General features: G+C 71.2%; 55 protein-coding genes and 1 riboswitch (1 of these 56 only partly in view). Of the genes, 29 read left to right on the top strand and 26 right to left on the bottom strand.

What is annotated here, in order from left to right; genetic code table 11:
* Window positions 1-748: the 3' portion of an amino acid ABC transporter ATP-binding protein gene (locus tag IE318_RS19990; RefSeq protein WP_030170439.1), read on the top strand. The gene continues 5 nt to the left of window position 1, outside the view; the window shows 748 of its 753 coding nt (coding positions 6-753); its start codon lies beyond the left edge, outside the window; the stop codon is at window positions 746-748.
* Window positions 749-832: 84 nt separating this feature from the next.
* Here IE318_RS19990 and IE318_RS19985 read toward each other — a convergent pair whose 3' ends face one another.
* The gene (locus IE318_RS19985) at window positions 833-1609 is read right to left on the bottom strand and encodes a class I SAM-dependent methyltransferase (RefSeq protein WP_189902236.1); all 777 of its coding nucleotides are present in this window, start codon (window positions 1607-1609) and stop codon (window positions 833-835) included.
* Between the two features lie 100 nt (window positions 1610-1709).
* Here IE318_RS19985 and IE318_RS19980 point away from each other — a divergent pair, with 100 nt between their 5' ends.
* Window positions 1710-2360, top strand: coding sequence for a CGNR zinc finger domain-containing protein (locus IE318_RS19980; protein ID WP_030170445.1), 651 nt, complete (start codon window positions 1710-1712; stop codon window positions 2358-2360).
* Here IE318_RS19980 and sodX read toward each other — a convergent pair.
* Window positions 2243-2677, bottom strand: a complete 435-nt coding sequence (gene sodX / locus IE318_RS19975; protein WP_159006919.1) for a nickel-type superoxide dismutase maturation protease — start codon at window positions 2675-2677, stop codon at window positions 2243-2245. The genes IE318_RS19980 and sodX overlap by 118 nt on opposite strands.
* 145 nt (window positions 2678-2822) lie before the next feature.
* On the opposite strand from sodX, the gene sodN reads away from it, so the two are divergent.
* On the top strand, window positions 2823-3218 hold the full coding sequence (sodN, locus tag IE318_RS19970) for a superoxide dismutase, Ni (protein WP_030170447.1): 396 nt from the start codon (window positions 2823-2825) through the stop codon (window positions 3216-3218).
* A 221-nt stretch (window positions 3219-3439) separates the two neighbouring features.
* On the opposite strand, the gene IE318_RS19965 is transcribed toward sodN, so the two are convergent.
* Window positions 3440-4027 carry a helix-turn-helix domain-containing protein gene (locus IE318_RS19965; RefSeq protein ID WP_030170448.1) on the bottom strand — a complete coding sequence of 196 codons (588 nt, stop codon included), beginning with the start codon at window positions 4025-4027 and terminating at the stop codon, window positions 3440-3442.
* 175 nt (window positions 4028-4202) lie between these two features.
* Here IE318_RS19965 and IE318_RS19960 point away from each other — a divergent pair, with 175 nt between their 5' ends.
* The 4 genes from IE318_RS19960 to IE318_RS19945 are packed head-to-tail and all read left to right on the top strand — an operon-like array spanning window position 4203 to window position 7332.
* Entirely contained in the window at window positions 4203-5039 is an 837-nt protein-coding gene (locus IE318_RS19960; protein WP_189902234.1) for an EamA family transporter, read from the top strand.
* A 48-nt stretch (window positions 5040-5087) separates the two neighbouring features.
* Window positions 5088-5735: an FMN-binding negative transcriptional regulator gene (locus IE318_RS19955; protein WP_189902232.1), complete on the top strand. Its 648-nt coding sequence runs from the start codon at window positions 5088-5090 to the stop codon at window positions 5733-5735.
* Between the two features lie 47 nt (window positions 5736-5782).
* Window positions 5783-6490 (top strand): B3/B4 domain-containing protein, encoded by a 708-nt coding sequence (locus IE318_RS19950; RefSeq protein ID WP_189902230.1) that lies wholly within the window; start codon window positions 5783-5785, stop codon window positions 6488-6490.
* A gap of 44 nt (window positions 6491-6534) precedes the next feature.
* A complete protein-coding gene (locus IE318_RS19945; RefSeq protein ID WP_189902227.1) occupies window positions 6535-7332 on the top strand; it encodes a VOC family protein in 798 nt (265 codons plus the stop codon).
* 27 nt (window positions 7333-7359) lie between these two features.
* On the opposite strand, the gene IE318_RS19940 is transcribed toward IE318_RS19945, so the two are convergent.
* The 3 genes from IE318_RS19940 to IE318_RS19930 all read right to left on the bottom strand — a co-directional run bounded on the left by IE318_RS19940 (window position 7360) and on the right by IE318_RS19930 (window position 11078).
* Window positions 7360-8004: a GNAT family N-acetyltransferase gene (locus IE318_RS19940; RefSeq protein ID WP_189902225.1), complete on the bottom strand. Its 645-nt coding sequence runs from the start codon at window positions 8002-8004 to the stop codon at window positions 7360-7362.
* A 337-nt stretch (window positions 8005-8341) separates the two neighbouring features.
* Entirely contained in the window at window positions 8342-9553 is a 1212-nt protein-coding gene (locus IE318_RS19935; RefSeq protein WP_189902223.1) for a family 2 encapsulin nanocompartment cargo protein polyprenyl transferase, read from the bottom strand.
* 118 nt (window positions 9554-9671) lie between these two features.
* Window positions 9672-11078 (bottom strand): family 2B encapsulin nanocompartment shell protein, encoded by a 1407-nt coding sequence (locus tag IE318_RS19930; protein WP_189902221.1) that lies wholly within the window; start codon window positions 11076-11078, stop codon window positions 9672-9674.
* Window positions 11079-11302: 224 nt separating this feature from the next.
* Here IE318_RS19930 and IE318_RS19925 point away from each other — a divergent pair, with 224 nt between their 5' ends.
* On the top strand, window positions 11303-12211 hold the full coding sequence (locus IE318_RS19925; protein ID WP_229903613.1) for a 1-aminocyclopropane-1-carboxylate deaminase/D-cysteine desulfhydrase: 909 nt from the start codon (window positions 11303-11305) through the stop codon (window positions 12209-12211).
* A 37-nt stretch (window positions 12212-12248) separates the two neighbouring features.
* On the opposite strand, the gene IE318_RS19920 is transcribed toward IE318_RS19925, so the two are convergent.
* Window positions 12249-13844: a Na+/H+ antiporter gene (locus IE318_RS19920; protein WP_189902217.1), complete on the bottom strand. Its 1596-nt coding sequence runs from the start codon at window positions 13842-13844 to the stop codon at window positions 12249-12251.
* A gap of 78 nt (window positions 13845-13922) precedes the next feature.
* Between IE318_RS19920 and IE318_RS19915 the strand changes: the two genes are divergently transcribed.
* The 3 genes from IE318_RS19915 to IE318_RS19905 all read left to right on the top strand — a co-directional run bounded on the left by IE318_RS19915 (window position 13923) and on the right by IE318_RS19905 (window position 16106).
* The gene (locus tag IE318_RS19915) at window positions 13923-14183 is read left to right on the top strand and encodes a UBP-type zinc finger domain-containing protein (RefSeq protein ID WP_030170461.1); all 261 of its coding nucleotides are present in this window, start codon (window positions 13923-13925) and stop codon (window positions 14181-14183) included.
* A gap of 250 nt (window positions 14184-14433) precedes the next feature.
* Window positions 14434-14850 (top strand): ATP-binding protein, encoded by a 417-nt coding sequence (locus tag IE318_RS19910; protein ID WP_009190566.1) that lies wholly within the window; start codon window positions 14434-14436, stop codon window positions 14848-14850.
* A gap of 17 nt (window positions 14851-14867) precedes the next feature.
* Entirely contained in the window at window positions 14868-16106 is a 1239-nt protein-coding gene (locus IE318_RS19905; protein WP_107473295.1) for an RNA polymerase sigma factor SigF, read from the top strand.
* A 554-nt stretch (window positions 16107-16660) separates the two neighbouring features.
* On the opposite strand, the gene IE318_RS19900 is transcribed toward IE318_RS19905, so the two are convergent.
* Window positions 16661-17113 carry a hypothetical protein gene (locus IE318_RS19900; protein ID WP_189902214.1) on the bottom strand — a complete coding sequence of 151 codons (453 nt, stop codon included), beginning with the start codon at window positions 17111-17113 and terminating at the stop codon, window positions 16661-16663.
* A gap of 117 nt (window positions 17114-17230) precedes the next feature.
* On the opposite strand from IE318_RS19900, the gene IE318_RS19895 reads away from it, so the two are divergent.
* Window positions 17231-18199: a diacylglycerol/lipid kinase family protein gene (locus IE318_RS19895; protein ID WP_189902212.1), complete on the top strand. Its 969-nt coding sequence runs from the start codon at window positions 17231-17233 to the stop codon at window positions 18197-18199.
* Between the two features lie 320 nt (window positions 18200-18519).
* Window positions 18520-18777, top strand: coding sequence for a WhiB family transcriptional regulator (locus IE318_RS19890; protein WP_003992873.1), 258 nt, complete (start codon window positions 18520-18522; stop codon window positions 18775-18777).
* A 299-nt stretch (window positions 18778-19076) separates the two neighbouring features.
* Here the strand turns inward: IE318_RS19890 and IE318_RS19885 are convergent, their stop codons facing one another.
* Entirely contained in the window at window positions 19077-20543 is a 1467-nt protein-coding gene (locus IE318_RS19885; RefSeq protein WP_189902319.1) for a sensor histidine kinase, read from the bottom strand.
* A 480-nt stretch (window positions 20544-21023) separates the two neighbouring features.
* The gene (locus IE318_RS19880; protein WP_189902210.1) at window positions 21024-21674 is read right to left on the bottom strand and encodes a TetR/AcrR family transcriptional regulator; all 651 of its coding nucleotides are present in this window, start codon (window positions 21672-21674) and stop codon (window positions 21024-21026) included.
* A 91-nt stretch (window positions 21675-21765) separates the two neighbouring features.
* Between IE318_RS19880 and IE318_RS19875 the strand changes: the two genes are divergently transcribed.
* Together IE318_RS19875 and nagB are read left to right on the top strand one after the other, a co-directional pair.
* Window positions 21766-22578: an SDR family oxidoreductase gene (locus tag IE318_RS19875; RefSeq protein WP_078917388.1), complete on the top strand. Its 813-nt coding sequence runs from the start codon at window positions 21766-21768 to the stop codon at window positions 22576-22578.
* 199 nt (window positions 22579-22777) lie between these two features.
* A complete protein-coding gene (gene nagB / locus IE318_RS19870) occupies window positions 22778-23563 on the top strand; it encodes a glucosamine-6-phosphate deaminase (protein WP_189902208.1) in 786 nt (261 codons plus the stop codon).
* A gap of 141 nt (window positions 23564-23704) precedes the next feature.
* Here the strand turns inward: nagB and IE318_RS19865 are convergent, their stop codons facing one another.
* From IE318_RS19865 to IE318_RS19850, 4 genes are all read right to left on the bottom strand, one after another.
* On the bottom strand, window positions 23705-25210 hold the full coding sequence (locus tag IE318_RS19865; protein WP_189902206.1) for a glycoside hydrolase family 3 protein: 1506 nt from the start codon (window positions 25208-25210) through the stop codon (window positions 23705-23707).
* Window positions 25211-25219: 9 nt separating this feature from the next.
* Window positions 25220-26050, bottom strand: coding sequence for a carbohydrate ABC transporter permease (locus IE318_RS19860; RefSeq protein ID WP_030179101.1), 831 nt, complete (start codon window positions 26048-26050; stop codon window positions 25220-25222).
* On the bottom strand, window positions 26047-27033 hold the full coding sequence (locus tag IE318_RS19855) for a carbohydrate ABC transporter permease (RefSeq protein WP_189902203.1): 987 nt from the start codon (window positions 27031-27033) through the stop codon (window positions 26047-26049). The genes IE318_RS19860 and IE318_RS19855 overlap by 4 nt, the downstream gene beginning before the upstream one ends.
* A 94-nt stretch (window positions 27034-27127) precedes the next feature.
* On the bottom strand, window positions 27128-28411 hold the full coding sequence (locus IE318_RS19850) for an extracellular solute-binding protein (protein ID WP_189902201.1): 1284 nt from the start codon (window positions 28409-28411) through the stop codon (window positions 27128-27130).
* Window positions 28412-28885: 474 nt separating this feature from the next.
* Between IE318_RS19850 and IE318_RS19845 the strand changes: the two genes are divergently transcribed.
* The 7 genes from IE318_RS19845 to IE318_RS19810 all read left to right on the top strand — a co-directional run bounded on the left by IE318_RS19845 (window position 28886) and on the right by IE318_RS19810 (window position 37451).
* The gene (locus tag IE318_RS19845) at window positions 28886-29650 is read left to right on the top strand and encodes a GntR family transcriptional regulator (protein ID WP_030179111.1); all 765 of its coding nucleotides are present in this window, start codon (window positions 28886-28888) and stop codon (window positions 29648-29650) included.
* Window positions 29651-29895: 245 nt separating this feature from the next.
* A complete protein-coding gene (locus IE318_RS19840; RefSeq protein ID WP_030179114.1) occupies window positions 29896-30168 on the top strand; it encodes a DUF3311 domain-containing protein in 273 nt (90 codons plus the stop codon).
* Window positions 30165-31793, top strand: coding sequence for a monocarboxylate uptake permease MctP (mctP, locus tag IE318_RS19835; protein ID WP_189902199.1), 1629 nt, complete (start codon window positions 30165-30167; stop codon window positions 31791-31793). The genes IE318_RS19840 and mctP overlap by 4 nt, the downstream gene beginning before the upstream one ends.
* A 133-nt stretch (window positions 31794-31926) precedes the next feature.
* Window positions 31927-32433: a GNAT family N-acetyltransferase gene (locus tag IE318_RS19830; protein ID WP_189902197.1), complete on the top strand. Its 507-nt coding sequence runs from the start codon at window positions 31927-31929 to the stop codon at window positions 32431-32433.
* A 62-nt stretch (window positions 32434-32495) separates the two neighbouring features.
* Window positions 32496-32656: riboswitch (cobalamin riboswitch) on the top strand.
* Between the two features lie 123 nt (window positions 32657-32779).
* Window positions 32780-35149, top strand: coding sequence for a ribonucleoside-diphosphate reductase subunit alpha (locus tag IE318_RS19825; protein WP_189902195.1), 2370 nt, complete (start codon window positions 32780-32782; stop codon window positions 35147-35149).
* Entirely contained in the window at window positions 35149-36171 is a 1023-nt protein-coding gene (locus tag IE318_RS19820) for a ribonucleotide-diphosphate reductase subunit beta (RefSeq protein WP_189902193.1), read from the top strand. Before IE318_RS19825 ends, IE318_RS19820 begins: the two co-directional genes overlap by 1 nt.
* Before the next feature lie 314 nt (window positions 36172-36485).
* Entirely contained in the window at window positions 36486-37451 is a 966-nt protein-coding gene (locus IE318_RS19810) for a GlxA family transcriptional regulator (protein WP_189902189.1), read from the top strand.
* Window positions 37452-37519: 68 nt separating this feature from the next.
* On the opposite strand, the gene IE318_RS19805 is transcribed toward IE318_RS19810, so the two are convergent.
* The 10 genes from IE318_RS19805 to IE318_RS19760 all read right to left on the bottom strand — a co-directional run bounded on the left by IE318_RS19805 (window position 37520) and on the right by IE318_RS19760 (window position 47625).
* Window positions 37520-38896: a bifunctional albaflavenone monooxygenase/terpene synthase gene (locus tag IE318_RS19805; RefSeq protein WP_189902187.1), complete on the bottom strand. Its 1377-nt coding sequence runs from the start codon at window positions 38894-38896 to the stop codon at window positions 37520-37522.
* Complete coding sequence (gene cyc1, locus IE318_RS19800; RefSeq protein WP_189902185.1) at window positions 38893-39978, bottom strand: epi-isozizaene synthase; 1086 nt, start codon at window positions 39976-39978, stop codon at window positions 38893-38895. The genes IE318_RS19805 and cyc1 overlap by 4 nt, the downstream gene beginning before the upstream one ends.
* A gap of 298 nt (window positions 39979-40276) precedes the next feature.
* Complete coding sequence (def, locus tag IE318_RS19795; RefSeq protein WP_030179135.1) at window positions 40277-40927, bottom strand: peptide deformylase; 651 nt, start codon at window positions 40925-40927, stop codon at window positions 40277-40279.
* A 104-nt stretch (window positions 40928-41031) separates the two neighbouring features.
* Window positions 41032-42012: a tetratricopeptide repeat protein gene (locus IE318_RS19790; RefSeq protein WP_189902183.1), complete on the bottom strand. Its 981-nt coding sequence runs from the start codon at window positions 42010-42012 to the stop codon at window positions 41032-41034.
* A gap of 105 nt (window positions 42013-42117) precedes the next feature.
* Window positions 42118-43356, bottom strand: coding sequence for an HD-GYP domain-containing protein (locus IE318_RS19785; protein WP_373311226.1), 1239 nt, complete (start codon window positions 43354-43356; stop codon window positions 42118-42120).
* Window positions 43353-44747: an HD-GYP domain-containing protein gene (locus tag IE318_RS19780; RefSeq protein ID WP_189902181.1), complete on the bottom strand. Its 1395-nt coding sequence runs from the start codon at window positions 44745-44747 to the stop codon at window positions 43353-43355. The genes IE318_RS19785 and IE318_RS19780 overlap by 4 nt, the downstream gene beginning before the upstream one ends.
* A gap of 156 nt (window positions 44748-44903) precedes the next feature.
* Window positions 44904-45215 carry a mycothiol system anti-sigma-R factor gene (gene rsrA / locus IE318_RS19775; protein ID WP_030179143.1) on the bottom strand — a complete coding sequence of 104 codons (312 nt, stop codon included), beginning with the start codon at window positions 45213-45215 and terminating at the stop codon, window positions 44904-44906.
* Window positions 45212-45907, bottom strand: coding sequence for an RNA polymerase sigma factor SigR (gene sigR / locus IE318_RS19770; RefSeq protein WP_030179146.1), 696 nt, complete (start codon window positions 45905-45907; stop codon window positions 45212-45214). The genes rsrA and sigR overlap by 4 nt, the downstream gene beginning before the upstream one ends.
* Before the next feature lie 253 nt (window positions 45908-46160).
* Window positions 46161-46808 (bottom strand): alpha/beta hydrolase family protein, encoded by a 648-nt coding sequence (locus IE318_RS19765; protein WP_189902179.1) that lies wholly within the window; start codon window positions 46806-46808, stop codon window positions 46161-46163.
* Between the two features lies 1 nt (window position 46809).
* On the bottom strand, window positions 46810-47625 hold the full coding sequence (locus IE318_RS19760; RefSeq protein WP_189902177.1) for an SOS response-associated peptidase: 816 nt from the start codon (window positions 47623-47625) through the stop codon (window positions 46810-46812).
* Between the two features lie 104 nt (window positions 47626-47729).
* Between IE318_RS19760 and IE318_RS19755 the strand changes: the two genes are divergently transcribed.
* From IE318_RS19755 to IE318_RS19740, 4 genes are all read left to right on the top strand, one after another.
* Window positions 47730-48452, top strand: coding sequence for a M50 family metallopeptidase (locus IE318_RS19755; RefSeq protein WP_189902175.1), 723 nt, complete (start codon window positions 47730-47732; stop codon window positions 48450-48452).
* A 183-nt stretch (window positions 48453-48635) separates the two neighbouring features.
* Window positions 48636-49964 carry a 3-phosphoshikimate 1-carboxyvinyltransferase gene (aroA, locus tag IE318_RS19750; protein ID WP_189902172.1) on the top strand — a complete coding sequence of 443 codons (1329 nt, stop codon included), beginning with the start codon at window positions 48636-48638 and terminating at the stop codon, window positions 49962-49964.
* Between the two features lie 18 nt (window positions 49965-49982).
* On the top strand, window positions 49983-50993 hold the full coding sequence (gene rsgA, locus IE318_RS19745; RefSeq protein WP_189902170.1) for a ribosome small subunit-dependent GTPase A: 1011 nt from the start codon (window positions 49983-49985) through the stop codon (window positions 50991-50993).
* Window positions 50994-51099: 106 nt separating this feature from the next.
* Window positions 51100-51423, top strand: coding sequence for a DMT family transporter (locus IE318_RS19740; protein WP_030179165.1), 324 nt, complete (start codon window positions 51100-51102; stop codon window positions 51421-51423).
* Window positions 51424-51481: 58 nt separating this feature from the next.
* Here the strand turns inward: IE318_RS19740 and IE318_RS19735 are convergent, their stop codons facing one another.
* Complete coding sequence (locus IE318_RS19735; protein WP_189902168.1) at window positions 51482-52093, bottom strand: TetR/AcrR family transcriptional regulator; 612 nt, start codon at window positions 52091-52093, stop codon at window positions 51482-51484.
* Between the two features lie 166 nt (window positions 52094-52259).
* Between IE318_RS19735 and hisN the strand changes: the two genes are divergently transcribed.
* On the top strand, window positions 52260-53060 hold the full coding sequence (gene hisN, locus IE318_RS19730) for a histidinol-phosphatase (protein ID WP_030179167.1): 801 nt from the start codon (window positions 52260-52262) through the stop codon (window positions 53058-53060).
* Window positions 53061-53208: 148 nt separating this feature from the next.
* Window positions 53209-53595: a CBS domain-containing protein gene (locus IE318_RS19725; protein ID WP_189902166.1), complete on the top strand. Its 387-nt coding sequence runs from the start codon at window positions 53209-53211 to the stop codon at window positions 53593-53595.
* 70 nt (window positions 53596-53665) lie between these two features.
* Here IE318_RS19725 and IE318_RS19720 read toward each other — a convergent pair whose 3' ends face one another.
* Complete coding sequence (locus tag IE318_RS19720) at window positions 53666-55117, bottom strand: catalase (protein WP_189902158.1); 1452 nt, start codon at window positions 55115-55117, stop codon at window positions 53666-53668.
* A 141-nt stretch (window positions 55118-55258) separates the two neighbouring features.
* Here IE318_RS19720 and IE318_RS19715 point away from each other — a divergent pair, with 141 nt between their 5' ends.
* Window positions 55259-55675 carry a Fur family transcriptional regulator gene (locus tag IE318_RS19715; protein WP_030179174.1) on the top strand — a complete coding sequence of 139 codons (417 nt, stop codon included), beginning with the start codon at window positions 55259-55261 and terminating at the stop codon, window positions 55673-55675.
* The last annotated feature ends 206 nt before the right edge of the window (window positions 55676-55881 follow it).

Here is a 55881-nt window from a genome sequence, read left to right as displayed (position 1 = left end):
CAAGGCCGAGGGCGTGCACAAGTCCTTCGGCCAGGTCGAGGTGCTCAAGGGCATCGACCTGGAGGTCAGGCCGGGCGAGGTGTTCTGCCTCATCGGCCCCTCCGGCTCCGGCAAGTCGACCTTCCTGCGCTGCATCAACCACCTGGAGAAGATCAACGCGGGCCGGCTGTACGTGGACGGCGAGCTCGTCGGCTACCGCCAGCACGGCGACAAGCTCTACGAGCTGCGTGACCGCGAGGTCGCCATGAAGCGCCGGGACATCGGCATGGTCTTCCAGCGCTTCAACCTGTTCCCGCACATGACGGCCCTGGAGAACGTCATGGAGGCGCCGGTCCAGGTCAAGGGCACGAACCGGGGCCAGGCCAAGGAACGGGCGATGCAGCTCCTGGAGCGCGTGGGCCTGGCCGACCGGGCCGGGCACTACCCCTCGCAGCTCTCCGGCGGCCAGCAGCAGCGCGTGGCGATCGCACGGGCCCTCGCCATGGACCCCAAGCTGATGCTGTTCGACGAGCCGACGTCGGCGCTCGACCCGGAGCTGGTCGGTGACGTCCTGGACGTCATGCGCGACCTCGCCGAGTCCGGCATGACGATGGTCGTCGTCACCCACGAGATGGGCTTCGCCCGCGAGGTCGGCGACAACCTGGTCTTCATGGACGACGGCGTGGTGGTGGAATCCGGCCACCCGCGGGAGGTCCTGACCAACCCGCGGCACGAGCGCACGCAGTCGTTCCTGTCGAAGGTGCTGTGACCGGCGGTGCCGTAACGGGTGGACGCGATCCTGCGTGAAGGGGCGGTACGGGAGTCCGTACCGCCCCTTCCGCTGTCCCGGTCCCTACTTCAGGGCCAGCAGCAGGGTGTCCGACGGCGAGCACCACACCGGGCGGGCCTCCGCGAAGCCCTTCTCGCGCAGCACGCGCGCGTGCCAGGCGGCGGGCGGCGTGTCGCCGTCGGCGTGCTCGCCGTAGATCTCGAAACGGCGGGCCGTCGGCCCGGCGAGCACCGGGTCGGCGGCGGCCAGCTGCCACCACTCGGCCCAGTCCAGGGCGCCGTCCCGCCTGGCCCGATCCATGCGCCCGTGCCGCTGGGCGCGTTCGGCCGCGTTGATCCGGGGCGTGGTGTCGTCGATCATGTGGTCCGCGTTCATGAAGACACCGCCGTCGCGGACGAGTTCCGCGACCTGACCGTAGAGGGCGGCGAGGGGTTCACGGTGCAGCCAGTGCAGGGCCGTGGCGGTCAGGACCGCGTCGTAGGAGTCGTACGGCAGTTTGGCCCGCCAGGCCGGATCCTTCAGGTCGGCCGTCACGAAGGAGGCCCGCTCGTCCCCCTCGAAGGTGCCCCGCGCGATGGCGAGCAGGGCCGGGTCGAGGTCGACGCCGGTGCTGGTGGCCCCGGGGAAGCGGGCGAGCAGGCGGGCGGTGATGCTGCCGGTGCCGCAGGCGAGGTCCAGGACGCGCGGCGTGGTGCCGACGAGGGCCTCCACCATGTCCAGCATGATGCCGAAGCGGTCCTCGCGGTCGGGCATGTACCACTCCTGCTGCCGGTCCCAGCTCTTCTGCCAGGCCGGCCAGTCGGCCCCCGCCGCGGTGGTGTCCGTACCCGTGTCCGTCATCGCTGCCCTCCCTGACGCCGTTGGCGTAATACCCTGAAAGCACGACCGTCTGTTACAAGGTCGCGCTCGTCACCATAGAGCTCCCGCGTAAGGACTACAAGTGGAACTGGCCTATTACTCCGATTACGCCGTACGTCTCGTCAACAGCGAGGAGCCGGCCCGGGGCAAGGACACCCTGACCTCGGTGGAGGCGGTCCGGGACCTGTTCGGCGGCAACGCCTCGGCCGCCCGCCGCGCCACCGAGGCCGACGTGACCCGCTTCCGCTCGGTGCGGGCCCGGCTGCGTTCGGTCTTCGAGGCGGCCGACCAGGGTGACGAGACCCTCGCGGTGGCCCTGCTGAACTCCCTGCTGCTGGAGTTCCCGGTGAGCCCGCAGATCTCCGGGCACGACTACCGCGACGAGGACGGCCGCCCGCTGTGGCACATGCACCTGGCGGACCACCCGTCCAACGCGACCGCCGGCTACGCCGCGATCGCCGCGATGGGCCTGGCCTTCCACCTCACCGAGTACGGCGTGGACCGCCTCGGCCTGTGCGAGGCGACCCCCTGCCGGAACGCCTACCTGGACACCTCGACCAACCGCTCGCGCCGCTACTGCTCCGACCGCTGCGCCACCCGCGCCAACGTGGCCGCCTACCGCGCCCGCAAGCGCCTGGAGGCCGACCGGTCGGAGAGCACGGGCCTGGCCGCCGACAGCACCCAGCGCGCCACCGCCAGCGGCGAGCGCCGGCCGGCCGGGCGCGGCCGGTAACGGAACCACACCTTCCCCAGGATCAGCTCCTCCGGCACGGTCCCGTAGTCGGTGCTGTCCCCGCCCGCGTACGCGTTGTCGCCGAGCACCCACCAGCCGCCCTCGCGCCGCTCCGCCGCACGCTTGACGACCAGCAGATCCTGCTGGAACGGATGGCGCAGGACGACCACGTCCCCCGGGCGCACGCGGGCGCCGTACTGCACGACGAGCCGGTCTCCGTGGTACAGCGTCGGCACCATGGACGGCCCGGTCACCTCGGCCAGCCCCAAGGGCAGCACGGCGCCCCTGCGCTCGGTCTCCTGCGACAGCTCCGGCATCCCCGGCACCTCCCCGGTCCGTTCCTCCACCAGTCTCAGTCTGACCCTGGACTTTTGTCCTAAGCCCTAGGGGGCACTCGCGAAAACACGCCTTGCAGGGAGTAATGTCCCACCTGAGAAGACGATCACGAGGAAGGAATGCTCCATGCTTTCCCGCCTGTTTGCCCCCAAGGTCAAGGTCAGCGCGCACTGTGACCTCCCCTGCGGTGTGTACGACCCGGCCCAGGCCCGCATCGAGGCGGAGTCCGTGAAGGCCATCCAGGAGAAGATGGCCGGCAACGACGACCCGCACTTCCAGACGCGCGCCACCGTCATCAAGGAGCAGCGTGCCGAGCTGGCCAAGCACCACGTCTCGGTGCTGTGGAGCGACTACTTCAAGGCTCCGCACTTCGAGAAGTACCCCGAGCTGAGCCAGCTGGTCAACGACACCCTGAAGGCCCTCTCCGCCGCCAAGGCCTCCACCGACCCGGCCACGGGCCAGAAGGCGCTGGACTACATCGCCCAGATCGACAAGATCTTCTGGGAGACCAAGAAGGCCTGACTTCCTGTCAGACCATGTGGCACGCGGCCTCGTCGGCCGCTCCGCCTCACCGTCCGCACCCGGTCCCTCGGCAGGCCGCCGACCACGGCACCTGCGAAGGGGCCGGGTGCGGTCGTCTTCGGCCGCGCTCAGCTGGGCGATCTCGGTCACGAGTCACACGCCACGCGTCACGAGTCACACGCCTACGTCACGCGTCACGCGTCACGCGTCATGACTCTGACTCAACTCCCGCTCTCCCTGGGGCCGGACGGCAGGTGGACCGTCATGATCAGATGGCAGGTCTCGGTGCCCGCGCCTCGGTAGGTGTGGGGGGAGTCGCCGTCGAAGGTGGCGGTCTGCCCGGCGTCGACGGTGTGCTCGGTGCCGTCCACGACCAGCGTCATGCGGCCGGAGGTGACACTGACGGTCTCCACGACTCCGGCCTGGTGGGGGTGGCTCGGGTACTCCTCGCCCGGTTCCAGTCGCCAGCGCCAGACCTCGACGGGTGCCGGTCCGGAGGTCGTCAGCATGAGCCGGGCCTCGCCGCCCCGCTCCCCCGTCCACAGCGGTGCGACGGCGTCGGCCGCCACGACGCGGACACGGCCCTGCGGCGGTCCCTGCATCAGGGCGGACACCGAGATGCCGAGGGTGTCGGCCAGCCGGACCAGGGTGGCGAGGTTGGGGTTGCCCTGCGCCTTCTCGAGCGCCACCAGGGCACCCTTGCTGACCTGGGCGCGCCTGCTGAGCTCGTCCAGGGACAGGCCCGCTCGGGTGCGGGCCGCCTTGACGTTGTGCGCGACCGACCGCAGGGTCGCGGCTGTCTCAGCCACTGATCACCATCTTTCACCCGGGTTCACGGGTTCATCGGAGCCCATCGGAGCTCATCGGGGTCCATCGGGGTTCAGCGAGGTTCGCCAGAATGTACTGCGCGGTCGTTTGATTGACACGCCACGGTCGTTCTGTTGTACGGTGCAGTCGTTCTACTGCCATGCTAAGGGATGTACCGTGATCGCTCTGCTGCTGGCCCTGGGCAGCTCCCTCGCCTACGGCTGCGCCGACTTCCTCGGCGGCCTCGGCGCCCGAAAGGCCCATGTGCTGCGCACCGTGATGGTCGCCGCCCCGGCCAGCCTCGCGGTCGAGCTGCTGCTGTGGCCCGTGCTCGGCGCCTCGTTCGGTCCGGCCGCCGTCGGCTGGGGCGCCGCCTCCGGGGTCGCCTCGGCCGCGGCGTTCGCCCTGTTGTACCGCAGCCTGGCGATCGGCCCGATGAACGTCCTGTCACCCGTGACCGCGCTGGTGTCCGCCGCGCTGCCCGTCGGGGTCGGACTGGTCCAGGGCGAGCACCTGACCGCCGTCGGCCTGGTCGGACTGCCGCTCGCGCTGGCGGCGGTCGTGCTGGTCAGCGCCGGGCACGGCGCGGGCTCTTCCCGCCCCTCCCGTACGGCCTTGCTGCCGGCCTTCGGCGCGGGCGCCGCCATCGCCCTGCAGTTGGTCTTTCTGCACCAGGCGCCGTCCGACAGCGGGGTGGCCCCGCTGATCGTCGGCCGGGCCGTCTCCTCCTCCGTCACCCTGGCCGCGGCCGGGCTGATGCACCGCAGGCTCGGTCCTGAGCGGCCCGCGTACGCTGTGTCGGCGGCCGCTGGCGTGCTGGACTCCGTGGCCAACCTGCTGTTCCTCCTCGCCGCCCGCAGCGGGGACCTGACCGTCGTCGCCGTGATCACCGCCCTCTATCCGGCCGGCACCGTCCTGCTCGCCCGCGGTGTGCTTGCCGAACGCATCCACCGCGGCCAGCTCGTCGGCCTCGGCACCGCCGCCGTCGCCGTCGGCCTCCTCGCCCTGACCTGAGCAGCCCGCACAGCCACATCGCAGTCGCGACCACGCAAGGAGCACCGCATGTTCATCCAGCCCTGGGACGCCGGCCTGGACGAAGCCGAATGGCAGACCTGGATCGCGGAGGGCCACGACTTCGGCCTCTTGACCGTCAACGGCCTGCCCGGCCACCCGCCCACCGTCGTCCCCACCCACTTCACCGGTGACGGCAACCACCTCCTGATCCACCTCGCCCGGCCCAACCCGGTCTGGGAGTCGATCGAGCACGACCCGAACGTCACCTTCACCGTCACGGGCGACTACGCCTTCGTCCCCGGCCCCTGGCGCGCGGGGCCCGGCACTCCGGCCACCGAGGGCGTGCCCACGAGCTACTACGCGGCCGTCCAGTTCATCTGCCGGGCCGCTGTCGTCGACGACCCCGAGGCCAAGGCGGAGCTGCTGCGCCGCCAGCTGGCCCATTTCCAGCCCGACGGCGGCCACGCTCCCGTCGCCGTCGGCCGGCCCCCGTACGGGCGGATGCTGTCCGGCATCCGCGGCCTGGGCCTGGAGGTCACCGATGTGCGGGCCAAGTTCAAGTACGACGACCACAAGCCCGTGGAGCACCGCGCCGCCGTCGCCGACCGTCTCATCGAGCGCGGCCAGGGCCTGGACGCGCCCACCGCACAGCAGCAGCTGCGCCGCCTGGACCGCATCGGTCCCTGGAAGCCCTGACCCCGCCCGCACGCCGCCCGCACCCTCGCAGGAAACGGATCCCGCCCATGCCCGCCTTCCGCATCGCCCCGGCCGTCACCGACGCCTTCCCCGACACCCTGATCGCCCTGGTCACCGCCTCCGGCCTGCGCGGCCGTGAACCCTGGCCGCACACCGCCGCGGCACTGGAGGAGCTGGAGCAGCGGCTCGCGGACGGCTCCTGGCAGCCCGCCGACGAGACCGACCCCCGGATCGAGGCGTGGCACACCGCCTACCGCTCCTTCGGCACCAATCCCCGCCGCGTCCGCCCCAGCGTCGACGCCCTCGGCCGCCGTCTGGCCAAGAAGGGGACCCTGCCGCGCATCAACCCGGCCGTCGACTCGTACAACGCCGTCTCCGTCCGCCACGGCCTGCCCGCCGGCGCGTTCGACCTGGACCACGTCACCGGCGGCGTCGACATCCGCCACGCGGACGGCACCGAGTCCTTCACCCCGCTCGGCGAGCCCGGCACCGTCGAGAACCCCAGGCCCGGCGAGATCGTCTACGCGGACGCCACCGATGTCCTCACCCGCCACTGGAACCACCGCGATGCCCACCGAACCCGCGTCACCGAGGATTCCACCCGCGTCGTCTTCGTTCTCGAGACCCTGTGCGCCGCCCGCGACGGCCACCTCCTGAAGATCGCGGCCGAGGAGTTGCAGGGCCTGCTCGCCCCGCATGCCGACCGGACCGCCGTGCACCACCTCGGTCCGGCGCAGCCCCTGACCACTGTCTGAGACCTGCGGCGGCGTCCCTCCGGCGGCCACCCTACGATCGCGGCATGAGCATCCGCTGGGTGTACGCCTTCATCGACCGGCCGGGCGCGCGGGTCGCCCGCGCCCTGGAGTTCTGGACGGCCGTCACGGGCACGCGGGCGTCCGAAATGCGGGGTGAGCGCGACGAGTTCGTCACCCTGCTGCCGGACGGAGCAGACGGCTTCGACGCCTGCGTCAAGTGTCAGGCCGTGGCCTCCGGGGACGGCGGTGCGCATCTCGACCTCGCCGTCGAGGACGTGCCGGGCTTCGTGGCGTCGGCGCTGCGGGTCGGCAGTGAGGTCGTCGCCGAGCACGAGGACTGGGCCGTGCTGCGGTCGCCCGCCGGGCAGTTGTTCTGTGCGGTTCCCTGGCAAGGGGAGTCGGTGCGTCCGCCCGTCGTCCGCGACAGCCGGCTGGACCAGGTCTGCCTCGACGTTCCGCCCTCGACCTACGGCGCCGAAGTCGCCTTCTGGAGCGAACTGCTGACCGCCGCCGGGTGGCGGTCGCTGCCCGGGGCACTCCCCGAGTTCCACGTGGTCGAGCCGCCGCCCGGCCTGCCGGTGCGCGTCCTGCTGCAACGCCTGGCCGAGGAACGGCCCGCCTCCGCCCACCTGGACCTGGCCTGCGCGGACATCGGTGCGACCCGGTCCTGGCACGAGAGCCTCGGCGCCACCCATGTCGCCGACCACCCCCACTGGACGGTGCTCCGCGACCCGGCCGGCGGCCTGTACTGCCTGACCGGGCGGGATCCGGAGACGGGCGGGCTGCCCGCGGCGCGCGAGGAGTCCGCGGCGCGCGAGGGGCCTGCGACCCGGGCGGAGTGATGCGGTGTCACTTCCCGCGGTACGGGGCTATCGCAGGCCCATGGGGCTGCCGGAAGCCGGGCGGGTGGCTGGCTCGCGCCACATCGGCCACATGCGCGGGCCGTCCGGCAGGTCGAGGGTGCGGCCGGTGAAGGCGAAGCCCAGGCGCTCGTAGAGCCTGGTGCTGCGCTCGCTGCTGGCCTCCAGATACGCGGACAGGCCCTCGCGGTCGCAGCGGTCCAGGACGTGCTGGATGAGCGCGCCGCCCAGGCCCTCGCCCTGGCGTCCGGGTACGACGCCGATCATCCACAGGTACGCGTGGGCACGGTCCGCCGGGTGCGACTCGGTCATCAGCCGGGTGATCTCCTCCACGCGCCGGTTCGCCGGGTCGACCGCCTCACGCATCCGTACCGCCTCGTCGGCCTCGTCGGAGCCCGCGGCGTCCTCCGAGGCGTCGCCGGCGGGCACCGACAGCCACAGCGCGCACGCCGAGCCGTCCTCGGTGACGTCGATCCAGCCCTCGGCCAGCACCACGTCGGTGAAGGCGGCCATCAACCGACGGTGGGTCGCACGGCGGTACTCCTCGCCGGGAAAGACCCAAGCGCTCACCGGGTCGTCCTGGAAGGCCCCGTCCAGCAGCCGCACGACCAGTTCCCGATCGTCCTCGCCGGCCGCCCGGATCCCCACGCCCATCTCGTGCCCCTTCACGTCAATCAGCCCCGGACGTACGGGCGTTGAGCGTACTCGGTGCAGCCGCCGGGCGTGGCGGGGGGCGGGTCCCGCACACCGTGGGGCAGTGCGGGACCCGTCGGACCGGAGCCCCCGGTGGCCGTACGGGGTCAGGAGCCGTACGGAACCGGGGGGCTCCGGGGTCTGCGCGCGCCGGTTACTCGCGCCGGCGTCCGCTGGTGCCTCCGGACGCGTGGTGCGTCCGCGGACGCGTCCGGTCACGTGGTGGGTGCGTCCGCGGATGCGACCGGGTCATGCGATGCGTCCGGTCACGGGTACGTCCGGTCACGGGTACGTCCCGTCACGTGGTGCGTCTGGTCACGAACTCGGCCAGGGCCAGCAGGCCGCCCGCAGCCACCGGGTCCGGGACGGCGCGGGACAGGTCCTGGACGGCCTGGGCCATCCGGTCGGCCGCCTGGGACTGCGCCCAGTCCCGGCCGCCGGCCCGCTCCACCATCAGCGCGGCACCCTCCTCCTCTCCTTCCCTGTGGGGCCGGGCGTACAGCTCGGCGAGTTCACCGGCGGCCGGAGTGCCCGAGGTGAGCGCGGCGACCACGGGCAGGGACTTCTTGCGGGCGGCGAGGTCGGCGCCGGCCGGCTTGCCGGTGCGGGCCGGATCGCCCCATATGCCGATCACGTCGTCGATGAGCTGGAACGCAAGCCCCGCCTGCCGGCCGAACGCGTCCAGCGCCTCCACCTCCTCCTTCGCCGCCCCCGCGTAGAGCGCGCCGACGGCGCACGCGCACCCGAGCAGCGCGCCCGTCTTGGCCTCGGCCATGGCCAGTACCTCGGCGAGCGTGACCTCGTCGGGGGCGCGCCGCTCCAGAGCCGTGTCCGCGTGCTGGCCCGCACACAACTCGACGACACAGGCCGCGAGCCGGGCGGCGGCGGCCGGGGACGCCGGGTGCGCGTCCTCGGCGAGCACCCGCAGGGCCAGCGCCTGCAGGGCGTCCCCGGCGAGAATGGCGTCGGCGTCGCCGAACACCGTCCACACCGTGGGGCGGTGCCGGCGGGTGGTGTCCCGGTCCATCACGTCGTCGTGCAGGAGCGTGAAGTTGTGGACCAGTTCCACCGCGGCGGCGGCCCGCGCCGCGTCCGCCCGCGCCCGGGCTCCACCGAGCGCGGCAGCCGCGGCGAGGACCAGCGCGGGGCGGATGGCCTTGCCCGCATTGCCCGTGGCCGGGGTGCCGTCCGCGTGCTCCCAGCCGAAGTGGTAGCGCGCGATCCGGCGCATGGAGGAGGGCAACGAGGCGATCGCCGACCGCAGTTCCGGATCGACGCAGGCCCGGGCACGGTCGAGGATCACCGCCGCGTCGTGCCCGTCGGGTGCGGCCGTACCCGCCCGCGCCTCTCCTGGCGAGCCGTCACCGTGACCGCCGTCGGCGGCCCGCGGGCCCGACGGTGGCTCGCCGGCCACCGCTCCCGCGGTCACCGCGCCCGCCGGCCGCGCGGTCCCCGCCGCACGCCGCGCGCCGGGCGGACGCGGTGTCGTCTCCGTCATGAACTCGGCCATCCGCTCCCCCTCGGAGAGTCCGCGAACACTGGCGTCTGCGCTGCTGGAGCCGGATCCGCACCCCCGGGATGTAGTACCCGGACCGGTGGGCGGGAACACCGCGAGCGGGCGCGGAAGGTCAGCGCCAACGGCCGACCTCGATGTTCTCCAGGACCCCCAGCGCGTCCGGGACCAGTACCGCCGCCGAGTAGTAGGCCGTCACCAGGTACTTGATGACCGCCTGCTCGTTGATGCCCATGAACCGCACGGACAGGCTCGGCTCGATCTCGTCCGGGATGCCCGTGGCGCGCAGCCCGATGACACCCTGGTCCTCCTCTCCGGTGCGCAGCGCGATGATCGAGCTGGTCCGGGCCTCGGTGACCGGGATCTTGTTGCACGGGAAGATCGGCACACCGCGCCAGGTGGGAATCCGGTTGCCGCCCATGTCGATGGTCTCGGGCACCAGCCCGCGCCGGTTCAGCTCACGGCCGAACGCGGCGATCGCGCGCGGGTGGGCGAGGAACAGCTTGGTGCTGCGGCGGCGGCTGAGCAGCTCGTCCATGTCGTCCGGGCTCGGCACGCCGTCGTGCGGCTGGATCCGCTGGTCGTACTCGCAGTTGTGGAGCAGACCGAAGTCGCGGTTGTTGATCAGTTCGTGTTCCTGGCGCTCCTTCAGCGCCTCGACGGTCAGCCGGAGCTGCTGCTCCGTCTGGTTCATCGGCTGGTTGTAGAGGTCGGCCACGCGCGTGTGGATGCGCAGGACGGTCTGCGCGATGCTCAGTTCGTATTCGCGGGGCCTGGCCTCGTAGTCGACGAAGGTGTGCGGGATGTCCGGCTCACCGCTGTGGCCGGCGGCGAGGGCGACCTCCTTCTCTCCGTACTTGTTGGTGCGCTGCCCGGGGATCGAGCGCAGCCGCTGAAGGTGGTCGCGCAGCGAGTCGGCGCGCTCGGTGACCTGTTCGAAGTCGTGCCGGGACAGGACCAGGACGGTGCACGCGGTGTCCGCGCGGACCGTGTACTCCCAGATGGCGTCCGGGTCGAGGAGCGCCTGCTCGCCGAAGTAGGCACCGTCGGCGAGGACGCCGAGGACCTGGTCGTCGCCGTACGGGCCGGTGCCCACCTTCTCGGCCCTGCCGTGCGCGAGCAGGTACACCTCCTCGGACTGGTTGCCGAACGAGGCGATCACCTGCCCGGCGCCGATCTCCCGCTGGCGGCAGCGCTGGGCGAGCTCGGAGAGCACGTCGCCGTCCTCGTACCCCCGCAGCGCGGGCAGTTCGCCGAGTTCGGCGGGGATCACCTCGACGCGGTCGCCGGTCTTCACGAACGTGATCCTGCCGTCGCCGACGGCGTAGGTGAGCCGCCGGTTCACCCGGTACGTGCCGCCCTGCACGTCGACCCATGGCAGCATCCGCAGCAGCCAGCGCGAGCTGATCTCCTGCATCTGGGGAACGGACTTGGTGGTGGTGGCCAGGTTCCGCGCGGCCGCGGTGCCGAGGCTCTGCTGCGGCCGGTCCTGCCCCGTGCGGACCTCTTCGCCTACCGACATAGAGAATTGCCCTCCCGCTCATGACCGGCACTTTCGGCGCCGGGCATCGATTTGCAGGCGCCAGCCTTCCATCACGCAGCGTGCTCGTGCCATTACACGAAAGAGCGGGAATGGATCACCGTCGCGTCGGGCACACATGGGGACCACGTCCGGCAGGACCTGGCGGCGACGGCGATGATGTCCGGCCACAGGCGACCGCGCAGACCTCCGGCGACAATGGCCTGGTGACCAGCTCCGCCGCCCCCGACCCCGCCGCGCTCTCCCCCCGCCTCCCCTCCCCCGTGCAGGAGCTCGCCGACGACCGCTTCGCGCGCCGCGGCCTGCGTCTGCTGCTCAAGCGCGACGACTTGATCCACCCGGAGCTGATCGGCAACAAGTGGCGCAAACTCGCCCCCAACCTGCGGGCCGCGGCCGGCCGGACGATCATCACCTTCGGCGGCGCGTACTCCAACCACCTGCGGGCCACCGCGGCCGCGGGCCGTCTCCTGGGCCTGCGCACGGTCGGTGTCGTGCGCGGCGAGGAACTGGCCGACCGTCCTCTCAACCCCTCCCTCGCCCGGTGCGCGGCCGACGGGATGCGGCTGCATTTCGTCGACCGGTCCACGTACCGGAGCAAGACGGATCCGCGGACGCTGGCCGGCATTCTGCGCGCGGCCGGCGCCGAGGACGCGTACGTCGTCCCCGAGGGCGGGAGCAATACGGAAGCCGTACGCGGCTGCCAGGCCCTGGGCGAGGAACTGCGCGGGCATGCCGACGTCGTCGCGCTCGCCTGCGGCACCGGCGGCACGCTCGCGGGCCTCGCCGCCGGCCTGGCTCCCGGGCAGCGTGCCCTGGGCATACCCGTCCTCCGGGGCGGCTTCCTGACCACCGATGTACAGGCCCTCCAGGAGCGAGCCTTCGGAGCCCGCCGCGGCACCTGGTCCCTCGACGACCGCTTCCACTTCGGCGGCTACGCCCGTACCGGCCCCGAACTCGACGCCTTCGCCGAGGACTTCGAACAGCGCCACGGCATACCCGTGGAACGTCTCTATGTCGCCAAGGCGCTGTACGGACTTGTCGCCCTGGCCGACGAGGGAGCCTTCCCGCACGGCACCACCGTCGCCGCCGTGGTCACCGGACGCCCCTTTCCGTGACGGTTTCCGTGCCGGTTTCCGAGACCACGGGGCCCGGCTAGGCCGCTTCCCGGAAGGCGGCCGCCTCCTCGAGGTCGAGCCTGCGCAGCAGGAGGCGCAGCATCTCGTCGTCGATGTAGCGGCCGTCGCGCAGCCGTACGAAGACGGCCCGCTCGGCAGCGATCATGTCCCGGGACAGACGGCGGTAGGTGTCGTCCACCGATTCGCCGGTGACCGGGTTGGTCTGGCCGAGGCGTTCCCAGACGGCGTTGCGGCGGCGCTCCAGGACCGCGCGGAGCCGGTCGGCGAGCGGCGGCGGCAGGGTGTTGCGCTCGTCGGCGAGGAGTTCCTCCAGGAGCCGCTCGGCGGCCAGTGAGGCCTGCGCCTGGGCATTGGCCTCGGCGAGCGTGGCGGCCTGCGCGTCGGGCCCGGGGAACTTCAGCGCGCGGATCATCGGCGGCAGGGTCAGGCCCTGCACCACCAGCGTCCCGATGACCGTGGTGAAGGTCAGGAACAGCAGCAGGTTGCGCTGCGGGAACGGGCCGCCGCCGTGCACCGTGACCGGGATCGAGAAGGCGATGGCCAGGGAGACCACGCCCCGCATCCCGGCCCACGCGGTGACCATCGCGCCCCTCCAGGTGGGGTTCTCCTCCCGCTCCCGGACGCTCCGGAACAGCAGCCGGGGCAGGAACGCCGCCGGGTACACCCACACGAACCGGGCCGCGACGACCACGAGGAAGACGGCGACCGCGTACCAAGCCGCCTGGGCTCCGGCGTACTCGTCCAGGCCCCCGAGGACGATCGGCAGCTGCAGTCCGATCAGGGCGAACACCGCGGACTCCAGGACGAACGCGACCATCTTCCACACCGCCTCCTCCTGGAGCCGGGTGGCGAAGTCGACCTCCCACGCGCGGTGCCCGAGATAGAGGGCGACGGTGACGACGGCGAGCACCCCGGAGGCGTGCACCTGCTCGGCGACGGCATAGGCGGCGAACGGGATCAGCAGGGAGAGCGTGTTCTGCAGCAGCGCCTCCTTCAGGTGCGTGCGCAGCCAGTGCAGCGGCGCCATCAGCACCAGTCCGACACCCACGCCGCCGAACGCCGCGACCAGGAACTCCTCCACTCCCCCTGCCCAGGTCGCGCCCTCGCCGACGGCCGCGGCCAGCGCGACCTTGTAGGCGGTGATCGCGGTGGCGTCGTTGAGCAGGGACTCGCCCTGCAGAATCGTGGTGATCCTCGAGGGCAGTCCCACCCTGCGGGCCACCGCCGTCGCCGCCACCGCGTCCGGCGGCGCCACCACCGCGCCCAGCACCAGCGCCGCCGTCAGCGGCAGCCCCGGCACGATCAGATACGCGGCCCAGCCGACCGCGAAGGTCGCGAACAGCACGTATCCGACCGAGAGCAGCGCCACGGGCCGCAGTTGCGCGCGCAGGTCGAGGTAGGAGCTGTCGATGGCCGACGTGTACAGCAGCGGGGGCAGCAGCAGCGGCAGCACGATCTTGGGATCGAGGGTGTAGCCGGGCACGCCCGGGATGTACGAGACCGCCAGCCCCGCGGCGACCAGCAGCAGTGGTGCCGGCACGGGGGTGCGCCGGGCGGCCCCGGCCACCGCGGCGCTGCCCGCCACCAGCAACAGCAGCGGCATCACGTCCATCGTCCTCGCCCACCCATCGTTGTCGTCCCGCCCGCTTTTCCGCGCGGTCACCCGCGCGCCCGTCGTAACCTGGCAATCATGAAACAGTGCACGCACGCCGACGCGCTGCCGCATCCGGAGCCAGAGCCCCGCAGCGAGACGTGTCTGGAGTGCCTGGCGGAGGGTACGCACCCGGTGCAGCTGCGGCTGTGCCTGACCTGTGGCCATGTGGGGTGCTGCGACTCCTCGCCGCACCAGCACGCGACGAAGCACCACAAGGACAGCGGGCACCCGGTGATGCGGACCTTCGAACCCGGCGAGGACTGGCGTTGGTGCTTCGTGGACCACGTGCTGGCGTGACCGGGATTCCGGACGGTTCGAGCGTCTGACGTCTGGGTACGTCAACCCGGCGCGCGCTGTTCCCATTTGGGCCCGCCGAACCTCTAGCCACGGAGCGTATCCGTAGGTTTACTATGAGTGACAGAATGGGGTCGGGGTCCCGGGACAGAAATGTCGAGAGCGCGGTAGCGTCACCGCTGAACCACCAATCGCGTGACCCGGGGGGCTTACCCTCGGCCCCGAGAGAGCTTGTACCACCTTGGAGGTGAGGGTGTCCCAGATCGCAGGCGAGCCCGCGGCGAACCAGGACTTCGTGGAGGTCCGGCTGCCGGCTGCGGGTGCCTACCTGTCGGTGCTGCGCACGGCCACGGCCGGCCTGGCGGCCCGTTTGGACTTCACCCTCGACGAGATCGAGGACCTGCGCATCGCGGTGGACGAGGCCTGCGCGATCCTGCTTCAGCAGGCCGTGCCCGGCTCGGTGCTCAGCTGTGTCTTCCGGCTGGTCGACGACTCGCTCGAGGTCACCGTCTCGGCACCCACCACGGACGGTCACGCCCCTTCGCGGGACACCTTCGCCTGGACCGTCCTGTCCGCCCTTGCGGGCAAGGTCTCCTCCGCCGTGGACGAGGACAAGACCGTTTCGATCAGCCTCTACAAACAGCGCGGCGCGGGACCCGGGCCGGCGTGAGGAACGGGGACGGGCCTGTGCGGGACGAAGAACGCGGCACACGGGAGCTGCCGGTCGAGGGCGGGATTCCGCCCCGCGCGGACGAGGCCGGAGCCCGGGACGAGGACGGCCCGGCCGGCCGGAGCGGTCCGGCCGGTCAGGGCGGTCCAGGCCGTCAGAACGGCCCGGGCGGTCAGGGCGGGCAGGACGGTCCGACGGGGCCTGCGCACCCTGTGGGCATCGACGGCATCCCCGAACAGGCAAGGCCGCACCCCGACGACGAACCGCTTCCGCTCGTCCTGCCGGGCGAGGAGCGGCTGGAGCGGGACGACGCCGTGCAGGGCACGCCTCCACCGGCGCGGAGCGGTGCCTCCGCCGCCCATGGGGGTCCCTCCACTCGGCCCAGGCCGAGGGCGGGGGAGGAGGCGAGGGCTCGGGGAAGGGCAACGGGCGGGACGATGAGCGGGCACGAGCGAAACTCCGAGGACGAGGCGCACAGCGTGCACGGCACGCAGCACGCCCCGCAGGACCGCAGTGGCGCACGCGCGAAGTTCGTCGAGCTGCGCGCGCTGCAGGAGGGCAGCCCGCAGTACGCGGAGCTGCGCAACCAGCTCGTGCGCATGCACCTGCCGCTCGTCGAGCACCTCGCGCGCCGCTTCCGCAACCGCGGGGAGCCGCTGGACGACCTGACCCAGGTGGCCACGATCGGCCTGATCAAGTCGGTCGACCGGTTCGACCCGGACCGCGGCGTGGAGTTCTCGACGTACGCCACCCCGACGGTCGTCGGTGAGATCAAGCGGCACTTCCGGGACAAGGGCTGGGCGGTGCGGGTACCGCGGCGGCTGCAGGAGCTGCGGCTGGCGCTCACCACGGCGACGGCCGAGCTGTCCCAGCTGCACGGCCGCTCCCCCACGGTGCACGAGCTCGCCGAGAAGCTCGCGATCTCCGAGGAGGAGGTCCTGGAGGGCCTGGAGTCGGCCAACGCCTACTCCACGCTGTCGCTGGACGTCCCCGACACCGACGACGAGTCCCCGGCGGTCGCGGACACCCTCGGCGCCGAGGACGAGGCGCTGGAGGGCGTGGAGTACCGCGAATCGCTGAAGCCGCTGCTGGAGGACCTTCCGCCACGCGAGAAGCGCATCCTGCTGCTGCGCTTCTTCGGCAACATGACCCAGTCGCAGATCGCGCAGGAGGTGGGCATCTCCCAGATGCACGTCTCCCGCCTGCTGGCCCGCACCCTGGCCCAACTGCGCGAGAAGCTCCTCGTGGAGGAGTGACACCCGGACAGGGGCCGCGCCCGGCCACCCCCACCCGGCCCCGTCCCCGCCCCATCCCCGTCCCGGACACCGCACGGCCACAGCCACGCGCCCCGGGACACGGCCCCAGCCTCCGCCACGGCTGCCGTCCCTCACGGCGCACGGCCCCGCGGGCTCCCACGGGCTCGGCCAGGACGTCACACGGCCACCACCGCTCGGGCCCTCGCCCGACCCACACGTCGCGCACTGCCCCTCGGCTCTCGCGGACCCGGCCCGGACGTCACACGGCTACCACCGCTCGGCCCTCCCGGGCCCGGGCCCGACCCCGGACCGCCACTGCCACCCGCTCCACCGGACGCGCCGCGGGTCTCCGCTACCGCTGCGTGTCTCTCGCGGCGCCCATCGCTCCTCGGCCCTCGCGTCCCCTCGCGGCGCGCGCTGCTCGGCACGTGGTGCGGCCCGGACGTCGTATTTCTGGGACCGCTCGACCCTGCCCTGCCCGAGCCCGGACGCCGTGCCGACGCAGCCGCTCAGCCGCTCAGCCGCTCCAAGCGTGGTCCGGGGTTTCCTTGCTGCTACTGCTGACCGGTCTCGCCGGTGCGGCCCGGGCCCTTGATGCCGAGGGCTCGGGTGGTGGCCGGGTGGATGAGGAGGACCAGGCCGAGGACCGCCACGACGGCGAGCGCGGCGCCGGCCGGGACGGCCACGCTGTCGGCCTGGAGCAGGCTGTAGGCGACGGGCAGCGCCATGATCTGGGTGATCACCGCGGGGCCCCGGCTCCAGCTGCGCCGCAGCAGCAGCCCACGGGCGGCCAGCAGCGGCAGCAGCGCGAGCACCAGCACGGTGACCCCGGCGGTGACGGCCTGCTGCCGGTCGTCGCCCGTGATGCCGAGGACGAGCATCCAGACGCCGCCGACCAGCAGCGCGAGCCCCTCCAGCGCGCACAGCGCGGCCGCGTAGGTCAGCCGCCGCGGGCGGGGCCCGGCGGTGTCCGTGGTCTCGGGGGCGGGGTTCTGCTGACTGCTCACGCCATGAAGGGTAGCCCTCGCGGCACGGGCCGCCGTGTCCAGGCTCACGCCCGGACCTCTTACCCGATCCCTACCTCGGCCTGGGCCGAGTACCACCCAGTAGGTACGCTGCACCCCATGCGTGCACTTCTCGTGGTCAACCCGGCGGCAACCACCACAAGCGCACGTACGCGCGATGTCCTGATCCACGCGCTCGCCAGCGAGATGAAGCTGGAGGCGGTCACCACCGAGTACCGCGGCCACGCGCGCGACCTGGGCCGGCAGGCTGCGGACAGCACGGACGTCGACCTGGTCGTGGCCCTCGGCGGCGACGGCACGGTCAACGAGGTCGTCAACGGCCTGCTGCACAAGGGCCCCGATCCCGAGCACCTGCCCCGTCTGGCCGTGGTGCCCGGCGGCTCCACCAACGTCTTCGCCCGCGCCCTGGGCCTGCCCAACGACGCCGTGGAGGCCACCGGAGCGATCCTGGACGCCCTGCGCGACGGCAGCGAGCGCACCGTCGGCCTGGGCCTGGCGTCCGGGACTCCCGGCACCGACGACGCCGCGGTCCCCGAGCGCTGGTTCACCTTCAACGCCGGCCTCGGCTTCGACGCGGGCGTGGTCGGGCGCGTCGAACAGCAGCGGGAGCGCGGCAAGAAGTCGACGCACGCGCTGTACGTACGGCAGGTGGTCCGCCAGTTCCTCGGCGAGCCCAACCGCCGGCACGGCTCCATCACGATCGAGCAGCCCGGCGAGGACCCGGTCGGCGATCTGGTGGTGGCCATAGTGTCGAACACCTCACCCTGGACGTATCTGGGCAATCGCCCGATGTACACATCCCCTAAGGCGTCGTTCGACACGGGGCTCGATGTGCTCGGTCTCAGCCGCCTGTCCACGGCCGCGGTTGCCCGGTATGGCACCCAGTTGCTCACTTCGTCCCCCGAGCGCGGACCCAAGGGCCGGCACGCTCTCTCGCTGCACGATCTGAGTCGGTTCACCTTGCATTCGAAGGTGCCGCTCCCCCTGCAGATGGACGGTGACCACCTGGGACTGCGCACAAGCGTGACGTTCACAGGCGTACGCCGTGCACTGCGTGTGATTGTGTGAGTGGAAGCGGCCAAAGTCCTTTCACTCGAACGTTTAGGCCAGGATCCACCCCATGGAAGTACGGCTGTGACCTAGTCGACACCGAGGAATCAAAAAAAACTTTCCGGAAGGGGTTGTATCCGCCGCCGAGGTTTGCGAGTCTCTACGTGGCGATCGGGACGGCCCACCACACCGGGCCCCAGAGATCACCGGAACCCCTCTTCAATCCACAGGACCACGTCAGGGAAACCTGACGGTCGGCCCTTCACTTGTTGAGGGATTCGTGAAAGCGTTCACATTCACAAGCACCTAGCACGTAATACCAAGGAGAGGTAGCAGCCATGGACTGGCGTCACAACGCCGTTTGCCGCGAGGAAGACCCCGAGCTCTTCTTCCCCATCGGCAACACCGGTCCTGCGCTGCTGCAGATCGAGGAAGCCAAGGCCGTCTGCCGTCGCTGCCCGGTGATCGAGCAGTGTCTGCAGTGGGCGCTCGAGTCCGGCCAGGACTCCGGCGTCTGGGGTGGTCTCAGCGAGGACGAGCGTCGCGCGATGAAGCGCCGCGCCGCCCGCAACCGGGCCCGTCAGGCCTCCGCCTGACCACAGCCACCCCGCTGACAGCCTGAGCTTGGCGGCGCGTACAGCGAGTACGCATCTCCCGCCCCCGAGCCGCAGCGCGCAGTACCCCCGATGCTCCCCCAGGCTCTCCGAGCAAGGGGTACCCCCCTCGAGATGATCGAGACGGGCAGCACGAGCGACTGGCCCCGGACCGTCCACGGTCCGGGGCTCTTTGCTGTGCACGGCAGCACAGGACTAGAGCTGCTTGCGCGCCGGACGGACTACTCGTGCGCCGGACGCGCTACGTGCCGCGCCCGACGGACCACTTGCGCGCCGGCGTGCTACTTCTGCGTTCGGACCGGGATGTCGAGGATCACCCGCGTGCCGCGCTCCGGAGCGGGGACCATGTCGAAGGTGCCGCCCAACTCGCCTTCGACCAGGGTGCGTACGATCTGCAACCCGAGATTGCCGGAGCGGTGCGGGTCGAAGTCCTCGGGCAGGCCCACCCCGTCGTCCTGGACGGTGACCAGCAACCGGGCCTCGCGGCTGGTGCCGCCGCGCACCGCGGAGACCTCGACCGAGCCGGTGTCCCCCTCGCGGAAGCCGTGCTCCAGGGCGTTCTGCAGGATCTCGGTCAGCACCATCGACAGCGGGGTGGCGACCTCGGCGTCCAGGATGCCGAACCTGCCGCTGCGCCGGCCGGTGACCCGGCCCGGCGAGATCTCCGCCACCATCGCCAGCACCCGGTCGGCGATCTCGTCGAACTCCACGCGCTCGTCCAGGTTCTGGGACAGCGTCTCGTGCACGATCGCGATCGACCCGACCCGGCGCACCGCCTCCTCCAGGGCTTCCCGGCCGCGCTCGGACTCGATGCGCCGGGCCTGGAGCCGGAGCAGGGCCGCGACGGTCTGGAGGTTGTTCTTGACCCGGTGGTGGATCTCCCGGATGGTCGCGTCCTTGGTGATCAACTCGCGTTCGCGGCGGCGCAGTTCGGTGACGTCCCGGAGCAGGACCAGCGAACCGATGCGCGTGCCCTTGGGTTTGAGCGGGATCGCCCGGAACTGGATCACCCCGTCATGGGCCTCGATCTCGAACTCGCGGGGCGCCCAGCCGCTGGCCAGCTTGACCAGCGCCTCGTCCACCGGAGCCCGGGACGGGGCGAGTTCGGCCGTGGTCTCGCCGAGGTGCTGGCCGACGAGGTCGGCGGCGAGGCCGAGACGGTGGTACGCGGACAGCGCGTTCGGCGATGCGTACTGGACGATTCCGTCGCCGTCCAGCCGGATCAGCCCGTCGCCGACGCGCGGTGAGGCGTCCATGTCGACCTGCTGGTCCGGGAACGGGAAGGAGCCGGCCGCGATCATCTGCGCCAGGTCGGAGGCGCTCTGCAGATACGTCAGCTCCAGCCGGCTCGGGGTGCGCACGGTGAGCAGGTTGGTGTTGCGCGCGATGACGCCGAGGACGCGGCCCTCGCGACGGACCGGGATGGACTCGACGCGGACCGGGACCTCCTCGCGCCACTCCGGGTCGCCCTCGCGCACGATCCGGCCCTCGTCGAGCGCCGCGTCCAGCATCGGCCGGCGACCGCGCGGGACGAGGTGGCCGACCATGTCGTCCTGGTAGGAGGTCGGGCCGGTGTTGGGCCGCATCTGCGCGACGGAGACGTAGCGGGTGCCGTCCAGGGTGGGGACCCACAGGACCAGGTCGGCGAAGGAGAGGTCGGAGAGCAGCTGCCACTCCGAGACCAGCAGGTGGAGCCACTCGAGATCGGAGTCGTCGAGGGCGGTGTGCTGGCGTACGAGTTCGTTCATGGAGGGCACGTCTGCGAGCGTACCCGGACGTTTGTACGGTCCTGAAATATGCGGCGCCGTACGACGTCCCAGGCCCGGGGACCTCCGAAGACACCCGCGGGCCGCGGCGCCTGAGAGGGACCCTCAACCCTCCCGGCACCGCAGCCCGGAGCAATATCGGCCGTGGGGTGTGCGGTCCCGGTCGGCCGAAGGATGAGGAGCCGGGGCAGTCAGGGCAGAGAGCACCGGTTCCTCGGTCCGTCCTCCTGTGCGGGGAAGACGGAGGTTCATGCGTGCATCATGCGCGCGGACGGTGCCGCGCGTTCCACTGTTCGACTTCTCCTCGATTGTGGACTAGACCAGTTGCGCCTGTCCATGTACGGGGAGGAGTTCGTTGTTGTTTCTTCATCGAGCACGGCCGTGGCCGTACCGGGCGGGCCCGGCCGGCCGGGTGACGGGATCTCCCCACCACCCACCGGGATGCAGCCTAGCCCGCCCGGCTCAGCCGCGGGGCCAGATGGCCATGGCGATTTCCGCGAGTGCCTCCAGTTCCTCGCGGCTCGCGCCGTCGCGCGCCTGCTGGGACATGCCCTGGATCAGCGCCCCGACATACCGGGCGAGCACGCCGGCCTCGGTGTCCGGGGGCAACTCCCCCGCGGCGACATCGGCTCTTATACGGCTCTCGAAGGCGGCGATGTTGGCGTTGCGCCGCTCGCGCAGCAACTGCTCGACCTCCGGCGTCGTGCAGTTGGTCGCGGCGTGGATGACCAGGCAGCCGTGCGGGTGACCCGGGTCGGTGTACTCGACGGCGGCCTCCCGCAGCGTCCGCTCCACGGCGGCCCGCGCGGTGGGCTCCTCGGCCAGGGCGCGGTCGCCGAAGGCGCCGTAGCGCTCGCCGTACTCGCGCACGACCTCGGCGAAGAGGGCCTGCTTGTCGCCGAAGGCCGCGTAGAGGCTGGGGGCGCCGATGCCCATGACGCGGGTGAGGTCGGAGACGGAGGTGGCCTCGTACCCGTGCTCCCAGAAGGCGAGGAGCGCCTTCTCCAGCGCGGTCGCCCGGTCGAAGGAACGGGGGCGGCCGCGCCGCCGCGCCCCGGCGCCGCCCGTCCCGCCCGCCGCGACCTGCTCTTTCGGCTCCTGCTTCGCCACCATGGGTTCATTTTATAGCGGACACTAGAGAAATGTCGGCGGCCTGCTGTACGGTCTTTTTGTAGCGACCGCTAGAGAAATGCGAGGCGTTGACATGCGTACGGACCTGCGCACCGGCACCCCCACGGGCACGAGCGAGGAAGCAGGCGGGGGCACGGGTGCCCTCACGGGCAGGACGGCACTGGTCACGGGCGGCGGCCGGGGCATCGGGCGAGGCATCGCCGAGCGGCTGGCCCGGGACGGGGCACGGGTCGCCGTGCACTACGGCAGCAACGAGACGGCGGCGAAGGAGACGGTCGCCGCGATCGAGGCGGCGGGAGGTTCGGCGTTCGCGATCGGCGTCGAGCTGGGGCGGCCCGACGACGCCGAGGCCCTCTGGGAGGCCTTCGACCGGCACGCGGACGGCCTGGACATCCTGGTGAACAACGCCGGGATCGGCACGGCCTCTCCGATCGAGGCGATCGGAGAGCAGGAGTACGACCGGGTCTTCGCGGTCAACGTGAAGGCGCCGTTCTTCATCGTCCGGCACGGCCTGGGCCGGCTGCGCGACGGCGGCCGGGTCATCAACATCTCCTCCGGCCTCGCCCGTACCGCCGTGATGCCGGACAAGGTGGCCTACGCCATGACCAAGGGCGCCCTGGACGTCTTCACCCGGGACCTGTCGAAGGTGCTGGGGCCCCGTGGGATCACGGTCAACTCGGTGGCGCCGGGAATCATCGACACGGACAACACGGCGGAGCTGCTGCACGGAACACCCGACGGCTGGGCGAGGGCGGCGGCGATATCGGCCCTCGGCAAGGTGGGCTCGCCGGCCGATGTGGCGGACGTGGTGGCCTTCCTCGCCTCGGATGCGGGACGGTGGGTGACGGGCAGCTGGGTGGACGCGACGGGAGGTTCACTGACCTAGGGACGGGCCGTCTTCGGCAGGTGACAACCGCCCACGGGAGAGGGATGACCGGCTCGCGGGAGCGATGGCCATGCCCCCGGAGCATGGCCGCGCCGAGAGCATCACGAGGGGGCCATTCTGCTAGATTGGTCTAAACCACATGGCGCTCGTCACCGGGCCCAGTCCTCTTCTCGGCTCTCCTCAGATCGGAAGGCCCACCGTGGAAGTTGTCATCGTTCCGGACGCCAGAGCGGGCGGCGAGCTCATCGCCGAGGCCATGGCGCAGCTGCTGCGGCGCAAGCCCGGCGCCCTCCTCGGCGTGGCCACGGGTTCCACTCCGTTGCCCATTTATGAGGCGCTGGCGGCCAAGGTGCGCTCCGGTGCCGTGGACACCTCGCGGGCGCGGATCGCCCAGCTCGACGAGTACGTGGGGCTGCCCGCCGACCACCCCGAGTCCTACCGTTCCGTCCTGCGCCGTGAGGTGCTGGAGCCGCTCGGCATCGGGATGGACGCGTTCCTCGGCCCCGACGGCACGGCGGAGGACGTGCAGGCGGCGTGCGAGGCGTACGACAGGCTGCTGGCCGAGGCCGGCGGTGTGGACCTGCAGCTGCTGGGCATCGGGACCGACGGGCACATCGGTTTCAACGAGCCGTGCTCCTCGCTCGCCTCGCGGACGCGGATCAAGACGCTGACCGAGCAGACCCGCGTGGACAACGCGCGCTTCTTCGACGGCGACGTCGACCAAGTGCCGCACCACGTCATCACCCAGGGCATCGGAACCATCCTGGAGGCCCGGCACCTGGTGCTGCTGGCCACCGGCGAGGGCAAGGCCGACGCGGTGGCCGCGACCGTCGAGGGACCGGTCGCCGCCGTCTGCCCGGCCTCCGCCCTCCAGCTGCACCCGCACGCCACGATCGTCGTCGACGAGCCCGCCGCCGCCAAGCTGAAGCTCGCCGACTACTTCCGTCACACCTACGCCAACAAGCCGGAGTGGCAGGGCATCTAGCACCCTCGTGCACCGCACGAAGCGCGAAGGCGCCGGCCACCCCGGAGGGGGTGACCGGCGCCTTCGCCATAGGGGCCGACCGAGTGGAGCCGACCGGGGGACCACCGCGACAACGCTGTCACGGGTCGCGGTGGTGTCCGGTCATGCGCCTGCGATCACCTCGGCCGCGGCTCGGCCGCATACGCGGGCGGCGCCGTGGGTGGCGAGGTGGAGGGCTCCTCGGGGGGTTGCCTGGGGGACGCCCATCTCGACGACGATCGTGTCGGGACGGTCCTTGAGGAGCACGTCGAGTGCGGCCGCCATCCAGGGGTGGCGGTGCTCGTCGCGGACGACGGCCACCACGCGCCGGGCGCCGGCCGCCTCCAGGACCGCCCGGCCCGCGTCGTCACCGGTGAAGCTGCCGGTCTCCGTGCCGGGCAGGAGGCGGAAGAGCTCCGCGGCCACGCCCCACGGGGTCTCGTCACCGACGGCGATGTTGGCGACGGGGGTGAGGGCGGCGACGTAGGGCGGCTCGGTGAGGGGGGTGAAGGACTCGGTGACGGTGACCCGCAGCGCGCGGCGGGCGGCCCGGAGCCCGACCTCGGGATCGGCGGCGGACCGCGCTGCCGTCGCGGCGGTCGTCGTCCAGCGGGCCAGGGCACGCACGCGTTCGGCCGCGTCCGCGAGCCGCTCCTCGGGGAGTTCGCCGGAGCGGACCGCCGCGACCAGGGCGTCGCGCAGGCTGCGCACGATCCCCTCGTCCGCGAGGCCGCCGCCCACGCAGATCGCGTCGGCGCCCGCGGCGATGGCGAGGACGCTGCCCCGCTCGATGCCGTAGGTGTCCGCGATCGCCCGCATCTCCATGCCGTCGGTGACGATCAGGCCGTCGTAGCCCATCTCGCCGCGCAGCAGCTCCGTGAGCACCCGGTGGGACAGGGTTCCCGGGCGGTCCGGGTCCAGCGCGGGGACCAGGATGTGGGCGCTCATCACCGCTTTGGTGCCGGCGGCGATCGCCGCGCGGAACGGGGCGAGTTCGCGTGCCTGGAGCACGTCGGTGTCCACGTCGATACGGGGCACCGCGTGGTGGGAGTCGACCGCGGTGTCGCCGTGGCCGGGGAAGTGCTTGGTGCAGGCGGCGACGCCCGCGGACTGCAGGCCGGTGACGTAGGCGGCGGTGTGCCTCGCGGCCAGCTCGGTGGAGGCGCCGAAGGAGCGGACGCCGATGACCGGGTTGTCGGGGTTGGAGTTGACGTCGGCCGAGGGGGCCCAGTTGAGGTTGACCCCGCACTCGGCGAGGCGCCTGCCGAGTTCGTGTGCCACGGCCCGGGTCAGCTCCACGTCGTCCACGGCGCCGAGGGCGTGGTTGCCGGGGAAGCTGGAGCCCGTGCGCACCTCCAGGCGGGTGACGTCGCCACCCTCCTCGTCGATGGCGACCAGGACGTCCTCGCGCTCGGCGCGCAACTGGGCGGTCAGCGCGGCCAGTTGTTCGGACGAGGCGATGTTGCGGCCGAACAGGCCGACCGAGGCCAGGCCCTCACCGAGGCGCCGCAGCAGCCAGTCGGGGGCGGTGGTGCCGGTGAAGCCGGGCTGGAGGACGGTCAGCGCGTCGCACGTGAGGGCGTCCTTCTTGCCATGGGACGCAGTGGTGCCGCTGGCGGTTGTCGTCATCTGGTGGCGTTATCCCTTCACGGCGCCGGCGGTCAGGCCGCTGACGGCCCTGCGCTGCAGGAAGACGAAGAGGATCAGGATCGGGAGGGCGAAGAGGGACGAGGCCGCCATGGTCGCGCCCCAGTCGTCGCCGAAGACGGTCTGGAAGCTGGACAGCCACAGCGGCAGCGTCTGCGCATGGGCCTCCTTGTTCAGCACCAGGACGAGCGGGAACTCGTTCCAGGCGGTGATGAAGCCGAACAGCGAGGTGGACATCAGGCCGGGCGCGAGCAGCGGCAGGATGACCCGGCGGAACGCCTGGGCGCGGGTACAGCCGTCGACCATCGCCGACTCCTCCAGCTCCTTCGGCACGGCGGCGACGAAACCGCGCAGCGTCAGAAGGGTGAAGGGCAGGATCATCATCATGTAGAAGAGTGTGAGCGGCACGAGGCTGTTCAGCATCGAGGCGTCCCTGACGATCATGTACATCGCGATGATCATCACTTCCCAGGGCGCCATCTGGGCCAGCATGAAGGCGACGATGAAGCCGCGCCGCCCCTTGAACCTGACGCGCGCCAGGGCGAAGGAGCCGGCCAGCGCGATGATCAGCGAGAAGACGACCGCGAGGACGGTGACGGTCACCGAGTTGGTGACGAACGTCCAGAAGTGGTCGGCGTGGGTCGCCGTCTTGAAGTGCTCGAAGGTGGGGTGGGTCGGGAACCAGACCGGGTTCTCCGAGATGATGTCGCCGGTCGGCTTGAAGGCCGTGGCGAACATCCAGTACACGGGGAAGACGAAGCCGACGAACAGGACGACGGCCGTGACGTTGGGCCACAGGCGGCCGAAGAGCGAGCGCTTCACAGCTCGTCCTCCTCTTGCTTGAGCACGACCCTGAGGTAGTAGGCGGTCAGGCCGAGCAGGATCAGAATGGTCAGGACGGCGATCGCCGCGCCCATGCCGTAGTGCTGGTTGCCGACGCCCTCGATGTAGGCGTAGACGGGCAGGGTCTCCGTGAGCCGGTCGGGTCCGCCGCCGTTGAAGGTGAAGACCTGCGTGAACGCCTTGAAGATCCAGATGATCTCCAGGAAGGTCGTCGCGTAGAGGAACGGCCGCAGGAAGGGCATGGTGACCGTGGTGAAGCTCCGCCAGACGCCGGCGCCGTCGAGGGACGCGGCCTCGTAGAGCTCGTCCGGGATGGTGGTGGTCGCCGCGTAGAGGTTGATCGCGACGAACGGTATGGACATCCAGACGATCAGCAGGGTGACGACGAAGAACGTCGACATCTGGCTGCTGGTCCAGCTGTAGTCGGCCATGGAGTGCCAGCCGAGCTTGTCCAGAACCCAGTTGACGACGCCGAAGCGCTGGGCGAACAGCCACTGGTAGACGGTGGTCGCCGCCACCGGGGGCATGGCCCAGGCCAGGACCAGGCCGATCATCAACGTGAACCGCATCCGCTTGCCGAGGCGGGCGAGCAGCAGGCCGACCAGGGTGCCCAGAACCATCACCAGGACGACGTTGACCGCCGTGAAAATGATGGAGCGGAGCGTGACCCGCCAGAAGTCCTCGCTGGCGAGCGTCTCCTTGTAGTTGTCGATCCCGTTCCACTCGGTGACGTGCTGGATCAGCTGCGCCATGTTGAGGTTCTGGAACGAGAGCAGGATGTCCTTCAGCAGCGGCCAGCCGAGCAGCAGCACGGTGGCCGCGCAGGCGGGCAGCAGCAACAGGTACGGGGTGAGCGCGCCGGCGCGCGACGCGGCTCGTGATGTCGGCCCACCGGGTCCGCCGTCGTCCGCCTTGCGGGCGTCCGCCGGGCCGGAGGGCGGCCGTTCGGTCTGCACGGTCATGCTCGCGATCTCTCTTCTCGACCTACGTACGTCGACCCGCGTACGGTCGCCGGGGCGGGGCCGTCGTACGGCTCCCGCCCCGGCTCACCCGGTGTTACTGCTTCTGCCCCAGGCGCTTGTTGACGTCGCTCTCGACCTGCTTGGCGGCGTCGGCCGGGGACTTCCCGTTCAGCACGGCGGTCATGTAGGTCTTGATCGGGTTCGGCGGGTTCTCCACCGCGGCCCACTCCGGGATCAGCGGCGTGGTGCCGCCGCCCCCGGCGGCCGGAGCGGCGGCCTCGGCGGCCGCGTTGCCCTTGAGGTTGGTCTGCAGCGCGTCCTTGTTCGGGATGATGCCGCCGAGCTTGGCCAGCTCGCCCTCGTACTGGTCGTTCAGGGCGATCTTCAGGAACTCCTTGGCGAGGTCCTGCTTCTTGCTGCCTGCCGCGACCGCGAGGTTGGAGCCGCCGAGGAAGACGCCCTCCGGCTTGCCGGCCGTGGCACCCGGGATGGTGAAGTAGCCGATCTCCTTCTCGATCTTCGGGTTGGCCTTGATCGCGACACCGGCTTCCCAGCCCATGCCGATGAAGGCGCCGACCTTGCCCTTGGCGAAGACCTCGCCCTGCTGCGGGGTGGCCTCGTCCTTGTCCTTGGGCGCCTTGGACAGCGCCTGGAACTTCTTGTAGGTCTCCATGGCGGCGGCGACCTTCGGGTCGGCGAGGTTGGAGACGTACTTGTCGCCGTCCTTCTTGACCAGCTCACCGCCCTCACCGATGACCAGGCCGACGAAGTGGTACCAGTTCTGGCCGGGCAGGTAGATCGGCTCGGCGTCGGTCTTCTCGCCGATCTTCTTGAGGTCGGCGTAGAACTCGTCCCGGGTCTTCGGGGTGCTCTTGATGCCCGCGTCCGCCCAGATCTTCTTGTTGTAGACGACGACGCGGTTGACGACGTACCACGGCGCGGCGTACTGCTTGCCGTCGAAGACGGCCGACTGGTTCATGGACTCGGTCCAGTCGGTGCCGATCGAGGACTTGAGGTCCGCGAGATCGGCGAGGCCGCCGGTCTTGGCGTAGGCCGGGGTCTGGGTGTTGCCGACCTCGAAGACGTCCGGGGGGTTCTCCTCGGACAGGGCGGTGGTCAGCTTCTGCTGGATGCCGTTCCACTGCTGGACCTCGAACTTGACCTTCGCCTTGGTCTTGGCCTCGAAGGCCGCGGCGACGTCCTTCTGCCACTGGTCGGGCGCGGAGCCGTCCATCACCCAGACCGTGAGAGTCTGGCCGGCGTAGCCGTCCTTCCCGCCCTTGGCCTTGCCCCCGTCGTCGCCGTTGTCGCCCCCGCACGCCGCGATCGAGAACATCATGCCCGCGATACCGATCGCGGCAACCAGCTTGCGCTTCACGCCACCCTCCTCAGGGATGCCACAAACCCCCCTGCCTCCCCGCGGTTGAGCGACGGTCGAGCGTCAGCGCACACCGCCCTTGGGGCCGGGACCTGGACCAATGGTGTAGACCAGTAGGGGGAGCTTGGCCCAGACCAATAGGGCTGTCAAGGGTGCGCCGACCCGCTCGGGTGGTCCGTTATGGGACCGCGATATGCAGGGACCTTTCATTGCTCATGCGGTCAAACGGATGCCGCGGTTCCTCTCGATCGGCGGTGGACCACTGGGAGCCATGTCCCGTTCTTCGTACGCCGGTTCGCGTGAACCACCGCCCCACCGGACGGACTATGGACTAGACCAGCGGGAGTCACGACGGTATACAGAGGAGATCACGGAGCGTGCGGGTGGCCACCCGACACACGAAGCCGTGCCACGATGTGAGCCGTGGCCGATGGGATGTCGGTCGCTTCGGCACTGGAGCCGGGAAGGCAGAGCATGAGCACCGACGTCAGCAGTGCGGAGAACGAGGGTGGGGCGACCGTCCGTACCGCGCGCGTGCCCAAGTACTACCGCCTGAAGAAGCACCTGCTCGACATGACCCAGACGCAGGCGCCCGGGACGCCGGTACCGCCCGAGCGGACGCTGGCGGCCGAGTTCGACACCTCGCGCACGACCGTGCGCCAGGCGCTGCAGGAGCTGGTGGTCGAGGGCCGGCTGGAGCGCATCCAGGGCAAGGGCACCTTCGTCGCCAAGCCCAAGGTCTCCCAGGCGCTGCAACTGACCTCGTACACCGAGGACATGCGTGCCCAGGGCCTGGAGCCGACCTCGCAGCTCCTCGACATCGGCTACATCACCGCCGACGACCGCCTCGCGGACCTGCTCGACATCACCGCCGGCGGGCGCGTGCTGCGCATCGAGCGGCTGCGCATGGCCAACGGCGAGCCCATGGCCATCGAGACCACCCACCTGTCGGCCAAGCGCTTCCCGGCGCTGCGCCGCAGCCTGGTGAAGTACACCTCCCTCTACACCGCGCTCGCCGAGGTCTACGACGTCCATCTCGCCGAGGCCGAGGAGACCATCGAGACCTCCCTGGCCACCCCGCGCGAGGCGGGCCTGCTCGGCACCGACGTCGGCCTGCCGATGCTGCTGCTCTCCCGCCACTCCCTGGACCGGACGGGCCAGCCCGTGGAGTGGGTGCGCTCGGTCTACCGCGGGGACCGCTACAAGTTCGTCGCGCGGCTGAAGCGGCCGGCGGACTGAGCCCGGCGCACGTCGAGGTCGGCTGGGGGTCCGGGGGTCACCCCCGGAACGACGCGGCGTGGCACGCCTGAAGCGGCCCCCGGACTGACGCCGGCGGCCTGACCTGGAGGTCGGCCCGCGGACCGACCTCTAACCGTTATACGGACAAGGGGTTCCGTTCCCCGTCACCGTGACCTAGATTGCCTGCGCATTACACGGGTGATCAGCAAACGATCACGGTGCTCAGCGAGGGGACGGAGCCACACATGTCAGATGCCCCAGAAGTCGGCAGAGGGACGGTGACACCCATACGGGTCGTCATCGGGCTCTGCCTCGTCGCGCCGTTCGTGGCGATGCTGTGGGTCGGTTCGTACGCCAAGACGGATCCCACGTTCATCGGCATCCCGTTTTTCTACTGGTACCAGATGCTGTGGGTGATCATCTCCACGGCTCTGACGATGATCGCCTACCGGCTCTGGCAGCACGACCAGCGCAGCCGTAGGACCGGTGCTCCCGCGAAGGGCGGTGCGGCGGAATGAAGGACGGCGTGAACGGCGTCGCGCTCGGCGTCTGCATTTTCTTCTTCCTGCTCGTCACCGTCATGGGCTTCCTGGCCGCGCGGTGGCGCAAGGCCGAGAACGAGCACAGCCTCGACGAGTGGGGCCTGGGCGGCCGGTCGTTCGGCACCTGGATCACCTGGTTCCTGCTCGGCGGCGACCTGTACACGGCGTACACCTTCGTGGCCGTACCGGCGGCGATCTACGCGACCGGCGCGGCCGGCTTCTTCGCGGTGCCGTACACGATCCTGGTCTACCCGCTGATCTTCACCTTCCTGCCCCGCCTGTGGTCGGTCTCGCACAAGCACGGGTACGTGACGACCTCGGACTTCGTTCGCGGCCGGTTCGGCTCCAAGGGCCTGTCGCTGGCCGTGGCGCTCACCGGCATCCTGGCGACGATGCCGTACATCGCCCTCCAGCTCGTCGGCATCCAGGCCGTGCTGGACGTGATGGGCGTCGGCGGCGGCGAGAACACCAACTGGTTCGTGAAGGACCTGCCGCTGCTGATCGCCTTCGGCGTGCTGGCGGCGTACACCTACTCGTCGGGTCTGCGCGCTCCGGCACTGATCGCGTTCGTGAAGGACGCGCTCATCTACATCGTCATCGCGGTCGCGATCATCTACATCCCGATCAAGCTGGGCGGGTTCGACGACATCTTCGCGAAGGCGGGCCACGCGTTCAGCCAGGTCAACCCGGCGACCGGCAAGCCACGAGGCGCCCTCGCCCCGGCCGAGGCGGGCCAGTGGACCTACGCCACTCTGGCCCTGGGCTCCGCGCTCGCGCTGTTCATGTACCCGCACTCGATCACCGCGACGCTGTCCTCGCGCAGCCGTGAGGTGATCCGCCGCAACACCACGATCCTGCCGCTGTACTCGCTGATGCTGGGCCTGCTCGCACTGCTGGGCTTCATGGCGATCGCGGCGGGCGTGAAGGTGCAGAACGGCCAGCTGGCCATTCCGCAGCTGTTCGAGGACATGTTCCCGGACTGGTTCGCGGGCGTGGCGTTCGCGGCCATCGCCATCGGCGCGCTGGTGCCGGCGGCCATCATGTCGATCGCGGCGGCGAACCTGTTCACCCGCAACATCTACAAGGACTTCATCAAGCCGAACGCGACGGCGCAGGAGGAGACCCGGGTCTCCAAGATCGTGTCGCTGCTGGTGAAGGTGGGCGCGCTGGTCTTCGTCCTGACCATGGACAAGACGGTCGCCATCAACTTCCAGCTGCTCGGCGGCATCTGGATCCTGCAGACCTTCCCGGCCCTGGTCGGCGGCCTGTTCACGCGCTGGTTCCACCGCTGGGCACTGCTCGCCGGCTGGGCGGTCGGCATGGTCTACGGCACCGTCGCGGCCTACGGGGTCGCCTCGCCGACGCAGAAGCACTTCGGCGGCTCGGCCAAGGAGATCCCGGGCATCGGCGAGATCGGCTACATCGGCATGACGGCGTTCGTGCTGAACGTGGTCGTCGCGGTGGTCCTGACCTTCGCCCTGCGGGCCTTCAAGGCGCCCGAGGGCGTCGACGAGACCAGGCCGGAGGACTACACGGCCGACGCGGGCGACCCGGGGGTCGCGGTGGAACTGCCGCCGGCCACGGCGGGCAGCGCGCACTGACGGTACGCCTCTGACGTACGGCCTCTCACCGGGCCGTCCGACGTACGCCTCTCACCGGGCCGCAGCGCCTCTCAGCGGGCCGCCGGAGAAATCCGGCGGCCCGTTGTCGTACCCCTCGTGCACACTCGGGCGCATGGACATCGTGATCAGGCAGGCGGAGCCCGGCGAGTACGACACCCTCGGTGAGATCACCGCCCAGGCCTATCTGGGGGACGGGCTGCTCGACTTCGGGGAGAGCGACGCGTACCTCGGGGAGCTGAGGGACGTGGCCAAGCGGGCGGCCGCCGCGGAGGTGCTGGTGGCCGTCGCGGAGGGCGCGGTGCTCGGCGGGGTCACCTTCGTGCCGTCCGGCGGTCCCATGGCCGACATCGCGAGGCCCGGCGAGGCCGAGATACGGATGCTGGCGGTCGCGCGGGCCGCGCGTGGCCGGGGTGCCGGCGAGGCCCTGGTGCGGGCCTGTCTGGACCGGGCTCGGGCCACCGAGGGCTGTGTCCGCCTGGTGCTGTCCACCCAGCGCACCATGCACGCCGCCCACCGCATCTACGAGCGCCTGGGCTTCGTCCGCACCCCTGAGCGCGACTGGAACCCGCTCCCGCATCTGGACGACATCACGCTGCTCACCTACGAGTTGACACTCTGACACGCTCCGCAGTCGCCACGACACAACATATGGGGGTGGCCCTCTCACCCGGCACAAGATGTATGCTCATGCTCGCTGTCGCCGCAGGGGAATCCGGTGCGAATCCGGAACTGTCCCGCAACGGTGTACTCGTCCGCGTATGCCCGCATGCCGTCATCTCCGGCTGCCCGCATGCGGCCGTACGAGCGTCAGTCCGAGGACCTGCCGACAGTGCGCCCGGCCGTCCGGTCCGGGTGCCTGACGTCCGGGCCTCGCGGAATGGGCCGGTGGACGCGGCGCCGCGTGCGCTCGTGTGCTGCTACCCCGCCCTCGATGAGGCCCCGTGCCGAGCGAGGGAGAGCCCCACGTGACCATCGCGCCAGCCGATCCGGCTTCAGCGACAGGTTCCATCACTGGCCTGGAGGCCGAAGGTCCCGGTGCCGCGCTGCTGCGGACCCTGACCGAGCTGACCGCCGACCTCCCCGACGCCGACCCGGGCCGGGTGGCCGCCGCCGCGCTGCGCGGCCGTTCGGCCCACGCCGACGAGGCGGAGCTGCGGGAACTGGCCACCGAGGCCGCCGCCGGGCTCATCTCCGAGGACCCCGCCTACTCGCGGCTGGCCGCCCGGCTGCTGACCCTCTCCATCCGCGCCGAGGCCGCCTCGCAGGGCGTCACGTCCTTCACCGGGTCCGTCGCCACCGGCCACCGCGAGGGGCTGATCGCCGACCGGACCGCCGCGTTCGTACGCCTGCACGCCGAGCGCCTGGACGCCCTGGTCGACCCGGCCGCCGACGACCGCTTCGGCTACTTCGGCCTGCGCACCCTGCACAGCCGCTATCTGCTGCGCCACCCGCTCACCCGCAAGGTGATCGAGACGCCCCAGCACTTCATGCTGCGGGTCGCGTGCGGTCTCGCCGAGGACGACACCGCACGGTCGGTGGACGAAGTCGCGGCGCTCTACGGGCTCATGAGCCGCCTGGACTACCTCCCCTCCTCCCCCACGCTCTTCAACTCCGGCACCCGGCACCCCCAGATGTCGTCCTGCTACCTGCTCGACTCCCCCAAGGACGAGCTGGACAGCATCTACGAGCGCTACCACCAGGTCGCACGTCTGTCCAAGCACGCCGGCGGCATCGGCATCGCCTACTCCCGCATCCGCTCCCGGGGTTCGCTGATCCGCGGCACCAACGGGCACTCCAACGGCATCGTGCCGTTCCTGAAGACCCTGGACGCCTCGGTGGCCGCCGTGAACCAGGGCGGCCGGCGCAAGGGCGCGGCGGCGGTCTACCTGGAGACCTGGCACTCCGACATCGAGGAGTTCCTGGAGCTGCGCGACAACACCGGCGAGGACGCCCGCCGCACCCACAACCTCAACCTCGCCCACTGGGTCCCGGACGAGTTCATGCGCCGGGTGAACGCCGACGAGCAGTGGTCGCTGTTCTCCCCGTCCGACGTGCCCGAGCTGGTGGACCTGTGGGGCGCGGAGTTCGACGCCGCGTACCGCAGGGCGGAGGCGGCGGGCCTGGCGAAGAAGACCATGCCCGCCCGGGACCTGTACGGCCGGATGATGCGCACCCTGGCGCAGACCGGCAACGGCTGGATGACGTTCAAGGACGCCGCCAACCGCACGGCGAACCAGACGGCGACCCCGGGCCATGTCGTCCACTCCTCGAACCTCTGCACGGAGATCCTGGAGGTCACCGACGACGGGGAGACGGCGGTCTGCAACCTGGGGTCCGTCAATCTGGGTGCCTTTGTCGACAAGGCGACCAACGATCTCGACTGGGAGCGTCTGGACGAGACGGTCCGCACCGCCGTCACCTTCCTGGACCGCGTGGTCGACATCAACTTCTACCCGACCGAGCAGGCGGGCCGCTCCAACGCCAGGTGGCGGCCCGTCGGCCTCGGCGCCATGGGCCTTCAGGACGTCTTCTTCAAGCTGCGCCTGCCCTTCGACTCCCCCGAGGCCAAGGCCCTGTCCACCCGCATCGCCGAGCGGATCATGCTCGCCGCGTACGAGGCCTCCGCCGACCTGGCCGAGCGCAACGGCCCGCTGCCCGCCTGGGAGAAGACCCGCACCGCCCGGGGCGTGCTGCACCCCGACCACTACGGCGTCGAGTTCGCGTGGCCGGAGCGCTGGGCCGCCCTGCGCGAGCGCATCGCCGCCGTCGGCATGCGCAACGCGCTGCTCCTGGCCATCGCGCCCACCGCCACCATCGCGTCCATCGCGGGCGCCTACGAGTGCATCGAGCCGCAGGTCTCCAACCTGTTCAAGCGCGAGACGCTGTCGGGTGAGTTCCTCCAGGTCAACTCCTACCTGGTGCACGAACTGAAGGAGCTCGGCGTCTGGGACGCACGCACCCGCGAGGCGCTGCGCGAGGCGAACGGCTCGGTGCAGGACTTCGCCTGGATCCCCGAGGAGGTACGGAGTCTGTACCGCACGGCGTGGGAGATCCCGCAGCGCGGGCTGATCGACATGGCGGCGGCCCGGACCCCGTTCCTGGACCAGGCCCAGTCGCTGAACCTGTTCATGGAGACACCGACCATCGGCAAGCTCTCCTCGATGTACGCCTATGCCTGGAAGCAGGGCCTGAAGACCACGTACTACCTGCGCTCCCGCCCGGCCACCCGCATCGCCCGCGCGGCCCGCGCCACCGTCCCCGTCCAGCAGGTCGCCGACCCCGAAGCGGTCGCCTGCTCCCTTGAGAACCCCGAGTCCTGCGAGGCCTGCCAGTGATGACCAGCACCACCGACCGACCCAAGAACCTCCTCGACCCCGGCTTCGAGCTGACGCTCCGCCCCATGCGCTACCCCGACTTCTACGAGCGCTACCGGGACGCCATCAAGAACACCTGGACCGTGGAGGAGGTCGACCTCCACTCGGACGTCGCCGACCTCGCGAAGCTCACGCCCGCCGAGCAGCACCTGATCGGCCGCCTGGTCGCCTTCTTCGCGACCGGCGACTCGATCGTCGCGAACAACCTGGTGCTGACGCTGTACAAGCACATCAACTCGCCCGAGGCGCGGCTCTATCTGAGCCGGCAGCTGTTCGAGGAGGCCGTGCACGTCCAGTTCTACCTGACGCTGCTGGACACCTACCTGCCCGACCCGGACGACCGTGCCGCCGCCTTCGCGGCCGTCGAGAACATCCCCTCCATCCGCGAGAAGGCCGAGTTCTGCTTCAAGTGGATCAACGAGGTCGAAAAGCTCGAGCGCCTGGAGACCAGGGCCGACCGCCGGCGCTTCCTGCTCAACCTGATCTGCTTCGCCGCCTGCATCGAGGGCCTGTTCTTCTACGGCGCCTTCGCGTACGTCTACTGGTTCCGCAGCCGGGGCCTGCTGCACGGCCTGGCCACCGGCACCAACTGGGTGTTCCGCGACGAGACGATGCACATGTCGTTCGCCTTCGACGTGGTGGACACCGTCCGCAAGGAGGAGCCGGACCTGTTCGACGACGAGCTCGGGCGGCAGGTCACCGACATGCTGCGGGAGGCCGTCGAGGCCGAGCTGCAGTTCGCGCGCGACCTGTGCGGTGACGGCCTCCCGGGGATGAACACCGACTCGATGCGGCAGTACCTGGAGTGCGTGGCCGACCAGCGTCTGACGCGCCTCGGCTTCGCTCCGGTGTACGGCTCGGAGAACCCCTTCTCCTTCATGGAGCTCCAGGGGGTTCAGGAGCTCACCAACTTCTTCGAGCGGCGTCCCTCGGCGTACCAGGTGGCGGTGGAGGGCACCGTCGACCTGGACGAGGACTTCTGAGCCTCCCTGCCTTCCGCGGGGGCCTTGCGGGACTCCCCGTCCCCAGGGCCCTCTTGGACCTCTCGTGCCTCCTGGACCTCCCGGCCCTCCTTCGCCGCCCTCAGCCGGCGGTCGATGCGCCGGTCGTGCACGATGCCGATCACCGAGGGGAGGGCCATCAGGACCAGGATTCCGAAGGTCGCCAGCATTCCGATCAGGGCTTGTATCTGGTCTCCGTTCATGCACACCACTGTCGCGCCGAATGCTCCTTACCGTCAGTGGCAGGACTGCCGTACACCTTCAAATTCCTGCCACTGACAAGGCACACTGGGGGCATGCTGCAGAACGTGGCCGCCGTCCTGCTGGACGGCGTGCATCCCTTCGAACTCGGCGTCGTCTGCGAGGTCTTCGGCATCGACCGCAGCGACGACGGGCTCCCCGTGTACGACTTCGCGGTGGTCTCGGCGGAGGGCCCGGCGCTGGGCACCCATGTGGGCGGCCTGAGCGTCAGCACGCCCTACGGACTCGACCGGCTCGACGAGGCGGACCTGATCGCGGTACCCGCCGGGAGCGACTACGCCCGCAGGGAGTACCCGCCCGAGCTGCTGGACTCCCTGCGGCGCGCCGTGGACCGGGGCGCGCGGGTGCTCAGCGTGTGCTCCGGGGTCTTCGTGCTGGGCGCGGCCGGGCTGCTGGAGCGGCGGCGGTGCGCGGTGCACTGGCACCACGCGGCCGAGCTGGCCCGGCAGTATCCGCGTGCGACCGTCGAGCCGGACGTGCTCTACGTCGACGAGGGCCCGGTGATCACCTCCGCGGGGACGGCGGCCGGCATCGACGCCTGTCTGCACATCGTGCGCAAGGAGCAGGGGCCGGAGGTGGCCAACAAGATCGCCCGGCGGATGGTGGTGCCGCCGCACCGGGACGGCGGCCAGGCGCAGTACATCGAGCGTCCGCTGCCGAAGTCACCGTGCGACACCGTCGGCGAGGTGCTGGTGTGGATGGAGCAGCACCTCGACCAGGAGGTCACCGTCGAACAGCTGGCCGCCCGCGCCCATATGTCGCCGCGCACCTTCGCCCGCCGCTTCCAGCAGGAGACGGGCACGACTCCCTACCGCTGGATCCTGCGTCAGCGGGTGCTGCTGGCCCAGCACCTGCTGGAGGCGACGGACGAGACGATGGACGCGATCGCGGACCGGACCGGGTTCGGGACGGCGGCGGCGCTGCGGCACCAGTTCGTGCGGGTGCTGGGCACCACCCCGAACGCCTACCGGCGCGTGTTCAGGGGCCCTCAGGCCGCCTGAACACGCGATCCGCGACGGGCGCCCGGCCGGTCAGCGGGCCGCCGACTCCTCCGCCGGGCGCCGGCCGGTCAGCGGGGCAGGGCCCGCAGCAGCAGGCGGCGCGGGCGCAGGGTGATGCCGATGCGCGGCCTGGGGTCGGAGCCGGGGGCCTGCTCGAAACGGTAGGCCGAGGCGATCGCCGCGGTGATCAGCGTGAGTTCGGCCATCGAGAAGTGGTCGCTCGGGCACTTGCGGTTGCCCACGCTGAACGGCTCCATCGCGTACTTCGGGACCGTCTTGGCCCGCTCCGGGAGCCAGCGATCGGGGTCGAAGTCCTCGTGGCGGTCGTAGGAGCGGCGGTCGCGTTGGACGGCGTACGGGCTGTAGATGACGTCGGCACCCTCGGGGATGCGGTATCCGCCGAGCCGGGTGTCGGTCACCGCCCGCCGGGTCAGAATCCATACGGCCGGGTGCAGCCGCATTGTCTCGACGACGACATTCGTGGTGTACCTCAGTTTTCGGACGTCCTCGAATGCGACCGGCCGGTCCCCCACAACCGTTTTCACCTCGTCCCGGATCTTGTCCCCGAGATCCGGGTGCTCGGCGAGCACGAGGAGCAGCGACATGATCGTGGAGCCGACGGTTTCGCTTCCCGGGGTGAGTATCGCGATGACCTGGTCGTGGATCTCCTGTTCCCCAATGGGCTCGCCATTCTCGTCCTTCGCCTCCAGCAAAGCCGTCAGCAAATCGTCCGGTTTTTGACCGCTTGCCCGCCGGTCGGCGACGATCTCGTCGACCAGCAGATGCAAATCGGCCAGGGCGTGGTTGAATTCGCGGTTGCTCCGCACCGGTACGCGGTAAAGCGGCCCGAGGGGCACGACCATGCGCTGGTACATGCCGCTGAACAGCGTGGCCAGCGCGGTACATATGCGCTCGGCACGGGCGTCCATGTAGCTGCCGCGCATCAGGCACCGGGCGGCGACGCGGACGGCCACGCGGAAGGACTCCGCCGTGACGTCGAGCACCTCACCGGAGCGCCAGCGCGCCACGAGCGCATGGGACTCCTCCGCCATGATCGGCCCGTACTCGGGGATCACGTCGAGCCGGAAGGCGGGCTGGATGGTGCGGCGCTGACGCCGGTGCTGCGGGCCGTTGGCGGTGGCCACGCCCTGCTTGCCGAGCAGGCTCTCCAGGGACTCCCACAGCGGGCCGGCGATGATGTAGTCGGGGCTGAGGGCCAGCGCCCCGGTGAGGGCGGGCGCGGTGACGGCGTACACCGTCTTCGGGCCGAGCCTGAGGCGGACGACGTCGCCGTGGTCGCGCAGCCCGCTCAGGAAGGCCAGCGGGTCGCGGGCCAGCTTCAGGCCGTGGCCGAGGAGCGGGACCGCTCCCTCGGCCACGGGCGGCTCACGCAGTTCCCCTCCCGCCTCGGGCCGGGCCTCGGACTTCACCGACTCGACGGTCATTTCTCACCTGCCGCTTCGTTGTTGACGTACGGGGGCGTCGACCGGTCGTCCCAGCTGTCGACCATGTAGCGGCCGGACTCGTGGTGGAACCAGTAGACGGAACTGAACCAGTTGCGCATATTTCCGATGCAGGCCCGTACGGCGGCACTCAGTTCCTTTCCCCGCACCGTGCCGTCCGCGAGGCCGTCGGCGAAACGCAAAGCCTCCTGCTCTGCGACAAGAAATTCGGATATGCATTCCTCGACGCGCCTGCGAATTTCCGCGATCGCTTCCTCGAGACTCAGTCCGTCGTGTTTGACAAGACTTATCCCGAGGTTGTGCACCTCGTCACCCGCGATTTCCTTGGGCAGTGAGCACAGATCGTTGTACCAGGCGGCGAATTCCTGGCTGAGCAGCGCCGGACGCCGATAGGCGGGGTGTTTCCGTACGGCGTCGGGGAGTTCCAGACCCGCGCTCGGCTCCAGCAGGTCGGTCCAGATCCAGTGCGCGAAGGTGAGCCGGCGCAGGGCGAGGTACTCCTCGACGGTGGGCACGATGCCCTCGGTGCGGTTGTGGAACTCCCGGTCGTACGCCTCGATCACCGTGTGGAAGTGCCGGGCGAAGCGCGCGTTCCACGTCGCCGGCAGGAACGAGTACAGCCGCAGCACGCTGTCCGCGAACCCCGCGACCAGGGTGTCCTGGTGGTGCAGGTGTTCCCGGGGTGCGTCGAGGGCCGTGTGCAGTGCGCGCCGCAGCCGCCGCCAGGCGACCGGCCGGCCGTGCACGATGTCGCGGTCGTGCCGGTCGTCCCAGACGAAGAACCAGGCGCTGTAGTCCGCTATGGCCTGGAGCACGTCGTCCGGGGCACCGAGGTAGTAGCCCGCCATCAGGTCGGTGTAGCACAGGCCGTCGGCATATTCATCGATCTTGTCCGCCGGCATGAGCCGTTTTTCCTGCAGCCACCAGCGGGTCTTCTCCTGGAGTTTGGGCCAATAGGCGTGGAGTTGCCTGGGGAACGCGGCCTCGATCACCGGGAGAGCGAGCGATGGTGGCACTGCGACCGCAGTCGCTGTCGATGTGGTGCTGTGTGGGAAAGCTGGCACGAACAACCCCTCTCAGCCGCCAGTGGCGCCCGCCCCTTCCGCTGTGCCCGGCGCACGCCGTCGCGTATCCCCGCACTCCCATTCAGCACCACAACTGACCGATCTGGGAACGGATTTGCTCCACTCACTACCCTGGATGCCGAGAATATCCCCTTGTGTGACTGATTTTGGCTCGACAGGTTCACCGAGCGGTCGAATGCCGACGCACACAAGTACGGCGCCCGACCGGTCGTTCCGGTCGGGCGCCGTACACGGGCACCTGCACACGGGGCACCGCGCCCCAACGGGAGGAGGACCCTCAGTCGTTGGCGACCACGGGGTAGCGCGGCTCGTTCTCGGCCATCTGCCGCAGGGCGTCCTTGCGCTCCCGCTTGGAGAGCCGGTCGATGTAGAGGTAGCCGTAGAGGTGGTCGGTCTCGTGCTGCAAACAGCGCGCGAAGTAGCCGGTGCCGCGCACCTTGATCGGGTTGCCCCGCTCGTCCTGGCCGGTGACCTCGGCGTAGTCGGGGCGGGCCAGCGGCGCGTAGGCGGTGGGCACGGACAGGCAGCCCTCGTTGCTGTCGTCCAGGCGGCGGCGGTCGGCCGGCAGTTCGACCAGCTTGGGGTTGCAGACCACGCCGACGTGACGCACGCCCTCGTCGTCCCCGCAGTCGTAGACGAAGACCTTCAGGTCGACACCGATCTGGTTGGCGGCCAGGCCCACGCCCTCGGCGGTGCGCTGGCTGGCGAACATGTCCGCGATCAGCTGCTGGAGCTCGTCGCCGAACTCGGTGACGTCCTTGCACTCCTTGTGCAGCACGGGGTTGCCGACGACCGTGATCGGCCGCGAGGTACCGCGCTCGCGCCACGCCGTCTCGCGCTCCTCGCAGTCCCCGGTGTCGACGACATAGCCCTCGTCGTCGACGGGGAGCACGCCCGCGTGCTGCTGATCGGTGTCCTGCTGCGCCATGACCGACGTACGCCTTCCTGCAAGCCTGAGAGATTCTGCGAGTACAGCCTAAGGGGGCCGGGGGACACACGGGTCGCCGTCGGGCACCGGGGGGCGGCAGGGGGTCAGCAGACCTCTTCCAGATCCCGCCAGTCCCGGGAGTCCGGGCTGTCCGCGACCCACCCGTCCAGCAGCCCCCGGACGAGGGACGCCGGCGCGGCCACTCCGCACTCCCGCTCGGGCACCCACAGCTGTCCGTCGGTGCGGTGGCCCAGCGGCCCGGGGTGCCCCGGCTCGCTGTGGTCGTGCGGGTCCAGGTGCACGCCGTCGCCCTCGTCGGACGGCATCCGCGACTCCGAGCACGTCCGGCACAGCAGCCGCACGGACGAGGACCAGTCCTCGGCGGCGAACCCGGCGTCGGCGGCGAGCTGCTCCAGGGCGTCCCGGTCGGCCTCGGTCGCGGCCTCCAGCAGGACCACCCAGGTGGGCACGGGCGAGGGCGCCCACAGCTCGATCTCGTCGAAGACGGGGTAGCTGTGCCCGGCCGCGGTGGTCCGCTCGCCGTGCGGCACGCCGTCGTGCAGCACGACCTCGCCCCAGCGCCGCCCGGAGGAGGGCAGCGGAATGGACAGCACCTCGATCCTGGCCGGGTCCAGGCGGCGGCCCCAGACCACCTCGGCCTCGCCCTCCGGCGACAGCCGCACGGCCGCGCTGCCCAGCTCCATGCCCACCGGTTCCCCGGCGGCCGTCGCGCCCCCGGGCACCTTCAGGCCGTAGGCCTGCCAGGCGCGCCGGGCCAGCGGCCAGTCCTGCAGGGCGGTGGCGGCGATCCCGACGTTCCACCAGTCCGGCGCGCCGGACTCCTTCTCCAGCAGGGCCACGGCCCGCAGTCCGGCCGTCCGGGCCTGCTCCCAGTCGTGCCGGAACTTGTGCAGCAGGGCCAGGTTGAACCAGGACTCCGACAGCCAGGGCTCCAGATCGGCGGCGCGCGTCAGCAGCGCGCCCGCGTCCTCGTACCGGCCGTCGCCGATCAGGGTGAACGCGCGGTCGGTGGCCTGCCGCCAGGAGGCGGAGGGTCGGTGCCGTCCCTTGCCGAAGATCCTCACGATTCCCGCCTGCCAGTTCCGTTGTGTGGGCTGGCTTCTGCCCCCGGTTTCCCTTTCCTTCGCATCCAACCACGTACGGCTTGAAGGGCGCTCATTACCCATGGGTTACCCCGTGGCGGGCAGCGTCAGACAGTCCCGTGACAGCACCCGGGCCAGCGATTCGACCACCTCGGGCGCGTAGTCGCCGGCCGTGGCCAGCCGCAGCTCCTCCAGTGCCCTGAGCGGCCCGCCGGGTCCGGCGTCGCGCGCCTTCTCGTCGTAGGCGTTCACGGCCCGCACGATCCGGGCGGGCAGCGGCTGCTCCCGGCAGGGGTCGGCCTGCCGCTCCACCACCACCGCGACCTCCCGGGAGACCCCGGTCTGGCGGACCACGGCCCCGCCGAGCAGCGCGATGCGCCGCTGCTCCGCGACGGGCAGGCCGGCCGTCGCCCCCGCGGGCACCGGGTCCACCAGGCTGAGCTGCCCGATGTCGTGCATGAGCGCGGCGTGCTCCAGGACGGTGAGCTCCGGTTCCGTCAGCCCCAGGTCCCGTCCCACGGCCCGGCTGAGCGCGGCGACCCGGCGGGCGTGCCCGGCCGGGGTGTACCCGGCCACCTCGGTGGCCCGGGCCAGCGAGGCGATGGTCTGCCGGTAGGTGTCCCGCACGGCCGCGTACCGGCGGAAGGACAGCTGGGTGAGCAGCAGCGGCAGCGAGAAGACGGGCAGCGCCCACAGCCCGACGACGGCGACCGCGAGGGCCATCACCGCGCCCGTCGCGCACACCGCCGACCCGATCCCGAGCAGGCCCCGCAGCTCCTCCCGCAGCAGCGGGCCGAACGGCCACCGGGTGCGGCAGTGGGCGGGCACGGCGGCGAGCACGGCCCCGCACAGGGCGGTGAGCACCAGGAGCGCGAGCAGCAGCAGGGCGTACGCCGGGCCACCCCACCCCCGGAAGACACCTTTGCCGTACAGCGGTTGGAAGCAGACGGCGGCGAAGAAGACGGTGAGGATCCGTCGGGCCAGGTGGTCGAGGGTCGCGCCCCGCCCGAGCGCGATGTGCGGCACGCTGCCCAGCAGACAGGCGGCGAGCACCACGGCGACGGCCTGGAGTGCGCCGTGGTGGCTCGGCCGTCCGGCGTCCTGCCCCAAAAGGGCGTACGACAGCGCTCCCGCGGCCCCCAGCGGCGCGGCCTCCCGGGCCTGGCCGCCCGACCACCGGGCCAGCTCCCCCACCAGCACGAGCATGCCGAACGCGAGCGCCGCCCCGCGCTCCTCCAGTCCGGTCCACATCGTGACGGTGAGCGACAGCAGGCCGACGGCGAGGGCGGACCCGCGGATCAGCACCAACGGCCACGGCCACCTCACCCGTGCGCCTCCTCGCGCCCGCCGGCCGACCCGGCCGGGGCACGGGGGGCGCGGTGCTTGGCCGGGACGCGCGGTGCGCCGTTCCCGGGTGGGGGCGGCGGGGTGCCGTCCTCCGCCGTGACCGCCGGGTGCCAGCCGTGCCGGTCCAGGGCCCGCACCAGGGCCGTGACCATGCGCGGGTCGAACTGGGTGCCCGCGCAGCGCTCCAGTTCCCGCACCGCCGTGCCCACCGGCCGGGCCCTGCGGTAGGAGCGGGTGGACGTCATCGCGTCGAACGCGTCGGCGACGGCCACCACACGTGCGCACTCCGGGATCTGGCCGCCCCGCAGCCCGTAGGGATATCCACTGCCGTCCAGGCGTTCGTGGTGGTGCAGGATCGCCGAGCGTGCCTCACCGAGGAAGGAGATCCCGCGCACCATCTCGTGCCCGTACTCGGGGTGCAGTTCGATCACCCGCCGCTCCTCGGGGGTCAGCGGGCCGTCCTTGCGCAGCAGCCGGGTGGGCACGCCCAGCTTGCCCACGTCGTGCAGGATGCCGGCGAAGCGCAGCACCTCGACGCGTTCGTCGTCCATGCCGAGTTCGCGGGCGATCATCATGGAGGCCTGTCCGACCCGCTCGCTGTGTCCGCGCGTGTAGCCGTCCTTGATGTCGACCGCCTGCACCAGCGCCCGGATCGTCGCCTGGTGGGCGGCCCGTTCCCGGTGGTACTGCGCGTACGCCCACCAGGACACGCACATCGGCAGCAGCACCAGGAGGGCCGCCACCGGCCCGTACGGGCTGCGCCAGAGCACGGCCATCATCAGGCCGGCGAGGCCGTGGACCGCGGTCGGCGCCAGGGAGCGGGCGAACAGCCCGCGCCGGCCCGGCCGGGCGGGCGACGCCGCCGCCAGCACCCGGACCCCGCCGTCCAGCGCGGTCAGCACCCCGCAGAACGCCACCACCGCGGCACCGGCCGGGACGAGGGCGTAGGGGAGGTCGGGGTCGGCGACGGCGGCCGGGCCGCCCAGTTCCCCGTGCACCCCGGCCGCCACCCACACGGCGAGCGCGAGCTGGGCCGCCCGCCAGATCCGGCGCAGCGCCTCGGGCCGCCGCCCGGCCGCGGCCAGCAGGGCGCCGGGCAGCGGGACGAGCGCGGCGACGGACGGCGGCAGCAGGAAGGCCGCGGCCAGCAGCACGGGGTAGAAGGGCCCGGCGAAGCTCCGCCGGGCCAGTTGCTTGCAGCCGGTGTACACGGCGGCCAGCAGGCAGACGGCCCACCAGGACGCGTGTGTCACCGGCACCGGCACCAGCGGCGGCACCGTGACCGGCGCCAGCACCGGCAGCAGACAGGCCAGGGCACCGAGGGCGACGCAGACGACGTACGCACGTGCCCGGGATGGAACCGCCTCCATGCCGTCCCTCCCCCGTCGCGCCGGTCCTGCCTGCCCACGGCTGGGAGACTAGGGGGCGCAGCGGGACGTCCGTGGGCCGATAACCCGCGGATTAGCACGTATGGGTGACGAGGGACCTGCGCGGCATGGGGCGGGCCTGCGTCGCACGTGGGGTGGTCAGGACTCCTGGGAGGTGACCGGCTCCTCGGTCACATCGCGCTCGGAGACCGTCTGACCGGAGCGGATCAGCTCGAGCCGCCCCATGACCTTGGCGCGCAGGTCGGCGGGTACGTCGTCATGCCCGCAGCACCGCTTGACCAGCTTCTTCACGGCCTGCTCAAGGCCGTACTTCTCCAGGCACGGCGAGCACTCCTCGAAGTGGTGCTCGAACTTGGTGCGATCGACGTCCGGCATCTCACTGTCGAGGAACTCGTACAGATGGTCGAGTACCTCACTGCAGTCCGTCTCGTGCGGCTCTCCGCAGCTCATGAGCCCGAGCCTTTCGCTTCGTTCGACTCTCCGGCACCGGCCGGGACCAGTCCGCGATCGCGGGCGTAGTCCTCGAGCATGCCGCGCAGTTGACGGCGGCCCCGGTGCAGCCGGGACATCACCGTACCGATGGGTGTCCCCATGATGTCCGCGATCTCCTTGTACGCAAAGCCCTCTACGTCCGCGAGATACACGGCGATGCGGAACTCCTCGGGGATGGCCTGGAGCGCTTCCTTCACGTCCGAGTCGGGCAGGTGGTCGAGCGCCTGCGACTCCGCGGAGCGCAGACCCGTCGACATGTGCGACTCGGCGCGGGCGAGCTGCCAGTCCTCGATCTCCTCCGCGGCGGAGCGCTGGGGCTCACGCTGCTTCTTGCGGTAGGAGTTGATGAAGGTGTTGGTCAGGATCCGGTACAGCCAGGCCTTGAGGTTGGTGCCCTCACGGAACTGGTGGAAGGACGCGTACGCCTTGGCGTAGGTCTCCTGCACCAGGTCCTCGGCATCCGCCGGGTTGCGCGTCATGCGCAGGGCGGCCGAGTACATCTGGTCGAGGAATTCCAGCGCGTCCCGCTCGAAGCGCGCGCTGCGCTCGGCGGTCGACTCCGCGGACGCGTCCACGCCCGTGCCCTGGCTCTCGGGCAGCTCCGCCTGGCCGTTGTCGTTCCCTGCGTCGGTACCGGGAACCGGACCCACCTCCTCAAACGATGGCGCAGGACCGAAACCGGTCCCACTCGATTCGGAGGATAGACGACGACCCGTGCCTCCCGCCGCTCGAATAGGAGCGGTCTTGGCCGCGCGCAGCACGGACCAGTCCAGGTCAGCGCGGCTGCGGCTCGGGCAAATGGTCGAACCCATGCGGCGGACTTCCTCTCCTGGGGCGTCGGTGCCGAGGCATCAGCACTTCTGTCGCCGTCAACAGCGGTCCGTCACCCGGCATTCCCAGGGATCACCCGAGTGACGCGATCCACTCCACGACACCGCCGGTGACGAGCTCCAGCGCCCGCTCCTGAGTGATCTCCGCGCGTTTCGGCACAGCGAAGCCATGATCTCCGTACGGCACCTCGACCAACCGATACGCCCCCTCGGGGAACTCCTCCGGCTTCCCGAACGGGTCGTTCCCGCCCTGCACGACCAGCGTCGGCACCCCGGCACCGAGCAGCTCGCCGGCGCGCGACTTCTCCGGCCTGCCCGGCGGGTGCAGCGGGAAGCTCAGCGCGAGCACGGCGTGCGCGCCCAGCTCGACGGCGGTTCGGCAGGCGACCCGCGCCCCGGCGCTGCGCCCGCCGGAGACGACGGGCAGCCCCTCGGCGGCGAGCGCGGGCCAGACGCCCCGCCAGCCCACGTCCAGGGTCTTCGGCGCGGGCGCGACCTTCTTCCCGGCGACCCGCCAGGGCTGCTCGACCAGGGCCACGCTCACCCCGCGCGCGGGCAGCACCTCTGCGAGGGCCCGCAGATCCCGCGCCTCGATGCCGCCCCCGGCGCCATGGCCGACGGCGAGGACCATGGTGGGTTTCCTCGCCCTGTGCCAGGTGACGCGGGCATCACCCGCGTCCGTGGCGACCGTCTCCGGGGTGCCGACCGTCTGCGTAGTCATGTCAGAAGAGTGTGCCCTCTTCGGATGCCGGCAGCTCCTTGAGCAGCTCCGGCCCGTTGTTGCGGACGTTGCTCACGGCGGTGGACACGGGGTACGCGCGCATCAGTCCGGCGGGCGGCGGGGCGAGGAGGGCGCGCAGGTCGTCCACGTCCGTGCGGGCCGGGTCCAGCCAGGCGTCCCAGCGGTCGGGCGTGAGCAGGAGCGGCATCCGGGGGTGGATGTCGGCCAGCGAGCGCGGGCCCTCGGCCGGGGCCACCGCCAGCGGGGTGCGCTCCGCCTCCGTGGTGATCACCGAGCAGGTCGCCCACCAGGCCAGCGGATGGTCGTCGGGCAGCGTGCGGTCCCGCCAGAACTCGTACAGCCCCGCCATCGCGAACACCGACCCGTCCGCCGGGGTCACGAAGTACGGCTGCTTGCGCGGCCGCTTCCGCTTCCCCTCGACCTCCAGATCCCGCTCCTCGGTGCCGGTGACCCACTCGTAGTAGCCGTCGGCGGGCACGATGCAGCGGCGGACGGCGAAGGCGCGCCGGTACGACGGCTTCTCGTGCACGGTCTCCGCCCGTGCGTTGATCATCCGCGCGCCGCCCTCGGGGGACTTCGCCCAGGAGGGCACCAGGCCCCACTTCAGCTTCCGCAGCTGCCGAACCGGACGCTTGTCCTCGGCGTCCTTCAAGGGACGGTCCAGGACGACATGGACCTCCTTGGTCGGAGCCACGTTGTAGTCGGGCTCAAGGGTCTCTTCCGGCTCCCACTTCTCGATCTCGAAGATTCCTGCGAGATCCTCGGCTCCGCGACTTGCCGCATACCGTCCGCACATACGTGCAACACTGCCAGGCCCACCCGTCGCCCGACCACCACCCCTCAACGACGGCGCCACGCGCCGACCCCTCTTGACTCGAGCACAGGGAGCCACCGGAACACATGGACAGCCTCGCCTCGACCGCGCTGGCCGGCCTCTGGGACCGGCTCGTGGGCATCCAGCCCGATCCGGACCTGTGGGTGGTGATCGCCACCGCGGTCGCCGCGCTCGCCGTCGTCGTCCCGCACACCCTGTGGCGCGTCTCCCGCAACGCCATCACCATCGCCCACGAGGGCGGCCACGGCCTGGTGGCGCTGCTGAGCGGCCGCACGCTGACCGGCATACGCCTGCACTCCGACACCAGTGGCCTCACCGTGAGCCGCGGCAAGCCGTACGGCGCCGGCATGATCCTCACCGCGGCCGCCGGCTACACCGCTCCCCCGCTGCTGGGTCTGGGCGGCGCTGCCCTGCTCGCCGCCGGGCGGATCACGCTGCTGCTGTGGGTGGCCACGGTGCTGCTGGTGGCGATGCTGGTGATGATCCGCAACGCGTACGGGGCGCTGACCGTGCTGGTCACGGGCGGTACGTTCCTGCTGGTGTCGTGGCTGACCGGGCCCCAGGTGCAGGCCGCGTTCGCGTACGCGGTGGTGTGGTTCCTGCTGCTGGGCGGGGTGCGGCCGGCCTTCGAGCTCCAGGCCAAGCGGTCCCGCGGGGGCGCCGGGGACTCGGACGCCGACCAGCTGTCCCGGCTGACGCACGTACCGGCGGGCCTGTGGCTGTTCCTGTTCCACGCGGTGTCGCTGTGCTCGCTGATGGGCGGGGGACGCTGGCTGCTGGGAATGTGACGGAGGCCGTAGGGGCGTACGGCTCCAGGGGGCGGGGGGCGTACCGGATCGTGGGGGCTTACGGCTCCGGGCCACGGGTCGCGTACGGCGTGGGTGTACGGCGCCGCCGCCCGGCGTGGCCGGCTCCGGCCGGGCCGCACCCGAACGACGGCCTGTCCAACCACCTCCTTATAGAGTGGGTCCATGGCCCCGAACCCCGCACACACCGCCCTCTGGCCCGCGCCGCACGCGAGCGGAGCCGTCGACGCGACCGTCCACGTGCCCGGGTCCAAGTCGGTCACCAACCGCGCGCTGGTGCTCGCCGCCCTCGCCTCGGAGCCGGGCTGGCTGCGCCGCCCGCTGCGCTCCCGCGACACGCTGCTGATGGCCGGCGCCCTGCGGACGATGGGCGTGGGCATCGAGGAGACGGTGTCCTCCGCGTCCGGGGCCGGCGCCTCCGGCGAGGCCTGGCGGGTGATCCCCGCGGGGCTGCACGGCCCCGCCACGGTCGACGTCGGCAACGCCGGCACGGTGATGCGCTTCCTGCCGCCGGTCGCCGCGCTGGCCGACGGTCCGGTGCGCTTCGACGGCGACCCCCGTTCGTACGAGCGTCCGCTGAACGGCGTGATCGACGCGCTGCGCGCGCTCGGGGCCCGCATCGACGACGACGGCCGGGGCGCCCTGCCGATGACCGTCCACGGCAGCGGCGCGCTGGACGGCGGCCCGGTCGAGATCGACGCCTCCTCCTCGTCGCAGTTCGTCAGCGCCCTGCTGCTGTCCGCCCCGCGCTTCAACCAGGGCGTCGAGGTCCGGCACACCGGCTCGACGCTGCCGTCGATGCCGCACATCCGGATGACGGTCGACATGCTGCGCTCAGTGGGCGCCCAGGTGGACACCCCGGAGTCGGGCGGCGAGCCGAACGTGTGGCGGGTCACCCCGGGTGCGCTGCTCGGCCGGGACCTGACCGTGGAGCCGGACCTGTCCAACGCCCAGCCGTTCCTGGCGGCGGCGCTGGTGACCGGCGGCAAGGTGGTCGTACCGGACTGGCCGGCGCGGACCACCCAGCCCGGTGACCGGTTGCGGGAGATCTTCACCGAGATGGGTGGTTCCTGCGAGCTGACCGACTTCGGCCTGGTGTTCACCGGCTCGGGGTCGGTCCACGGCATCGACGTGGACCTGAGCGAGGTCGGCGAGCTGACCCCGGGCATCGCCGCGGTCGCCGCGCTCGCGGACTCCCCCTCGACGCTGCGGGGCGTGGCCCATCTGCGGCTGCACGAGACCGACCGGCTGGCCGCGCTGACCAAGGAGATCAACGAGCTCGGCGGCGATGTCACCGAGACCGCCGACGGCCTGCACATCCGCCCGCGCCGGCTGCACGGCGGGATCTTCCACACCTACGAGGACCACCGCATGGCGACGGCCGGCGCGATCATCGGCCTGGCGGTCGAGGGCGTGCAGATCGAGAACGTGGCGACGACGGCGAAGACCCTTCCGGACTTCCCCGAACTGTGGGCCGGGATGCTCGGGGCGTAGAGGCGCGGGGATCACGTCATGCGCCGCTATGGCAAGCACACCGACGAGGACGACATCCGGACCCGGCCCGGTCGCAGGGGCACACGTCCGCGTACGAACATCCGCCCGAAGCACGAGGACGCGGCCGAGGGCATGGTGCTCACCGTGGACCGCGGCCGGCTGACCTGCCTCGTCGACGGCCGCACGATCGTCGCGATGAAGGCCCGCGAGCTGGGCCGCAAGGCCGCCGTCGTGGGCGACCGGGTGGCCCTGGTCGGTGACCTGTCCGGCATGAAGGACACGCTCGCGCGCATCGTCCGCATCGAGGAACGAAGCTCGCTGCTGCGCCGCACCGCGGACGACGACGACCCGTACGAGCGCGTGGTCGTGGCCAACGCCGACCAGCTCGCCATCGTCACCGCGCTCGCCGACCCCGAACCGCGCCCGCGTCTGATCGACCGCTGCCTGGTGGCGGCGTACGACGGCGGCCTGGAGCCGCTGCTCGTCATGACCAAATCGGACCTGGCCCCGCCGGACAAGCTCCTGGAGCTGTACGGGGACCTGGACATCCCCCATGTCGTCACCAGCCGTGACGAGCTGGAGAACGGCGACGCGGCGGACCGGGTGCGCGAGCATCTGGACGGCAAGATCACCGCGTTCGTGGGTCACTCCGGCGTCGGCAAGACGACGCTGGTCAACGCGCTCGTCCCGGAGGACAGGCGCCGTCTGACGGGACACGTCAACGTGGTGACGGGCCGCGGCCGGCACACCACCACCTCGGCGCTCGCGCTGCCGCTGACCGGCGCGGGCGGCTGGGTCGTCGACACCCCGGGCGTCCGGTCCTTCGGGCTCGCCCACATCGACCCGTCCCGGGTCATCCACGCCTTCCCCGACCTGGAACCCGGCACGGAGGGCTGCCCCCGCGCGTGCAGCCACGACGAGCCGGACTGCGCGCTGGACGCGTGGGTAGCGGAGGGTCACGCGGACCCGGCCCGGCTGTACTCGCTGCGCCGGCTGCTCTCCACCAGGGAGCGCAAGGAGGGCGACTGACCCGCGCGGTGACCTTGGCGTTGTTTGTGACCCCCGAGGTCCGGCAAGTGCATAATCGCAGCGAGCCGGAGCGGTCACGGCGCGAGGACCTACGGGAGGACGGCACATGGCGTGGCTGCTGGTCATCGTCGCGGGACTGCTCGAGACCGGCTTCGCGGTGTGCCTGAAGCTGTCGCACGGCTTCACCAGGCTCTGGCCGACCATCGCCTTCGCGTGCTTCGCGCTCGGCAGCTTCGGCCTGCTCACCCTGTCCCTGCGCAAGCTCGACGTCGGCCCCGCGTACGCGGTGTGGACCGGCATCGGCGCGGCGGGCACCGCGATCTACGGCATGGTCTTCCTCGGCGACCTGGTGTCCACGCTGAAGATCGTGTCGATCAGCTTCGTCATCATGGGCGTGATCGGCCTGCAGCTGTCGGGCTCGGCGCACTGAGGGCCGGGCACGCTCCCGAGCCGGGTTCCGTTCGGACGGGCCGGCGGCAGCCGGTCGCTCAGACGAGCTGGTGGCGGCGCAGCGTCTCGCGTACCAGGGCGGCGACGCCGCCCTCGCCGGGGGGAGCCGCCACGCAGGACAGCGCGAGGCGGATCGCCAGCTCGCAGGCCGCAGCCAGCTGGGCCACGTCCATGACGGGCGCGACCGAGGCGGCCAGGGCGGCGACGGCACGGTCGCGGACGTGTCCCAGCAACTCGCCCGGCGACGGCAGCGGACCGTCCGCCCTGCGCTGCGCCGGTACGGGAGAGGTCGAGGGCACCGCCGACAGCGTCGGCCAGGGCAACCGCTCGCTCCAGCAGCCCGTGAGCATGGCCTTCACCAGCGCGTTCTGGCGGGCGGCCGCCACGGTCCACTCGGCGGCGGCGGTGAGCCGCTCGCCCGGGTCGGCGTGTGCGGCCAGGGCGCGGTCCACCCCGGCGAGATAGCCGTCCGCCTCTCTTCTGACGAGCGCCCGCGCGAGTCCGTCCTTACTGCCGAACTCGTTGTACAGCGTCTGCCGGGACACCCCGGCCGCCGCGGCCACGTCCACCATCCGTACCGCGGACCACGGCCGACGCGCCAGCGCCGTGTAAGCGGCGTCCAGCAGGGATTCCCGCGCTGCAGGCATCATCGCCTCCCGGGGGCGAGCGACTCTGCGCACAGATTTGACGCGCACCGCAGCACTGTCAAGGGTGTCCGGAGGCATGTGCGCCCTTCGAGCGACACACCGCGGCTCCGGCCCCGCCACCCGCGCCCCCTGTGGCCCCGTGTCGCCCCAGGCGGATACCGTTCGCTACATGCCGGACTACCTTGACGACCTGCGCCTGGCCCACGTTCTCGCGGACGCCGCCGACGCCGCCACCATGGACCGCTTCAAGGCGCTCGACCTGAAGGTCGAGACCAAGCCGGACATGACCCCGGTCAGCGAGGCGGACAAGGCGGCGGAGGAGCTGATCCGCGGTCAGCTGCAGCGCGCCCGCCCGCGCGACGCGGTCCTCGGCGAGGAGTACGGCATCGAGGGCACCGGCCCCCGCCGCTGGGTCGTCGACCCGATCGACGGCACCAAGAACTACGTGCGCGGCGTTCCCGTGTGGGCCACGCTGATCTCCCTGATGGAGGCCGGCGAGGGCGGCTACCAGCCCGTCGTCGGCGTCGTCTCCGCGCCCGCCCTCGGCCGCCGCTGGTGGGCCGCCAGGGGTCACGGGGCCTTCTCCGGCCGCAGCCTGTCGCAGGCGTCGCGCCTTCGGGTCTCCCGCGTGGCGAAGCTGGCCGACGCCTCCTTCGCGTACTCCTCGCTCAGCGGCTGGGAGGAGCAGGGCCGCCTGAACGGTTTCCTGGACCTGACCCGCGAGGTCTGGCGCACCCGCGCCTACGGCGACTTCTGGCCCTACATGATGGTCGCCGAGGGCTCGATCGACCTCTGCGCGGAGCCCGAGCTGTCGCTGTGGGACATGGCCGCGAACGCGATCATCGTGACCGAGGCGGGCGGCACCTTCACCGGCCTGGACGGCCGGCCCGGCCCTCACAGCGGCAACGCGGCGGCGTCCAACGGACTGCTGCACGACGAGTTGCTGGGGTATCTCAACCGGCGCCACTGAGGACGGGGAGACGCCTGCGCGCGCCCCCAACCGGCCGCGCACGCCCTCTTGTTGACCGCCGCTTTACCTGCAACCCTGAGAGTCCCCCCACTTGTGAACTTGTGAATCCGGTCACCAGCTGGATTCCGCGAGGAGGTGGCTCCATCCCATGCTCGTCCGCGACGCCATGAGCACGGTGGTCCTCACCATCGGTCCCGCACACACCCTCCGACAGGCCGCCGCCCTGATGTCCGCCCGCCGGGTCGGCGCGGCCGTGGTCCACGACCCCGACGCCGGCGGCATCGGCATCCTCACCGAACGCGACATCCTCAACTCCGTAGGTCTGGGCCAGAACCCCGACACGGAGCCCGCCCACGCCCACACCACCACCGACGTCGTGTTCGCCGCCCCGTCCTGGACCCTGGAGGAGGCCGCCCGCGCCATGGCGCACGGCGGCTTCCGCCACCTCATCGTCCTCGACGACGGCGAACCGGCCGGCATCGTCTCGGTCCGCGACATCATCAGCTGCTGGGCTCCGGCCCGCGTGGCGGCCTGACCGCACGACGGCGGACCGGGCCCCGAAGGGACCCGGTCCACCACCGCGACAAGTAGTCCGGTTCCGGAGATCAGCCGCGCAGGGTCTGGACCGCGGCCTGAAGCCGCTTGCCGAAGTCGCCGTCCGCCCGGCGGAAGTTGTCGATCGCGCGCTCGGCGATGTCCTCGCGCGAGACCTGTGCGATGGCTCCCGCCAGGTTGCCGATCAGGCGGTCCTTCTCCTCGTCCGACATCAGCCGGTAGAGGTTGCCGGCCTGGACGAAGTCGTCGTCCTCCGCGTGCGCCGGGGTCGCGTGGTCACCGGTGACGCCGGAGACCGGAAGCGGCTGCCACAGCGGCCGGTCCGTCTGGAACGGGCCGCCGAAGCTGTTCGGCTCGTAGTTCTTCGCGCCCCTGTGGCGGCCGTCGTAGAGGTAGCCGTCACGGGAGTTGGTGCGCGCCTCGGTGGCGTGCGGGCGGTTCACCGGCAGGTGGTCGGCGTTGATGCCGACGCGGTAGCGGTGGGCGTCGCCGTAGGCGAAGAGGCGGCCCTGGAGCATCTTGTCCGGGGACGGGCCGATGCCGGGCACGAAGTGCGCCGGGGAGAAGATCGACTGCTCGACCTCGGCGAAGACGTTGTCCGGGTTGCGGTTGAGCTCCAGCCTGCCGATCTCGACCAGCGGGTAGTCGGCGTGCGGCCACACCTTGGTCAGGTCGAACGGGTTGAAGCGGTAGGTCGCCGCCTCGGCCGCCGGCATGATCTGGACGGAGACGGTCCAGGACGGGTACTCGCCGCGCTCGATCGCCTCGCGCAGGTCGCGCTGGTGGGAGTCGGGGTCCTCACCGGCGAGCTTGTTGGCCTCCTCCTGGGTGAGGCACTTGATGCCCTGGTCGGTCTTGAAGTGGTACTTGACCCAGAAGATCTCGCCGGCCTCGTTGTTCCACTGGTAGGTGTGCGAGCCGAAGCCGTCCATGTGGCGGTACGACGCCGGAATGCCGCGGTCGCCGAACAGCCAGGTCACCTGGTGCGTGGACTCCGGGGACAGGCCCCAGAAGTCCCAGACGTTGTCCGGCTCCGTGGAACCCGTGTACGGGTCGCGCTTCTGGGTGTGGATGAAGTCGGGGAACTTGATCGCGTCCCGGATGAAGAACACCGGGGTGTTGTTGCCGACGAGGTCGTAGTTGCCCTCCTCGGTGTAGAACTTCAGCGCGAACCCGCGCGGGTCGCGGACGGCGTCCGCGGCACCCAGGTTGCCGGCCACGGTCGAGAAGCGCAGGAACGTCTCCGTCTGCTTGCCGACCTCGGAGAGGAACTTGGCGCGGGTGTACTGCGTGACATCGGCCGTCACCGTGAAGGTGCCGTAGGCGCCGGCACCGCGGGCGTGCACCACGCGCTCCGGGATGCGCTCGCGGTTGAAGTGGGCGAGCTTCTCCAGCAGGAGCTGGTCCTGGACCAGAACCGGGCCGTCGACGCCCGCGGTCTCACTGTTCTGATTGTCGGCCACCGGAGCACCGGCCTCCGTCGTGAGCGGTCCCTGGGTCATGTCGCCTCCCGGCACATCTGTCTGTTCCTGTCGCTTGGCCAAAGCCGTTCTCGATCCTACAATGGACAATGTCTAAGTCAAACAGAGCTCCAAAGTCACACTCGTTCGGAAACTGTTCCCCTTGCTGTTAAGCTGGTGCCTATGAGCGACCTTCTGGAACGGCTGCGCGGACGCGGATGGCGAATGACCGCGCAGCGGCGCGTCGTGGCCGAGGTCCTGGACGGCGAGCACGTCCACCTGACGGCCGACGAGGTCCACGCGCGGGCCGTGGTCAAGCTGCCCGAGATCTCTCGTGCGACCGTCTACAACACCCTGGGCGAGCTGGTCTCCCTCGGTGAGGTGATCGAGGTCAGCACGGACAAGCGCGCCAAGCGCTACGACCCGAACGCCCACCGGCCGCACCAGCACCTGGTCTGCGCCGGCTGCGGCGCGATCCGCGACGTCCACCCCGGCGGCAATCCGCTGGCCGACCTTCCGGACTCGGAGCGCTTCGGCTTCACGATCTCGGACGTCGAGGTGACGTACCGCGGGCTGTGCCCGAACTGCGCGGCGGCGTGACGAACGCGTGAAAGCCCCGGCACCAGAGGGTGCCGGGGCTTTTTGCGTGCCTGCGCCTGTGTGCGGAGGCGTGCCTGCACCTGCGTGGGGGGCGTGCCTGCGGGGGCCGTGGCTGCACCTTTGCCGGCGGCAGACCCACCGAGGGGGAGAAACACCGAGAAGGGGAAACACCGAGGGCCGGAATCCTGATCGGATTCCGGCCCTCG

This window comes from Streptomyces spiralis (assembly GCF_014654675.1).
Taxonomy (GTDB): domain Bacteria; phylum Actinomycetota; class Actinomycetes; order Streptomycetales; family Streptomycetaceae; genus Streptomyces; species Streptomyces spiralis.
The sequence above is the reverse complement of the archived record's forward strand: the minus strand, read 5'-3'. Positions and strand labels throughout refer to the sequence as shown.

Bases quoted from the DNA above. Each gene is read 5' to 3' on its own strand.
- IE318_RS19985 (WP_189902236.1), bottom strand. From the start codon at position 1,609: ATGACGGACACGGGTACGGACACCACCGCGGCGGGGGCCGACTGGCCG.
- sodX (WP_159006919.1), bottom strand. From the start codon at position 2,677: ATGCCGGAGCTGTCGCAGGAGACCGAGCGCAGGGGCGCCGTGCTGCCC.
- sodN (WP_030170447.1), top strand. From the start codon at position 2,823: ATGCTTTCCCGCCTGTTTGCCCCCAAGGTCAAGGTCAGCGCGCACTGT.
- IE318_RS19955 (WP_189902232.1), top strand. From the start codon at position 5,088: ATGTTCATCCAGCCCTGGGACGCCGGCCTGGACGAAGCCGAATGGCAG.
- IE318_RS19950 (WP_189902230.1), top strand. From the start codon at position 5,783: ATGCCCGCCTTCCGCATCGCCCCGGCCGTCACCGACGCCTTCCCCGAC.
- IE318_RS19945 (WP_189902227.1), top strand. From the start codon at position 6,535: ATGAGCATCCGCTGGGTGTACGCCTTCATCGACCGGCCGGGCGCGCGG.
- IE318_RS19940 (WP_189902225.1), bottom strand. From the start codon at position 8,004: ATGGGCGTGGGGATCCGGGCGGCCGGCGAGGACGATCGGGAACTGGTC.
- IE318_RS19935 (WP_189902223.1), bottom strand. From the start codon at position 9,553: ATGGCCGAGTTCATGACGGAGACGACACCGCGTCCGCCCGGCGCGCGG.
- IE318_RS19930 (WP_189902221.1), bottom strand. From the start codon at position 11,078: ATGTCGGTAGGCGAAGAGGTCCGCACGGGGCAGGACCGGCCGCAGCAG.
- IE318_RS19920 (WP_189902217.1), bottom strand. From the start codon at position 13,844: ATGGACGTGATGCCGCTGCTGTTGCTGGTGGCGGGCAGCGCCGCGGTG.
- IE318_RS19915 (WP_030170461.1), top strand. From the start codon at position 13,923: ATGAAACAGTGCACGCACGCCGACGCGCTGCCGCATCCGGAGCCAGAG.
- IE318_RS19895 (WP_189902212.1), top strand. From the start codon at position 17,231: ATGCGTGCACTTCTCGTGGTCAACCCGGCGGCAACCACCACAAGCGCA.
- IE318_RS19890 (WP_003992873.1), top strand. From the start codon at position 18,520: ATGGACTGGCGTCACAACGCCGTTTGCCGCGAGGAAGACCCCGAGCTC.
- IE318_RS19885 (WP_189902319.1), bottom strand. From the start codon at position 20,543: ATGAACGAACTCGTACGCCAGCACACCGCCCTCGACGACTCCGATCTC.
- IE318_RS19880 (WP_189902210.1), bottom strand. From the start codon at position 21,674: ATGGTGGCGAAGCAGGAGCCGAAAGAGCAGGTCGCGGCGGGCGGGACG.
- IE318_RS19875 (WP_078917388.1), top strand. From the start codon at position 21,766: ATGCGTACGGACCTGCGCACCGGCACCCCCACGGGCACGAGCGAGGAA.
- IE318_RS19865 (WP_189902206.1), bottom strand. From the start codon at position 25,210: ATGACGACAACCGCCAGCGGCACCACTGCGTCCCATGGCAAGAAGGAC.
- IE318_RS19855 (WP_189902203.1), bottom strand. From the start codon at position 27,033: ATGACCGTGCAGACCGAACGGCCGCCCTCCGGCCCGGCGGACGCCCGC.
- IE318_RS19845 (WP_030179111.1), top strand. From the start codon at position 28,886: ATGAGCACCGACGTCAGCAGTGCGGAGAACGAGGGTGGGGCGACCGTC.
- IE318_RS19840 (WP_030179114.1), top strand. From the start codon at position 29,896: ATGTCAGATGCCCCAGAAGTCGGCAGAGGGACGGTGACACCCATACGG.
- mctP (WP_189902199.1), top strand. From the start codon at position 30,165: ATGAAGGACGGCGTGAACGGCGTCGCGCTCGGCGTCTGCATTTTCTTC.
- IE318_RS19830 (WP_189902197.1), top strand. From the start codon at position 31,927: ATGGACATCGTGATCAGGCAGGCGGAGCCCGGCGAGTACGACACCCTC.
- IE318_RS19820 (WP_189902193.1), top strand. From the start codon at position 35,149: ATGACCAGCACCACCGACCGACCCAAGAACCTCCTCGACCCCGGCTTC.
- IE318_RS19810 (WP_189902189.1), top strand. From the start codon at position 36,486: ATGCTGCAGAACGTGGCCGCCGTCCTGCTGGACGGCGTGCATCCCTTC.
- IE318_RS19805 (WP_189902187.1), bottom strand. From the start codon at position 38,896: ATGACCGTCGAGTCGGTGAAGTCCGAGGCCCGGCCCGAGGCGGGAGGG.
- def (WP_030179135.1), bottom strand. From the start codon at position 40,927: ATGGCGCAGCAGGACACCGATCAGCAGCACGCGGGCGTGCTCCCCGTC.
- IE318_RS19780 (WP_189902181.1), bottom strand. From the start codon at position 44,747: ATGGAGGCGGTTCCATCCCGGGCACGTGCGTACGTCGTCTGCGTCGCC.
- rsrA (WP_030179143.1), bottom strand. From the start codon at position 45,215: ATGAGCTGCGGAGAGCCGCACGAGACGGACTGCAGTGAGGTACTCGAC.
- IE318_RS19765 (WP_189902179.1), bottom strand. From the start codon at position 46,808: ATGACTACGCAGACGGTCGGCACCCCGGAGACGGTCGCCACGGACGCG.
- IE318_RS19760 (WP_189902177.1), bottom strand. From the start codon at position 47,625: ATGTGCGGACGGTATGCGGCAAGTCGCGGAGCCGAGGATCTCGCAGGA.
- IE318_RS19755 (WP_189902175.1), top strand. From the start codon at position 47,730: ATGGACAGCCTCGCCTCGACCGCGCTGGCCGGCCTCTGGGACCGGCTC.
- aroA (WP_189902172.1), top strand. From the start codon at position 48,636: ATGGCCCCGAACCCCGCACACACCGCCCTCTGGCCCGCGCCGCACGCG.
- rsgA (WP_189902170.1), top strand. From the start codon at position 49,983: ATGCGCCGCTATGGCAAGCACACCGACGAGGACGACATCCGGACCCGG.
- IE318_RS19740 (WP_030179165.1), top strand. From the start codon at position 51,100: ATGGCGTGGCTGCTGGTCATCGTCGCGGGACTGCTCGAGACCGGCTTC.
- IE318_RS19735 (WP_189902168.1), bottom strand. From the start codon at position 52,093: ATGATGCCTGCAGCGCGGGAATCCCTGCTGGACGCCGCTTACACGGCG.
- hisN (WP_030179167.1), top strand. From the start codon at position 52,260: ATGCCGGACTACCTTGACGACCTGCGCCTGGCCCACGTTCTCGCGGAC.
- IE318_RS19725 (WP_189902166.1), top strand. From the start codon at position 53,209: ATGCTCGTCCGCGACGCCATGAGCACGGTGGTCCTCACCATCGGTCCC.
- IE318_RS19720 (WP_189902158.1), bottom strand. From the start codon at position 55,117: ATGACCCAGGGACCGCTCACGACGGAGGCCGGTGCTCCGGTGGCCGAC.
- IE318_RS19715 (WP_030179174.1), top strand. From the start codon at position 55,259: ATGAGCGACCTTCTGGAACGGCTGCGCGGACGCGGATGGCGAATGACC.